Origin of the sequence: Metabacillus sp. 22489 (assembly GCF_052044855.1) — a bacterium.
GTDB classification, from domain to species: domain Bacteria; phylum Bacillota; class Bacilli; order Bacillales; family Bacillaceae; genus Metabacillus; species Metabacillus niabensis.
Genome location: NZ_JBQENT010000012.1, coordinates 57,672 through 115,342 on the forward strand (window position 1 = coordinate 57,672; position 57,671 = coordinate 115,342).

Annotated in this window: 51 protein-coding genes (2 of these 51 cut by a window edge); 39 read left to right on the forward strand and 12 right to left on the reverse strand. The window is 36.3% G+C overall.

Annotated elements, in window-relative coordinates; genetic code table 11:
- The 3 genes from ACTJJ9_RS09585 to ilvD form a co-directional block, all read right to left on the reverse strand.
- Positions 1 to 43, reverse strand: the 5' portion of a protein-coding gene (locus tag ACTJJ9_RS09585) for an erythromycin esterase family protein (RefSeq protein WP_440768640.1). It extends 1,223 nt beyond the left edge of the window; only the first 43 of its 1,266 coding nucleotides appear in the window; its start codon is at positions 41 to 43; its stop codon lies beyond the left edge, outside the window.
- 19 nt (positions 44 to 62) lie between these two features.
- Positions 63 to 371 (reverse strand): hypothetical protein, encoded by a 309-nt coding sequence (locus ACTJJ9_RS09590; RefSeq protein ID WP_440768644.1) that lies wholly within the window; start codon positions 369 to 371, stop codon positions 63 to 65.
- A 243-nt stretch (positions 372 to 614) separates the two neighbouring features.
- A complete protein-coding gene (ilvD, locus tag ACTJJ9_RS09595) occupies positions 615 to 2,294 on the reverse strand; it encodes a dihydroxy-acid dehydratase (protein ID WP_170944326.1) in 1,680 nt (559 codons plus the stop codon).
- A gap of 393 nt (positions 2,295 to 2,687) precedes the next feature.
- On the opposite strand from ilvD, the gene ACTJJ9_RS09600 reads away from it, so the two are divergent.
- Together ACTJJ9_RS09600 and ACTJJ9_RS09605 are read left to right on the forward strand one after the other, a co-directional pair.
- Positions 2,688 to 3,794: a CapA family protein gene (locus ACTJJ9_RS09600; RefSeq protein WP_145580768.1), complete on the forward strand. Its 1,107-nt coding sequence runs from the start codon at positions 2,688 to 2,690 to the stop codon at positions 3,792 to 3,794.
- A 289-nt stretch (positions 3,795 to 4,083) separates the two neighbouring features.
- Complete coding sequence (locus ACTJJ9_RS09605) at positions 4,084 to 4,614, forward strand: DoxX family protein (RefSeq protein ID WP_095300009.1); 531 nt, start codon at positions 4,084 to 4,086, stop codon at positions 4,612 to 4,614.
- A gap of 157 nt (positions 4,615 to 4,771) precedes the next feature.
- Here the strand turns inward: ACTJJ9_RS09605 and ACTJJ9_RS09610 are convergent, their stop codons facing one another.
- Positions 4,772 to 5,614, reverse strand: coding sequence for a DUF4097 family beta strand repeat-containing protein (locus tag ACTJJ9_RS09610; RefSeq protein ID WP_170944327.1), 843 nt, complete (start codon positions 5,612 to 5,614; stop codon positions 4,772 to 4,774).
- 704 nt (positions 5,615 to 6,318) lie between these two features.
- Here ACTJJ9_RS09610 and cyoE point away from each other — a divergent pair.
- The 10 genes from cyoE to ACTJJ9_RS09660 all read left to right on the forward strand — a co-directional run bounded on the left by cyoE (position 6,319) and on the right by ACTJJ9_RS09660 (position 19,411).
- The gene (cyoE, locus tag ACTJJ9_RS09615) at positions 6,319 to 7,236 is read left to right on the forward strand and encodes a heme o synthase (protein ID WP_145580770.1); all 918 of its coding nucleotides are present in this window, start codon (positions 6,319 to 6,321) and stop codon (positions 7,234 to 7,236) included.
- Between the two features lie 171 nt (positions 7,237 to 7,407).
- On the forward strand, positions 7,408 to 8,130 hold the full coding sequence (locus tag ACTJJ9_RS09620) for a PadR family transcriptional regulator (RefSeq protein WP_145580771.1): 723 nt from the start codon (positions 7,408 to 7,410) through the stop codon (positions 8,128 to 8,130).
- Complete coding sequence (locus tag ACTJJ9_RS09625) at positions 8,127 to 9,869, forward strand: ABC transporter ATP-binding protein (RefSeq protein ID WP_145580772.1); 1,743 nt, start codon at positions 8,127 to 8,129, stop codon at positions 9,867 to 9,869. Before ACTJJ9_RS09620 ends, ACTJJ9_RS09625 begins: the two co-directional genes overlap by 4 nt.
- Before the next feature lie 13 nt (positions 9,870 to 9,882).
- Positions 9,883 to 11,676 (forward strand): ABC transporter ATP-binding protein, encoded by a 1,794-nt coding sequence (locus tag ACTJJ9_RS09630; protein WP_440768645.1) that lies wholly within the window; start codon positions 9,883 to 9,885, stop codon positions 11,674 to 11,676.
- 430 nt (positions 11,677 to 12,106) lie between these two features.
- On the forward strand, positions 12,107 to 13,117 hold the full coding sequence (locus ACTJJ9_RS09635) for a LacI family DNA-binding transcriptional regulator (RefSeq protein ID WP_145580773.1): 1,011 nt from the start codon (positions 12,107 to 12,109) through the stop codon (positions 13,115 to 13,117).
- A gap of 328 nt (positions 13,118 to 13,445) precedes the next feature.
- Complete coding sequence (locus ACTJJ9_RS09640; protein WP_095300015.1) at positions 13,446 to 14,714, forward strand: ABC transporter substrate-binding protein; 1,269 nt, start codon at positions 13,446 to 13,448, stop codon at positions 14,712 to 14,714.
- Between the two features lie 76 nt (positions 14,715 to 14,790).
- On the forward strand, positions 14,791 to 15,717 hold the full coding sequence (locus ACTJJ9_RS09645) for a carbohydrate ABC transporter permease (RefSeq protein WP_145580774.1): 927 nt from the start codon (positions 14,791 to 14,793) through the stop codon (positions 15,715 to 15,717).
- Positions 15,717 to 16,547, forward strand: coding sequence for a carbohydrate ABC transporter permease (locus ACTJJ9_RS09650; RefSeq protein ID WP_145580815.1), 831 nt, complete (start codon positions 15,717 to 15,719; stop codon positions 16,545 to 16,547). The genes ACTJJ9_RS09645 and ACTJJ9_RS09650 overlap by 1 nt, the downstream gene beginning before the upstream one ends.
- 59 nt (positions 16,548 to 16,606) lie before the next feature.
- On the forward strand, positions 16,607 to 17,920 hold the full coding sequence (locus ACTJJ9_RS09655; protein ID WP_095300018.1) for an alpha-glucosidase/alpha-galactosidase: 1,314 nt from the start codon (positions 16,607 to 16,609) through the stop codon (positions 17,918 to 17,920).
- A gap of 240 nt (positions 17,921 to 18,160) precedes the next feature.
- Entirely contained in the window at positions 18,161 to 19,411 is a 1,251-nt protein-coding gene (locus tag ACTJJ9_RS09660) for an MFS transporter (RefSeq protein WP_145580775.1), read from the forward strand.
- 227 nt (positions 19,412 to 19,638) lie between these two features.
- Here ACTJJ9_RS09660 and ACTJJ9_RS09665 read toward each other — a convergent pair whose 3' ends face one another.
- Both ACTJJ9_RS09665 and ACTJJ9_RS09670 read right to left on the reverse strand, forming a co-directional pair.
- A complete protein-coding gene (locus ACTJJ9_RS09665; protein WP_145580776.1) occupies positions 19,639 to 20,646 on the reverse strand; it encodes a DUF3231 family protein in 1,008 nt (335 codons plus the stop codon).
- Positions 20,647 to 20,757: 111 nt separating this feature from the next.
- Positions 20,758 to 21,528: a class I SAM-dependent methyltransferase gene (locus ACTJJ9_RS09670; RefSeq protein ID WP_145580777.1), complete on the reverse strand. Its 771-nt coding sequence runs from the start codon at positions 21,526 to 21,528 to the stop codon at positions 20,758 to 20,760.
- A 155-nt stretch (positions 21,529 to 21,683) separates the two neighbouring features.
- Here ACTJJ9_RS09670 and ACTJJ9_RS09675 point away from each other — a divergent pair, with 155 nt between their 5' ends.
- The 3 genes from ACTJJ9_RS09675 (at position 21,684) to ACTJJ9_RS09685 (ending at position 24,180) form a co-directional block, all read left to right on the forward strand.
- Positions 21,684 to 22,538: a LysR family transcriptional regulator gene (locus tag ACTJJ9_RS09675; RefSeq protein WP_145580778.1), complete on the forward strand. Its 855-nt coding sequence runs from the start codon at positions 21,684 to 21,686 to the stop codon at positions 22,536 to 22,538.
- Between the two features lie 48 nt (positions 22,539 to 22,586).
- Positions 22,587 to 23,297 (forward strand): class I SAM-dependent methyltransferase, encoded by a 711-nt coding sequence (locus ACTJJ9_RS09680; protein ID WP_145580779.1) that lies wholly within the window; start codon positions 22,587 to 22,589, stop codon positions 23,295 to 23,297.
- A 163-nt stretch (positions 23,298 to 23,460) separates the two neighbouring features.
- A complete protein-coding gene (locus ACTJJ9_RS09685; protein ID WP_145580780.1) occupies positions 23,461 to 24,180 on the forward strand; it encodes a YebC/PmpR family DNA-binding transcriptional regulator in 720 nt (239 codons plus the stop codon).
- A 55-nt stretch (positions 24,181 to 24,235) separates the two neighbouring features.
- Here the strand turns inward: ACTJJ9_RS09685 and ACTJJ9_RS09690 are convergent, their stop codons facing one another.
- On the reverse strand, positions 24,236 to 24,724 hold the full coding sequence (locus ACTJJ9_RS09690; protein WP_174880671.1) for a YndM family protein: 489 nt from the start codon (positions 24,722 to 24,724) through the stop codon (positions 24,236 to 24,238).
- Positions 24,725 to 25,111: 387 nt separating this feature from the next.
- Here ACTJJ9_RS09690 and ACTJJ9_RS09695 point away from each other — a divergent pair, with 387 nt between their 5' ends.
- From ACTJJ9_RS09695 to wrbA, 11 genes are all read left to right on the forward strand, one after another.
- Entirely contained in the window at positions 25,112 to 25,504 is a 393-nt protein-coding gene (locus ACTJJ9_RS09695; RefSeq protein WP_145580782.1) for a VOC family protein, read from the forward strand.
- A 250-nt stretch (positions 25,505 to 25,754) separates the two neighbouring features.
- Positions 25,755 to 27,506, forward strand: coding sequence for a cache domain-containing sensor histidine kinase (locus ACTJJ9_RS09700; RefSeq protein WP_145580783.1), 1,752 nt, complete (start codon positions 25,755 to 25,757; stop codon positions 27,504 to 27,506).
- A 23-nt stretch (positions 27,507 to 27,529) separates the two neighbouring features.
- Positions 27,530 to 28,330 carry a response regulator gene (locus tag ACTJJ9_RS09705; protein WP_145580784.1) on the forward strand — a complete coding sequence of 267 codons (801 nt, stop codon included), beginning with the start codon at positions 27,530 to 27,532 and terminating at the stop codon, positions 28,328 to 28,330.
- 311 nt (positions 28,331 to 28,641) lie between these two features.
- Positions 28,642 to 30,732: an alpha-glucuronidase family glycosyl hydrolase gene (locus tag ACTJJ9_RS09710; RefSeq protein WP_145580785.1), complete on the forward strand. Its 2,091-nt coding sequence runs from the start codon at positions 28,642 to 28,644 to the stop codon at positions 30,730 to 30,732.
- Positions 30,733 to 30,804: 72 nt separating this feature from the next.
- The gene (uxuA, locus tag ACTJJ9_RS09715; RefSeq protein WP_145580786.1) at positions 30,805 to 31,911 is read left to right on the forward strand and encodes a mannonate dehydratase; all 1,107 of its coding nucleotides are present in this window, start codon (positions 30,805 to 30,807) and stop codon (positions 31,909 to 31,911) included.
- 245 nt (positions 31,912 to 32,156) lie between these two features.
- A complete protein-coding gene (locus ACTJJ9_RS09720) occupies positions 32,157 to 32,840 on the forward strand; it encodes a GntR family transcriptional regulator (protein WP_233452165.1) in 684 nt (227 codons plus the stop codon).
- Between the two features lie 308 nt (positions 32,841 to 33,148).
- Positions 33,149 to 33,994 carry an SDR family oxidoreductase gene (locus tag ACTJJ9_RS09725; protein WP_095300032.1) on the forward strand — a complete coding sequence of 282 codons (846 nt, stop codon included), beginning with the start codon at positions 33,149 to 33,151 and terminating at the stop codon, positions 33,992 to 33,994.
- Between the two features lie 130 nt (positions 33,995 to 34,124).
- On the forward strand, positions 34,125 to 35,279 hold the full coding sequence (locus tag ACTJJ9_RS09730) for a Gfo/Idh/MocA family protein (protein ID WP_145580787.1): 1,155 nt from the start codon (positions 34,125 to 34,127) through the stop codon (positions 35,277 to 35,279).
- A 115-nt stretch (positions 35,280 to 35,394) separates the two neighbouring features.
- Positions 35,395 to 36,498, forward strand: coding sequence for a Gfo/Idh/MocA family protein (locus ACTJJ9_RS09735; protein WP_145580788.1), 1,104 nt, complete (start codon positions 35,395 to 35,397; stop codon positions 36,496 to 36,498).
- 260 nt (positions 36,499 to 36,758) lie between these two features.
- The gene (locus ACTJJ9_RS09740; protein ID WP_145580789.1) at positions 36,759 to 37,385 is read left to right on the forward strand and encodes a polysaccharide deacetylase family protein; all 627 of its coding nucleotides are present in this window, start codon (positions 36,759 to 36,761) and stop codon (positions 37,383 to 37,385) included.
- Between the two features lie 266 nt (positions 37,386 to 37,651).
- Complete coding sequence (gene wrbA / locus ACTJJ9_RS09745) at positions 37,652 to 38,263, forward strand: NAD(P)H:quinone oxidoreductase (RefSeq protein WP_145580790.1); 612 nt, start codon at positions 37,652 to 37,654, stop codon at positions 38,261 to 38,263.
- Between the two features lie 203 nt (positions 38,264 to 38,466).
- Here wrbA and ACTJJ9_RS09750 read toward each other — a convergent pair whose 3' ends face one another.
- A complete protein-coding gene (locus ACTJJ9_RS09750; protein ID WP_145580791.1) occupies positions 38,467 to 39,513 on the reverse strand; it encodes a lactonase family protein in 1,047 nt (348 codons plus the stop codon).
- A 141-nt stretch (positions 39,514 to 39,654) separates the two neighbouring features.
- On the opposite strand from ACTJJ9_RS09750, the gene ACTJJ9_RS09755 reads away from it, so the two are divergent.
- Positions 39,655 to 41,370 carry an ABC transporter ATP-binding protein gene (locus ACTJJ9_RS09755; protein ID WP_145580792.1) on the forward strand — a complete coding sequence of 572 codons (1,716 nt, stop codon included), beginning with the start codon at positions 39,655 to 39,657 and terminating at the stop codon, positions 41,368 to 41,370.
- Positions 41,371 to 41,425: 55 nt separating this feature from the next.
- Here the strand turns inward: ACTJJ9_RS09755 and ACTJJ9_RS09760 are convergent, their stop codons facing one another.
- The gene (locus tag ACTJJ9_RS09760) at positions 41,426 to 41,749 is read right to left on the reverse strand and encodes a MazG nucleotide pyrophosphohydrolase domain-containing protein (protein ID WP_145580793.1); all 324 of its coding nucleotides are present in this window, start codon (positions 41,747 to 41,749) and stop codon (positions 41,426 to 41,428) included.
- Positions 41,750 to 41,858: 109 nt separating this feature from the next.
- Between ACTJJ9_RS09760 and ACTJJ9_RS09765 the strand changes: the two genes are divergently transcribed.
- Positions 41,859 to 42,155, forward strand: a complete 297-nt coding sequence (locus ACTJJ9_RS09765) for a hypothetical protein (protein ID WP_440768641.1) — start codon at positions 41,859 to 41,861, stop codon at positions 42,153 to 42,155.
- A gap of 310 nt (positions 42,156 to 42,465) precedes the next feature.
- Here ACTJJ9_RS09765 and ACTJJ9_RS09770 read toward each other — a convergent pair whose 3' ends face one another.
- Positions 42,466 to 43,479: a DUF3231 family protein gene (locus ACTJJ9_RS09770; protein WP_145580795.1), complete on the reverse strand. Its 1,014-nt coding sequence runs from the start codon at positions 43,477 to 43,479 to the stop codon at positions 42,466 to 42,468.
- 389 nt (positions 43,480 to 43,868) lie between these two features.
- Here ACTJJ9_RS09770 and ACTJJ9_RS09775 point away from each other — a divergent pair, with 389 nt between their 5' ends.
- The 3 genes from ACTJJ9_RS09775 (at position 43,869) to ACTJJ9_RS09785 (ending at position 45,929) form a co-directional block, all read left to right on the forward strand.
- Positions 43,869 to 44,621, forward strand: coding sequence for a DUF2087 domain-containing protein (locus tag ACTJJ9_RS09775; RefSeq protein WP_145580796.1), 753 nt, complete (start codon positions 43,869 to 43,871; stop codon positions 44,619 to 44,621).
- 21 nt (positions 44,622 to 44,642) lie between these two features.
- Entirely contained in the window at positions 44,643 to 44,999 is a 357-nt protein-coding gene (locus ACTJJ9_RS09780) for a GIY-YIG nuclease family protein (protein ID WP_095300042.1), read from the forward strand.
- 465 nt (positions 45,000 to 45,464) lie between these two features.
- Positions 45,465 to 45,929: an NUDIX domain-containing protein gene (locus ACTJJ9_RS09785; RefSeq protein ID WP_095300044.1), complete on the forward strand. Its 465-nt coding sequence runs from the start codon at positions 45,465 to 45,467 to the stop codon at positions 45,927 to 45,929.
- 79 nt (positions 45,930 to 46,008) lie between these two features.
- Here the strand turns inward: ACTJJ9_RS09785 and ACTJJ9_RS09790 are convergent, their stop codons facing one another.
- Entirely contained in the window at positions 46,009 to 46,791 is a 783-nt protein-coding gene (locus ACTJJ9_RS09790; RefSeq protein ID WP_145580797.1) for a formate/nitrite transporter family protein, read from the reverse strand.
- Between the two features lie 283 nt (positions 46,792 to 47,074).
- Here ACTJJ9_RS09790 and rocF point away from each other — a divergent pair, with 283 nt between their 5' ends.
- From rocF to ACTJJ9_RS09805, 3 genes are all read left to right on the forward strand, one after another.
- A complete protein-coding gene (gene rocF / locus ACTJJ9_RS09795; protein ID WP_145580798.1) occupies positions 47,075 to 47,977 on the forward strand; it encodes an arginase in 903 nt (300 codons plus the stop codon).
- A gap of 79 nt (positions 47,978 to 48,056) precedes the next feature.
- Positions 48,057 to 49,250, forward strand: a complete 1,194-nt coding sequence (locus ACTJJ9_RS09800; protein WP_440768642.1) for an ornithine--oxo-acid transaminase — start codon at positions 48,057 to 48,059, stop codon at positions 49,248 to 49,250.
- A 553-nt stretch (positions 49,251 to 49,803) separates the two neighbouring features.
- Positions 49,804 to 51,594, forward strand: a complete 1,791-nt coding sequence (locus tag ACTJJ9_RS09805) for an ABC transporter ATP-binding protein (RefSeq protein WP_145580800.1) — start codon at positions 49,804 to 49,806, stop codon at positions 51,592 to 51,594.
- A gap of 137 nt (positions 51,595 to 51,731) precedes the next feature.
- On the opposite strand, the gene ACTJJ9_RS09810 is transcribed toward ACTJJ9_RS09805, so the two are convergent.
- Positions 51,732 to 52,109, reverse strand: a complete 378-nt coding sequence (locus ACTJJ9_RS09810; protein ID WP_145580801.1) for a hypothetical protein — start codon at positions 52,107 to 52,109, stop codon at positions 51,732 to 51,734.
- 263 nt (positions 52,110 to 52,372) lie between these two features.
- Here ACTJJ9_RS09810 and ACTJJ9_RS09815 point away from each other — a divergent pair, with 263 nt between their 5' ends.
- The 5 genes from ACTJJ9_RS09815 to ACTJJ9_RS09835 all read left to right on the forward strand — a co-directional run.
- On the forward strand, positions 52,373 to 53,680 hold the full coding sequence (locus tag ACTJJ9_RS09815) for an extracellular solute-binding protein (protein WP_145580802.1): 1,308 nt from the start codon (positions 52,373 to 52,375) through the stop codon (positions 53,678 to 53,680).
- Between the two features lie 168 nt (positions 53,681 to 53,848).
- The gene (locus ACTJJ9_RS09820; protein WP_174880338.1) at positions 53,849 to 54,727 is read left to right on the forward strand and encodes a carbohydrate ABC transporter permease; all 879 of its coding nucleotides are present in this window, start codon (positions 53,849 to 53,851) and stop codon (positions 54,725 to 54,727) included.
- A 16-nt stretch (positions 54,728 to 54,743) separates the two neighbouring features.
- Positions 54,744 to 55,634 (forward strand): carbohydrate ABC transporter permease, encoded by an 891-nt coding sequence (locus tag ACTJJ9_RS09825; RefSeq protein ID WP_145580804.1) that lies wholly within the window; start codon positions 54,744 to 54,746, stop codon positions 55,632 to 55,634.
- Positions 55,635 to 56,158: 524 nt separating this feature from the next.
- The gene (locus ACTJJ9_RS09830) at positions 56,159 to 57,148 is read left to right on the forward strand and encodes a LacI family DNA-binding transcriptional regulator (RefSeq protein WP_170944328.1); all 990 of its coding nucleotides are present in this window, start codon (positions 56,159 to 56,161) and stop codon (positions 57,146 to 57,148) included.
- Between the two features lie 310 nt (positions 57,149 to 57,458).
- Positions 57,459 to 57,671 carry the 5' portion of an ABC transporter substrate-binding protein gene (locus tag ACTJJ9_RS09835; RefSeq protein ID WP_145580806.1) on the forward strand. Its footprint extends 1,113 nt past the window's final position, so the window shows 213 of its 1,326 coding nt (coding positions 1-213); the start codon lies at positions 57,459 to 57,461; the stop codon falls past the right edge of the window.

A 57,671-nucleotide genomic window follows, 5' to 3' on the forward strand; every position in this document is an offset into this window, starting at 1 on the left:
GTATAGCGTATTCTTTAATTGCTTTCATAAGTTGCTTGCTCATTGGATTCACTACCTATTCGTTATTGTTTATATTCTGCATTGTATGAATTCGCCCCTGAATGAACAGACAATAATGTATCAGCATAACCGACAAGCCGATTGACGATTTCGTCTGCAATTGCATAGACAAGTCCGTGTAATTTGCGATCATGTAATTCAGGGTCATCAAAAATGATCGTTGTATTAATGAAAATATGCTTTGTATCGTAAAGGTTATAATGAATAATTGCCTTCCCAGCTGCACCGCCAGTAACCGGATCGCGAAAGCTAGGCAGGAAGAGATACCATTCCTCTGCAGTAGGGGAGCGGAAGTTTTTTGTAAACGTCATTCCGTTTATTTCTTTTTCAATGCGGTCCTTTAGTTTTTTATCCACTACTTCGATAATTTTCCCGTTCAATATAGCTCCTACTTCCTAAATATTATCGTAAATGTGTATTTATAGGATGACTATTTCTGCTGAAAATTATGTTGTAGATGTTATTGGAGGAAAATAAATTGAAGGGAAATTTCCAAGAAAAAACCTGCCAACCTCCTCATTAAGGATGTTGACAGGTTAAAACGGAAAAAGTAATTAAATTTTCATGACTCCGCCAGTACTAGCAGATGTAACAAGCTTAGAATAACGAGCTAAGTAGCCTTTTTTCACTTTTGGCTCAAAGCCTTTCCAGTTTGCACGTCGTTTCGCAAATTCTTCATCAGAGATTTCAAGCTGGATTGTCCGTTTCTTTAAGTCAAGCTCGATAATGTCACCATCTTCAACAAACGCAATTGGACCGCCTTCTGCTGCTTCCGGTGAGATGTGACCGATTGAAATACCACGTGATGCTCCTGAGAAACGTCCGTCAGTGATTAAGCCGACCTTCGCTCCAAGACCACGTCCAACAATTTGTGAAGTTGGGGCAAGCATTTCTGGCATTCCAGGACCACCTTTAGGACCTTCATAGCGAATAACAACAACATGTCCTTCTTTTACTTTGCCTGTAATGATTCCTGAGAGAGCTTCCTCTTGTGAATCAAAGCAAATTGCAGGTCCACGATGATAGCCGCCAACCTCTGGATCAACTGCACCAACTTTAATGATTGAACCGTGTGGTGCGAGGTTACCAAATAGTACAGAAAGACCACCTTCCTCTGAATGTGGATTACTTAAAGGACGAATGACATTTTCGTCTAAAATCTCTGCACCAGCAACATTTTCACGTAATGTTTTTCCAGAAACTGTTAGACAGTCACCATTAATTGTACCTGGCTTTTTAAGAAGCTCATTAATAATCGCACTAACGCCACCTGCATTATGAACATCCTCAATATGGTAATCTGATGCCGGCGCAATTTTTGCTAAATGTGGTGTGCGTTTCGCAATTTCATTAATTCTTTCTAATGAATAGTCAATTTCAGCTTCTTGAGCTAAAGCAAGTGTATGAAGAACCGTATTTGTTGATCCACCCATTGCCATATCTAATGCAAATGCGTTATCGATTGCATCAATTGTTACGATATCACGTGGTTTAATATCCTTTTCAATTAGCTCCATCAGTTGTTTAGCAGAGCGTTTAACAAACTCCTTACGTTCAGGCGCAACTGCTAAAATCGTTCCGTTACCAGGGAGAGCTAGTCCAAGTCCTTCAGCTAAACAGTTCATAGAGTTTGCTGTGAACATTCCTGAGCATGATCCACATGTTGGACATGCAAATTGTTCAATTTCCTGTAATCTTGCTTCATCAATTAATCCAGATTGATATGCGCCAACACCTTCAAAAACGGATGTTAAGTCAAGAGGGTTTCCTTCCTTGTCAACCCCAGCCTTCATTGGTCCACCACTTACAAAGATTGCTGGAATATTCACTCGAAGTGCTGCCATCAACATTCCAGGTGTGATTTTGTCACAGTTTGGAATACAAACCATTCCATCGAACCAGTGTGCAGAAACAACCGTTTCAACTGAGTCTGCAATAATTTCTCTACTTGGTAATGAGTATCTCATTCCAATATGTCCCATCGCAATTCCATCATCAACACCAATCGTATTCATTTCAAATGGAACACCACCGGCTTCCCGAATTGCCTCTTTCACGATTTTTCCGAATTCCTGTAAATGTACATGACCTGGAACAATATCAATATATGAGTTCACAACCGCAATAAACGGTTTCCCAAAGTCCTCTTCTTTAACACCAGCAGCACGGAGCAAGCTTCGATGTGGTGCACGGTCAAATCCTTGTTTAATCATATTACTGCGTAATTCTGCCACCCTTAATCACTCCATTTTTAAAATTTCATAATTTCAAATAATTTAAATTATTAATATCTTAACACTATTTTAACTATTATCATAGATTTACAAAAAAACTTTTTTATAAAAACATTTTTATCGGTTAAAAGGAGATGAATTAGTAGAATTTTTTAGTAGGTGAGAATTTATTATAGCTTTTAATAGAGATTCTCGTATTTTTTGCAACAAAACTAGTAATTTTTTAGTTACATAAGTATTAAACTATGTTATGGCATAAGAAAAGGGTGGGAGCATTGGGTGAATCAAGAAAATGAACTGAGGAGATCAAGAGTCAAGCGTAAAAGGCGGAGAGCAAAAAAAACGCTTTTGCAAAGTTTACTAGTTTGTTTTCTCATTCTATTCGGGGGAGTCATGTATAGCCAATTTGGAAAACAGGAAGAAGTTGCAACAAAGCCTGTCGAGGATAATAGTAGTAATAAACAAAATAAAACACCAGAAAATCCCATAACAGGAGAAGAGATAAAGAAGCCTAAAGAAGCTATACCTGTTGGAGAAGTTCAAGAGCAAATTGATAAAGCTCAAATCAAAATAAGTGCAGCAGGAGATTTTACTCTTGGAACAGATGAAACCTTTCAATACAGCGGTTCATTTGTTGATGAAGCGACAAAAAATGATTTGTCCTACTTTACCAAAGGACTGGACATCTTTCGCAAAGATGACTTAACTACAGTTAATTTAGAAACGACATTAACAAATGCAACGCAAAAGGCAAATAAAACATTTCGTTTTAAAGGAGATCCTTCCTACGCGAAAATATTGACCTTAGGTGGGATTGATGCAGTTAATCTCGCCAATAATCATATATATGATTATTTACAAAAAGGCTACGATGATACGATTGCTACATTAAAGCAATATAGTGTCGGTTACTTTGGCTACGATCATGTTTATCTTGAGGAGATTAACGGGGTAAAAATTGGTGCAATAGGATTTGAAGGTTGGGATGATACAAAAGAACTTCGTAATAAAGTTGAAACAAATATTAAGCTATTAAGAGACAGGGGGGCACAAATTGTTCTTGTCCATTATCATTGGGGGATTGAAAGACAATATGTACCAAATGAAGTTCAAAGGTCATTAGCAAAATATACAATCGATAGCGGGGCTGACTTAATCATTGGACATCATCCTCATGTTATTCAAGGAATAGAAGAATATAATGGTAGATTTATTGTTTATAGTCTTGGAAACTTTATGTTTGGCGGGAATCGAAACCCAAATGATAAGGATACGTACGTATTTCAGCAAACCTTTTATTTGGAAAATGGAAAGGTGACAGATAAAAAGGAAATAAATATTGTTCCTTTTTCGATTTCGTCTGTCACAGACCGAAATAACTATCAGCCAACTGCTTTAAAAGGAGCTGAATTTGAGCGGGTAATGCAAAAAATTGTTGATTCATCAAATCAAATCGCTGGGAGCGAATGGCTTGTTTACGATATGGAAGCTGATGAATAATTGATTATTGCTTTATTATTTGAAAGAGATTGACCTATTTTATGATAAGGTTTTTCTCTTTTTTTACCCACTTTAATAAGCTTTACCACATGATGAAGAGGTAATTTTGAACTCTCTGTGAACATGTAAAATAACCATTGCAAGTATAGATAAAAAGAAGTAAATTAAAAGTGTAAAGAATATGTGAAATGTTTCACAAATGAAATCGGTGGATTTTATGCTATCAACCAATCTTTTTTACCTAATCTTGTGAAATACTTCACAAATAAAAATAAGGAGTTGAGCCATTATGAAATGGTGGGAAAATGAGAAGGTTAGCATTATTTGGACAGTATTACGTGTTTGGTTAGGGATTCAATGGATTGAGGCAGGTTGGCATAAAGTAGCTGATGGTTTTGATGCAGGAGGATTTGTTCAGGGGGCAATTGGAAAAGCAACAGGTGATAACCCAGCAGTCCAAGGATGGTATGCGAATTTCTTAGAGGGTTTTGCCTTACCGAATATTAAGCTATTTAATGTTCTTATCCCTTGGGGCGAAGTATTAGTTGGTATTGGGTTAATTGTTGGGGTTGCGACAATTCCAGCATTAATAGCTGGAGCATTTATGAATTTAAACTTCCTTCTAGCAGGAACAGTAAGCACAAATCCGATTTTATTCACAGCAGCAATCATTCTCATGTTTGTTGGAAAAGGAGCTTATATATGGGGCGGTGACCGCTTCCTTGTTCCTTATGTAAAACAACGCTTCTTTAATAAAGATCATCATCAAGTGAATAATCCGAAACAAGGTGGAAAGCAAAAAAAGGCAATCGTCTATTAAAATAGAGTTTAACAGAGATGCTTACTAGAAAAGGATAAAGACAGGATTTAACATGAAAGAAAGCGGAAGAATCTAGTAGATAGCCTCCATCGTAGGGGTGACACTATGATTCATCCGCTTTTTTTGCTAATTGACGTACAATATGGTTTTTGATAGCTTACTCTAATTCAATCCTTCCACTATTTACGTCTAGAATAATGTCATGTTTTCCCGTGCCGCTCTTTCCTTCAATTGAATGCTTCTCTTCATTTATTTCTGAGAGGGCATAATTTGTAGAAATATCACCACTGCCAATCTCACCTTTAAGACGAAAATCTGCTGAATCTGGAATATCGACCGTTGCATTACCAGAATTCACCTTCACGCTAAGGTTATTTGACAAATCAGCTAGGTGTAAATCTAATCTGCCAGATGTAATAGAGCTATTTAATTCACCAGTATAATCTTTAATTTCGATATTTCCTGATTTCATTTTTACTGTTCCGCTGTTTGCTGTCAGAGAGTGGATCTCAAGATTTCCAGAGGATCCTTCACTTTCAAATGTATTTGCTGAAATGTCCTGTACCTCAATATTCCCAGATCCGATTTCGATGGCAAGTTTATCTAATTCCATTTTTGATTTTCCAGAAAACTGAACATTTCCAGAACGACTTTTTATGTTAAGCTCTTTATCAAATTGTTCAGGAATATAAATTGTTAGTTTTTTGTTGTTAAATGAGAAGAAATTAATCCAATTTCGCGATTGTAATTCAACTTTAATCGTATCGCCCTTTTGTTTAAGTTCAACCTTTCCTTTCCCTTTATAATCAAACGCGACAGTATTACGTTTTTCAGGAATAATTATCGTACCAACACTGGAAACATCAATATCAATCTTGGAAATATCATCTGTAACAGAAATTTCATCGTTATTCCCAGCAAATGATAACCAAGATGTATTTGTCAAAATAAGAAGAAAAAGTCCAACGATAAAAAACAAGAATATCAAAAACTTCTTCAAATATATCCCTTCTTTCAATCTAGTTTTAAATGAATATCGAAATCTTAATGTTATTTTAGTTGAAGCTGGATAAGGTTACAATGAACCCTAGAAGGATCTCATTCTAGGGCTAGAGGTGTATGTTGAAAATGTAGGCTTATTTTGAATTTATTGGCAAAATATAGAATATACGATATTCAATGAGAAAGCAATAATTGTTTAATAAGTATGATAGATATTTAATGAATGTACAAGAATGAAAAAGAATTGAGGAAAATGATATTCTAGGAACTTGCCTCACTATCTAGCATGATAAATGAAAGAGTGTTGCCATTCTATAGGTGGATTTGGGGGAGCCCTCATTTCGTGTTACGAAAAACGAGCTGTTGCGATTTATAATAGTACTTTGAAGCATGAATCAGTAGTGGAGCACTTTTTTGCTGATATTTTTCGATAGAAGCATTACAATAATATACTCTTATTCACGAAGAAGAGGGGATGAAGATGATATAAGAAACTTAATCTTGTTTATAATTGTCTAGCTCCATCACCAAGCAGCTGACAATCTTCACTGACCGATGAATAAGCGTGCTTTTATTGGTAACGCTTTTTTAATGTGATAAAGATCACTGACACAAAATAGTAAGAGTTCTCTTGTGATATTGGCGTTTATAAGTGGTACAATAGATATATATTAATAATAGAAAAGGGATTATAGAAGTGTTATGAAAAAAAGCTATCAAGAAAAGAAGACGGAACAGTCTATGTTTAGTATTTTATCAGCAACGGTAAAAACGGGTATTATCAAATCAAATCTCATTACAATGCTCGCAGGACTAACCCTCGCATTATACACATATCATTTTAGTATAGTTGATAAAATACCAGAGATTCTCCTAGCAACAATTGGATCCATTCTAATTATTGGAGCTGCTGGATCATTTAATAACTTATATGATAGAGATATTGATGCCATCATGGAACGAACGAAAAGCCGACCGACTGTAACAGGGGAGATAAAGTTCAAAACAGTATTATGGCTTGGAATCGCTATGTCGATTTTGGGTTTAGCTGCACTCTATTTTACTACTCCACTCGCAGCATTACTTGGATTTTTAGGTTTATTTATGTATGTTGTACCTTATACGATGTGGAGTAAGAGGAGAACGATTTATAATACAGAGATAGGGAGTATTTCTGGAGCGATGCCACCACTTATTGGGTGGGCAGCAATTTATCCAGATATTACTCATCCTGCCATCATCGGTTTATTTGTTATTCAGGTAATCTGGCAAATGCCGCATTTTTATGCGATATCGATAAGAAGACATGATGAATATAAGGCGGCAAAAGTACCGATGCTCCCTGTTGTTAAAGGCGTAAGACGGACATATATTCAAACGAATATTTATTTAGTTATTTTAATTCTGTTTAGCTTACCGTTTATTACTTTAAGCTTAGGATTAATGTTAGTTGCACTTCTTTTAGGAATTGCATGGCTAGTTTTAAGTATTTATGGTTATAAGAAGATGGATTCTGAGAAATGGGCAAAATCAATGTTTTTATTTTCACTCCTTCATATGACTGTGCTATTTTCAACTGTAATTATTTATTCATTAATGGGTATTTTCTTTCATTTATAACATGTAAACGACCTCGAAATCGGGGTCGTTTTTTGTATGCAAGAAATATAAGAACGAAAAAATTTTTCGAGAATTATATATCGATTAAAAATTTCGATATATGTATTGTTTTCTTTAATAATATCGATTAAGATTTATCGTAATAGTTTATTAAAAGGGGGGTATATCATCATGGCATACTCAAAAGAGGAGATTTTGCCTATATTGCTACATATTAGTCGAAATGCGAGTAATCAGGAGGAATTGTTAACAACGTTTCCTGATGCCGGGTCCTTACTTGAAGAGTTTGTACAAGAAGGCTTGCTCGAGTTGAATTATCATCATTTCTATATGATTACGGAAAAGGGAATGAAAACGATTAGAAAATTAGTAGAGAAACGTTCACATCATAAACATGGTTCGAAAAAGAAGCCTCCTAAGCGAAAGGGGCTTATTCAGCTTGCTATTCTTCAGCTTTTAAACGAAGCGCCTAGACATGGCTACCAAGTGATGAAGCTATTGGAGGAAAGAAGTGAGGGACATTATTCGCCAAGTGCTGGTACGATTTATCCAGCTCTACAAGATTTGCTTGATCGAGACTTTATAGGTGTTCATGAGCAAGCTGATAAAAAGGTATATGTTTTACATACGACTGGCTTAGAGTATTTAAAAGATGTTGTTCAGGATGAGGAGCAGTTTTGGGAGGATTGGCGTTTTAAATTAATGTGGAAGCAATCAAAGGAAGCTGCACTATTAAAGGAACAATTTGAGAAGTTTCAATTGGAATATCATTATGCGCTACGAAGTGTAATGGGAAATCCGCAAAAAGCGAATGATTTAATCTCCATTCTTGAGGATAGTCGGCAAAAATTAGTCAATTTGTCAAAGCATGATGTAGAGGGAGGAGAAGAATGAAATCTGTTCAAAAACTATTAAGATATACAGCTCCATATAAGCTGTTCGTTATCCTTGCTCCGATTTTGATGGCACTTGAGGTAGCGATGGATCTATTGCAACCTGTGATTATGCAAAAAATGATTGATAACGGAATTGCAAATGATGACATGTCTTATGTGATTCAAATGGGGATTTTTATGCTGCTTGCAGCCGTGATCGGTTTAGTTGGTGGTGCAAGCTGTACGATTTACAGTACGAAGGCTGCGGTAAATGTAGCAACTGATTTAAGAAGAGATGTATTTAAGCGTGCGCTTCATTTTTCTAGTGAGAATCGTGATGCTATTGGAACGGGAAAATTAATTACAATCCTTACAAGTGATATTGCAGTGCTTCAAAATGCATTGATGATGACATTGCGTGTATTTGTAAGGGGGCCGCTATTATTCATCGGTAGTATTTTTATCGTCTTTTTTCAAGCGAGGGAATTGTTTCCGATCTTGTTGGTGTCGATTCCGATTTTAGTTTGTTTTATTGTCTTTTGCTCAAAAAAGGCAGGACAATGGTTTAAAAAAGTACAGGAGGGGCTTGATCAACTTAATACGAAATTGCAGGAAAGCATCGCTGGAATTCGTGTCATTAAAGCCTTTGTGCGTAAAGACTATGAAATTAGCTTATTTAAAAAGGTAAACGATTCGTTAACGAGGAAAACAATTACAGCAGACCAAATCATCACAGTATTAATGCCAATTTTATTATTTGTGATAAATTGTGGCATTATTGTTGCGCTTTTATTCGGTGTCATTCCTGTAGGGGAAACGATTATTCAAGTTGGTGTTATCCTAGCATTTATTAACTACTTAAATATTATTTTAATGTCATTAATGTCTAGTAGTACAGTTCTTATGCAACTAATGAGAGCATTCCCATCTGCAGATCGGGTTCAGCATATATTAGAAGTTGAAAATAAAATTGAGAGAGTAGAAGATATAGAGTCTGTCACTAGAATACAAGGTGATGTAGAATTTCGGAATGTGTCATTTTCGTATACGAATGATGGGGAAGATGTATTAAAAAATATTTCATTTTCGGCTAAAAAAGGAGAAAAGATTGGAATTATCGGTCCAACAGGCAGCGGGAAGACAACCTTAATCAAGCTGCTGCCAAGGCTATATCAGCCCCAAAAAGGTGATATTTTACTAGATGGGATAAGTATTTCGAAACATCATTTAGACAATTTACGATCATCGATTGGGTTTATTTCGCAAAAGCCAATCCTTTTTTCAGGTAGTATTTCAAGCAATTTAAAGTTTGGAAAAGAATCAGCAACAGAGGAAGACTTCATTATCGCGGCTAAACAGGCTGCTGCTTTTGAGTTTATTGAAAAGCTTGAACATCAATTTGATTACCATTTAACACAAGGAGCAACAAATTTATCTGGTGGGCAAAAACAGCGGCTATCAATTGCAAGAGCTTTAATTAGAAGACCTTCTTTCCTTATTTTGGACGATGTTACTTCTGCAGTTGATGCTGGCTCAGAGCAAGCGATATTGCATTCATTAAAATCAGATTTTACGGATACGACGTTATTTGTTGTCGCTTCTAAAATTTCTTCGATCATCGATGCGGATAAAATTCTTGTCCTCGATGATGGACAGCTAGTAGGCGTAGGAACACATCAACAATTGCTGGAAACATGTGAATTATATCAGGAGATTTATTATACGCAAACAGATAAGGGGGGAGTTGTTGTTGAGTAGTCAACCTAATCAAATAGTAAAAATACAGCAAACAACAGGTCCGAAAGCGAGAATTCACCCTAAGGCTGCTAAAACAAGGAACCCAAAACGAACGCTTCGTAGGATTTGGCGATATATGGAGCAGCATAAAGCCGGTCTTGTTTTATCTTCCATTTTTGTCGTCATTAGCTCGTTATTGAGTTTGCTTGGGCCGTACTTTATTGGGGTGATAATTGATCATTTCATCATTCCGAAGGATCTTGATGGAACGATTAGAATGTGTGCCCTGCTTTTAGGGATTTATTTTGCTACATCTGTATTTACGTGGCTGCAGGCTTATATTATGGTTAATCTGTCGGTCAAAACGATAGGAACGTTACGTGAGGACTTATTTAAAAAGCTTCAAACCTTATCATTGCAGTTCTTTGATCGAAATAAAGATGGCGAATTGATGAGTAGATTTACAAATGATATCGAAAATTTAAATCAAGCGTTAAGCCAAAGTGTTATTCAAATCATTTCATCGATATTAACCGTTACAGGTGTAACGATCGCAATGTTTTCATTAAATTGGGTATTAGCGATTGTATCATGTCTGACAATTCCACTTATGCTATATGTTACGAAAAAAATTGTGACGGCAAGCAGAGAAAATTTTGCGAAAAGACAAAAGGATGTTGGTGAGGTAAATGGATTTATCGAGGAAGCAATAAGTGGTAGTGAAGTGATATCGCTATTTGGCAAAGAGGAAAAATCATATTCGCAATTTCATGAAGTCAATGAACGTCTTCGCAATTCAGCAATGAGAGCGGATATGTTTTCAGGTTTTCTTGGACCTACAAATAACTTTATTAGCAATATAGGTCTTGGCTTAGTCATCGGCGTTGGAGCGATTATGGCGTTGAATGGACATGTCACAATTGGGGTTATTGCATCCTTTATTACGTATTCGCGACAATTTTCCCGACCGATAAATCAGATGTCAACATTGTTGAACTCAATCCAAGCAGCACTTGCTGGTGCGGAACGAGTATTTGAAACGATGGATGAGGTTCCTGATCTTCAGGATCGAAAAAATGCAGTATCTGTAACACATTTTAAAGGTGATATTGAATTTTCTAATGTTCATTTTAGTTATGAACCGAATAAACCGATTTTAAAGAATATTCATTTTCACGCTGATGCAGGTAATATGATTGCGTTAGTTGGACCAACGGGATCAGGAAAAACGACAATTATTAATCTTCTGCTTCGTTTTTATGATATTCAAGCAGGGGAAATAAAAATTGATGGAGAAAATCTTAAAAATTATCGAATTCGGGATTTGCGAAGACGGATTGGCATCGTTCTTCAGGATCCGTATCTCTTTTCTGAAACAATTATGGAAAATATTCGCTACGGCAGACTTGATGCAACTGACGAGGAAGTCATTTCTGCAGCGAAAACAGCTTCTGCACATCAATTTATTAAGTATATGCCAAAGCAATATCAAACAGAAATTACAGCCGGCGGGGCAAATTTAAGCCAGGGCCAAAAGCAATTACTATCGATCGCTAGGGCTATTTTAGCTGATGCTGACATTCTTATTTTAGATGAAGCAACTTCAAATATTGATACAAGAACAGAGGTGCAAATTCAAAAAGGACTATCAAACTTAACAAAAGGCAAAACAAGCTTTGTTATCGCACACCGCTTAAAAACAATCGAAAAAGCAGACAAAATTATCGTCATTAAAGATGGAGAAATGATCGAACAAGGAACACATCATGAACTACTTAACGAGCGCGGCTTCTACCAATCCTTACATGCTAAGCAATTTGAGATTTAAAGAACGAGGGTGACTTTAATAGGGTCTGACCCTCCAACAAACACTGGTATATAGTAAATTAACCTAGTCGTTAGTCTATATACTGTGTTTTGGGGGGGCAGAACCATTGAGTTACCCTCTTTTTTAGTAAACATTATTTAGTGATATTCTTAATTGAAGAAAATTTTATCATAATTTTAGTAAATATTTATTAAAAAGATATAAAGGAATAGTAAATTTTTAAATGAACTATCATAGGAAAGGGAATGTTTCTATAAGGCTTGATTTTAATTTATTATTTGAAAATATATAGTGAAAATTGCAAAAGATTTTACTAGTAAAAATCGATAAAAAAGGGTGTTGAAAGCGTTTCATTCCTTTGGTAACATCTAGGTATCTAGTAAATATTTAGTGATGAAAATGGAAAATAAATTGTAGTGGGGTTATAGCTATGACAACGATTAAAGAAATTGCAGCACAAGCGAATGTTTCAAGCTCAACCGTATCGAGAGTATTAAATAATGATCCTACGATTTCAGTAACGGCTGAAACAAGGAATCGAATATTAGAAGTTTCAAAGGAATTAGGCTATAAGACAGTGAGAAAACGGAAAACTGAGCAAAAACGAGCAAGAACAACAAGCCCTCGAATTGGAATCTTTTTAACACATACATTAGAGGAGCAAGAGGACGGAGTTGATGATCCATTTTTCACATCGATTAGACAAGGGGTCGAGAGTGAATGTATTAATAGAGGAATCTTTACGAATAAAGTCATTCGTTATGTAGAAAAGTGTGAACAAATAATTGATGAAATTGACGGATTAATTGTCATTGGCAGTATGGAGCTTAATGAGATACATCGGATTGAAGGATGTACAGATAATATCGTATTTATCGATGGCTCACCAAATGAGGATAAATATGATTCGATTGTGATAGATTTTGAAAAGGCGACGTTAACTGCATTAACACATTTATTAGAGCAGGGATATCAAAAAATTGGTTATATCGGTGGAAGGCTAAGAATGGCAGAGCAAATAATTGAAGATAAACGACATTCAACCTTTATCAAGAAGATGAAGTCAAAGGGGTTATATGATGAGGACTTTGTGTTAATAGGCGAATATACGATGACACAGGGGTATGAAATGATGAAGGAGGCGATAAAAAAAGGGAAGTTACCTGAAGCCTTTTTTGTTGGTAGTGATTCAATGGCGATCGGTGCTATGCGGGCAATCCATGAAGCGAACCTCAAAATTCCAGAGGATATCGCAATCGTTGGCTTCAATGACATCCAAATGGCTAGATTTGCAAGCACGCCATTAACAACCGTAAAGGTGTTTACTGAACAGATGGGACGATTAGGTGTACAAATGCTATTAGACCGTCTTGCTGGACGTGAATTACCACTTAAAGTCATCGTTCCAACAAAATTAATGCTTCGCGATAGCACGAAATAATAAATTTATTTCATTTAAGGAGGTGATGTGAAGGAAGGAAATCAGCATTTCAATTTTGATAAAGGGGGAAAAGATGCTTCAAAAAAAAGAAGATTAAAAAGTCCTCATTTCTAATTTTTCAATTTGGCAGAATTGAATTAATTAGAATGGAATACAAGACTTTTTAATCTAAAGTTTCCCGTTTGATAAGGGAAAAAAGAACTACAAGTATAGTTTAAGGAATGGAAATGAAAAGCGCAAACATTATGCTTTTACTTACATCATTGTTCTTTTAGCAGCATGAGGCTGTTCAACTCATTCAACATCAAATGGAATGTGGGGGAAGAAAATGAAAAAGTATTTCAGTATGTTTATGGTTGTTATCGCTTTCACGATTGTAATAGCTGGTTGTTCATATAAAGGAGCATCAAATGAAACTTCAGAGGATGGAAAGACTACATTATCTTTATTTTTAACAATGTCAAATGAAGGGGAAAAAAAGGCAATAGAAAGCCTTGTTGCAAAGTTTGAGGAGGAAAACCCTGATATTAACATCGATTTAAATCTTCCAGGTGGAGATTATGAGGATATGCTACGAGTAAAAATGGCGGCAAATGATATGCCGGATTTATTTGATACACATGGGTGGTCACAGCTTCGTTATGGTGAATATGTGGCAGATCAAAAGGAAATGGATTGGGTTCAATACCTTGACCCTTCATTAAATGAAATCTTAAAGGATGATAGTGGAAAGGTTTATGCTTTCCCACTAAATCAAGCAAAGGACGGGATTACGTACAACGCAAATGTGCTAGAGAAATATGGAATTGAAGTACCGACAACATTAGATGAATTCATGACAGCTCTTGAGACAGTGAAGGAAAAAAGTAATGGCGAGGTTACACCTTTATGGATTCCAGGTGGTGATAAATTTACAATTGCCCAAATCTTTGATGAGCTTGCGACACCGTTATTGATCACTGATGAAGAAAATAGCTATGGTAAAGAGCTGGAGGATGGCTCGTTTGATTGGTCACTTTATACACCACTTGCAGAAGCATTAGTTGAGATGCAGGAAAAGGGCTTATTAAATGAAGATGTTCTAACAGCGAAGCTACAGCAGGCAACTGAATTAATCGCTCAAGACAAAATTGCCTTCACCTTTGTTGCAGGATCTTTAGGACCTGATGCAACAGATTTAAATCCAGAAGTGAAAATTGGAACAATGCCTGTTCCTGCTATACATGAAGGAGATACACAAAGCTGGATTGGCGGAGAACGCCATACAATTGCGATCTGGAAGGATACGAAGCATCCTGAGGAAGCAAAGAAATTTATTGACTTTATGGCAAAGCCTGAAAATGTCAAGATTATTGCAGAAGGAACATCTGCACCAGATGCACTTACAAATGTCGATGCTGAAAACTATTTCTCAGAATACTACAAAAAATATGAAGCGATCAATGTTCAACCATATTTCGACAGAGTCTATTTACCCAGTGGCATGTGGGATGTTATGGCAACGACAGGCCAAGAGCTACTCGCAGGCACATTAACACCAGAGCAAGTGTCAAAGACAATGGGAGAAGAATATACCCGCTTACGAAAGCAAAACTAATATTTTGTTGAAAGGCATTTGGGGACAGTCCCCAAAAAATACTGCCTCTTCATCCTTTAAATAAGGAGTGGAATGTATGAGTGAACTTGTATCAAAAACTGAACACTCAGTACAGAGGAAGCTGCAAAAGAGGAAAGGAACAAAGCAATCGTCACTCTGGTGGATGTATGTTCCAAGCTTTGTCGTCGTATTTTTATTCATCGTTTATCCATTTTTAAATGGAATCCAATTGTCATTTACAAATTGGAATGGCTTTTCGCAGACATATGATTTTATTGGCTTTGAGCAATATAAGCGACTATTTACTGATCCGACAACATGGTTAGTTGTAAAAAACACATTGCTTTATGGGATAGGAAGTACGATTCTCCAAAATGTAATTGGCTTGCTTTATGCTTTGCTACTGAACCAAAGCATTCGAATGAAGGCTGTTACGAGAACGGTGATTTACTTACCTGTTATTATTAGTCCATTAATTATGGGGTATATCTGGTATTTTTTCTTTGCCTTTCAAGGAGGAGCCCTTAATGATGCATTGCAATTTTTCGGTATTGAGAAAATCAATGCTTTAGGAAATTCAGATTTTAATACATGGATTATCGTCTTTGTGAACACGTACCAATATGTTGGAGTAGCGATGATTATCTATTTAGCTGGTTTGCAAAGTATTTCAAGTGATTACTATGAGGCAGCGCAAATTGATGGTGCATCACCATTTCAGCAATTTAAACAAATAACGTTACCATTGCTCATGCCTTCCATCACGATCAATATGGTTATCAATATTATCGGTGGATTGAAATTATTCGATGTTATCGTTGCATTAACAGGGGGAGGTCCTGGGAATGCGTCACAATCTATGTCGACTTTTATGTACGATTTATATTTTCAACGGCAGGATGCAGGCTATGCGGCAACACAAGGTGTGTTCATGGCGATTATTATTCTTATTCTTAGCTTAGCTGCCCTTGTTTATTTTAGGAGCAAGGAGGTTGAGGCGTGATGAATCAAAAAATGAAGCGAAATCAATCGATATTAACGATTATATCGTTTCTCGTTTTGCTGTTTCATCTTGTTCCATTTTACATTTTAGTTACAACTGCGTTAAAAGCCAAAGGCGATTTTAGTTCAAAATGGGTCTTTCCAAGGGAATGGAATGTTCAAAATTTCAGTGAAGTATGGCATTCGGCAAATTTAGGTCCTGCCTTTGTAAATACGGCGATTATTACTGTGTTTTCTGCGCTATTGCTTATCTTTTTTGGTTCAATGGCTGCTTACCCAATGGCGCGTCGTCAAACGAGGTTAAATAAATTTTTCTATTATTTGTTCATTTCAATTATGATCATCCCGCCGTTAACAGCATTAGTCCCACTTTACAAACTGGTCGTAAATATTGGAATGATGAACACGTATGAGGTAGCAGTACTAAATAATGTTGCTGCATATATGCCATTAACGATTTTTCTATATGCTGGATTTATTCGCTCAACGATCCCGAAGGAATTAGAGGAAGCAGCAAAAATTGACGGTGCTAGCACATTAGGGACATTTTTTAGAATTGTGTTTCCGTTGTTAAAGCCTGTGACAGCGTCGATCTTAATCATTTCCTGTGTTTATATTTGGAATGATTATCAATTTGCGATTTTCTTCCTCCAGGATAAATCAATGCATACAATAACGGTGACCTTGGCGAGCTTTTTTGGTACAAATCAGAACAATTTAAATCTAGTAGCATCTGCAGCTATTTTAGCGATGTTGCCAATGACAATTTTATTTTTATTTTTACAAAAATATTTTATTGCAGGGCTTTCAGCAGGTTCTGTTAAAGGGTAGTTTTAAAGTTTACTATAAGGCAATCTATTTTTTGAAATGATCATATGGAGGAGATATTAATGTCTAAAATTACATTTATCGGTGCAGGAAGCACAGTATTTGCAAAAAATGTTTTAGGAGATTGCATGTTTGTTCCAGCGTTGGCAGGATTTGAATTTGCTTTATTTGATATCGATGCAGGTAGGTTAAAAGATTCAGAAAATATGTTAAACAATTTAAAAAATCATTATAACAGTACAGTGACGGTGAAGGCGTATTCAGATCGGAAAGAGGCGTTACGTGGAGCGAAATATGTCATTAATGCAATTCAAGTTGGAGGATATAAGCCAAGTACGGTTATAGATTTTGAGATTCCGAAAAAGTATGGGTTACGACAAACGATCGCGGATACGATTGGGATTGGAGGCATTTTCCGTTCACTTCGGACAATTCCGGTCATGCTTGATTTTGCGAAGGATATTGAAGAGGTTTGCCCTGACGCACTTTTCTTAAATTATACAAATCCAATGGCCACTTTAACTGGTGCGATGCTTCGGTATACAAATGTAAAAACAATTGGGCTATGTCATAGTGTCCAAATTTGTACAGAGCATTTGTTCCGAGATTTAGAGATGGATCATGAAGGAATTGAAGAGAAAATTGCAGGAATTAACCATATGGCATGGCTGCTTGAAATAAAGCGTGATGGTAAGGATTTGTATCCTGAAATTAAACGACGTGCAAGAGAAAAGCAAAAAACAAAGCATCATGATATGGTTCGCTATGAATTAATGGATAAATTCGGCTACTATGTGACAGAGTCTTCAGAGCATAATGCTGAATACCATCCGTATTTCATTAAAAGCAAGTATCCAGAGTTAATTGATAGATACAATATTCCGCTTGATGAATATCCAAGACGATGTGAGCACCAAATCAAAAGCTGGGAATCGATGCGCGATGAAATTGTCAATAATTCGCAGCTTACCCATTCTCGTTCACATGAATATGGCTCCCGTATTATTGAGGCAATGGAGACGAATGTCCCGTTTAAATTTGGTGGAAATGTCCTTAATACAGGCCGTCTTATTAGCAATCTACCGGAAAAAGCTGTTGTGGAGGTTCCATGTGTTGTTGACCGCAGCGGGATTATGCCAACGTACGTCGGTGATTTACCTGAACAGCTCGCTGCCTTAAATCGAACAAATATTAATACACAGCTATTAACGATCGAAGCAGCCATTACAAATAAACGTGAACACATTTACCAAGCTGCAATGCTAGACCCACATACAAGCGCAGAACTATCAATCGACGACATCATCTCCCTATGCGACGACCTCATCGAAGCCCACGGCCTAGCGGGGACAGTCCCTCAATACATTAAAGGGTGAAAGTGGGGACAAAAAGTGGGGACAGTCCCCCAATATAGTAAAGCGTGAAAGCAAGTACTGATGTAATAAGCAATTGATGGTTAGACAGCCGCAATTTTTCGTTAAAGTAGGGGCAGTCCCCCTTAAAAGGGGGACTGTCCCCAAAAAAAGATAGACTATACTTATTTACATAATCGTATGATAATGGAAATGGAGATTTTTTCATATCATACGATTATTTTACGAGAAAGGTAGTAAGACATGGAAACAGTACAACAGCTTCAGCCTCAGAAGAAAACGATTTATTTGCCCTATTTTGTTATATTTGTTGGTTATTTAGTTTTTGGCTTTTCGGAAAATATTAAGGGTCCGGCGATTCCTCGCATTCAAGCAGATTTTGCGATTGATGAATTGCAAATTGGAACATTATTAGCGTTTAATTCGCTCGGCTTTTTGCTTGCATGCAGCTTTACAGGTGTGCTTACGTCGAAGTATGGGATTAAGCTTGCGAGTATTCTTGCATTTGGAACGATGGTTCTTTCAGGGGTACTTATATACATATCAAACAACTATCTGTTTTTCTCGGCATCTTACTTCTTAATGTATATCGGGAATGGATTACTAGAAATAGCACTTGCTATATTAGCGGCAAGAGTGTTCACGAAAAATACCGGATTTATGATGAATTTATCGCATTTCTTTTACGGACTTAGCTCAACAGCAGCACCGATTATGGCAGCTGGTTTGATGGGAGTGAATATGTTTGGTAATGAATTAGGCTGGCGCGGAATGTACTTTCTTATGCTAGCGTTATGTATCATCCCGTTAATCCCAGCCATTTATAGCAAATTCCCAAAAGATTCAGTAGCAGTTGAAGAAAAAATCCCGTTGAAGGTGTTTTTAAAGGATCGAGCAGCATGGCTTATCACCTTGATTCTTTCACTAGGGGTAATTGCAGAGCTCTCAATAGCAGGCTGGCTCGTTAATTTTCTTGAGAAATCGTATCATTGGAGTTCAACGTCATCATCTGTCATGCTGTCTGTCTTTTTCCTTTGCTTTATGCTAGGTAGATTATTATTAGGTTTTGTAACAGATAAAATTGGCTTTATGACTTCACTCATTATTTTTTCTGCTGTTGCCGGAGTTGCGACGATTGTTGCAACGATTCTTGGGCCAGCAGCGATTTGGTTATATGCTGTTGCCGGGTTTGGGATTGCCCCAATTTATCCGACTGTTATGGCTCTTTTAGCAAAACGATATCCAAATGGCATTGATGCAGCTATCTCCGTTACAGTAACATTAATGGGAATTGCCGTAGTAATTGGGAATTTCCTTATTGGAGCAATAATTGACGGAAGCAAAGACTGGTTTGCCTCAATCTATGGAAATGAAATTGGTGTCGTAAGAGGCTTCCAAATGGGTTTTATCTTTATTGGGGTATGTGCTTTATTATGTTCGATTTTTAGTTTATATTTGCATGGCTATTTAAGCAAAAGAAATGAAATGATGTAGACATTTTAAAGAGCTGACAGATTGATTTTTGTCAGCTTTTCATTTTTTATAAAATTTATTTAGGCTATGTTAACGCACTTTGTTTAATATAGTGAAAATTGCGAGACTCATGCCCATATCCATACCAATTACTCGCACCCCTCTGGAGCCTCAATCAATCTTAAAATCCCAATAATCCTTTAGAAAATGAAAAGAAAAGACCTGTCATAAGCAACAAATCAAATCGTTTATCCTTTTGCCAGGTCCTTTCGATTCGGTGCAGAAGGAGGCTCTTCAAACCAGCCATTATCAATCATAATGTTAGCACCATCAAGTGAAAATTCAGCAACCTCTATCATTAAACGGCTATATGAGGCAGCTAAATCCTTTCTCGTTGAGCCACCCATGCTCGCGCCATAATACCCCATCCCAGAATTAGTAAGGGCTGCAGTATGAAACATCATGAGCTTTTCGGAAAATGGCGGTTCCTTTGATGTTTCCGGTAAAATTTCAGAGGTCATTGGGGAAAGAATATTATCCTGACTTAATATTTTCGTAAAAACAGCACTGTGATGCTTGGCGATTTCTGCACCTCGAATCATATATTGACGAACTTCCTTTGATTGGGCAACTTGACTAAATCCTGTTAATAGAGCTGTTCCAAGTGTATTACGATATAAATTGAAAAATAAAAATGAAATTTCAATCGAAGTAAGCGGCCGCTGTTCACCAAACCAACCCGCAAGAAAATGTTGCTTATGGACAAACTTTGCCTGATTTGGATATGGAATATATGGTGCTCGTATAAAGAGTCCCTTTTCTTGCATAACATTACTTGTTCGATTAAATAATTCAGCAGAAGATTCTAAGCATGAAGTATAATATTCACGAATATCCATCCGAGAGGAAACAAGCAAAGCGACACTATAGCTATTTATTCCAGCAGATCCCATGTTTTGAATATAATAGAGCATAAATGAATCAGAAAATAATCTTTTTGCATTCACATTGACATCCTGCTCTGTAAAACCTAAAGGTATTGGGATCTTTTCATTAGAAAATATTTGTCTTATCACCTCAATATGCTTTTTTGACAAATCAAGTGCATATTCGAGAACAGCACGAACGTCTGGATCTTCAACATGATTTAAAAAATATGATATCGTACAAACTCCTAATGTATCATTTAAATAGGAAGTCCATAAAACAGACATTTCACTTGCTGTTAGTTTTATATGTTCGTGATTCATACCCATGGAAACTTACCTCCGTCTTTTGCGCCTAGAGATAATATTTCCAATTTTCATTCATCCTATTAAAAAAATATAATGGGGACTGTCCCCAAAGTTATAAAAAATGATAAATTATTATGACTCCTTAACACCAATAACACGAATTCTCCGATAATCAAGTATCCAATTTCCATCCTTATATAGGTTATCTCTCAATTTATCTTCAAGCTTATTTAACATTTCTGTTTTTATTGCTTCATCGATTCCGGTAAATAAATCAGTAGCAAACATCGTCATCCATTTTTTTATGCCGTCCTCTCCAGTCAATGGTGTTGGTCTTTCGAAAAGCTGGGCAAGCTTCACTGTAAATCCTGTGTCTTCCATTAACGTTGTATACTCAGAGATGCTCGGGAAGTACCAAGGATTATATTGAAGATTTTCCTCATAGCCATATTGAATAAGCAGTTCAAAAAACGCATCTGTTAAGGACTGAACATTTCCTTTACCACCAAATTCGGCAACAAAGCGTCCATTTTTCTTTAAGCTTTTATATATACAGGTTAAAGCCTTTTCAGGTGGTTTTATCCAATGAAGGGCGGCATTTGAAAACACTGCATTAAATTCATTGGAGAAATCCATGTCTGTTGCATCGCATGGAAAAAATGAAAGATTGGGGTATTTGTCCCTTGCTTGCTTAATCATATTTTCCGACTTATCAATCCCGATAACTTCGATTGAATCATTCGATAACGTGCTCGCTAAATCACCAGTACCACAGCCGACATCAAGTATTCTTTCTCCAGGGCGTGGTGCTAGCAGTTGAATCATACTCTCCCCATACATCGAAACAAATGAATGGCTATCATCATAAAGCTTAGCATTCCATTGGTCTTGTCTTGTTTTCATCGTATGAACGCACTCCTTTTTTTCTTTTAGTTAAAAATCTCGCTTTTTTCATTGGCTATTTCTGTAAACATAAGTATACTTGAATCAATTAATAATGGATATTAACAAAAAATATTAAATTTAATAACGATTTGTTATTAAGGGAGTGAGTAATAGTGGACATTAAGTGGCTAAAGACGTTTGTTATTGGTGCTAAGTATGAAAATTTCCGCCAAGCATCTGAGGAGCTTTTTCTGACACAGCCTGCGATAACAAAACATATTCAACGACTTGAGCAATTGTTGCACGTCAAGCTTTTTGAACGGGATGGGAAAAACATCTATTTGAGCTCAGCAGGACATTCATTTCTACCATTTGCAAAGGAGCTTTTAAAAAAATACGAGCAGGGCTTAGGAGAATTTGAGTCATGGAAGCAAGGGTATAACCGTAAATTAACGATTGCAACAGCTCCACAAATTGCCTCTTCATTTTTGCCTCCGATCGTAAGGCAATATGTTGAGGAATTTCCAAAGATTGAAATTATTATTAATGTCGTTAGCTCCTATGAGGTTGGGGAAGAGGTAAGCACTGGAAAAGCAGATATAGGGTTATCGAGAATATCTCCAATTCAAGCTAATATTCACTGTGAAAAAATTCATGAGGATAACGTTGTATTAGTTGCTCCATTTGGGGCTATAGAGCATGAGGAAGAGGTTTTAAAGAAATACCGAGTGATGACACATAATCACCCTGAGTATTGGGATGAGCTTTTACTTGATATTAAAAATAACTATCCATTTGTTCGCACAATGAACGTCAATCAAATGGAGATTACGAAACGCTTTATTGAACATGGTCTAGGTGTTTCCTATTTACCTTATTCGCTCGTTAAGCAGGAAATCGACATTAACAAATTTATTGCAGTCAAAAATGACAAAATTAATCAGCTTACATCATCTACATATGTTGTAACGAAGGTTCAAACGGATGAAGTAATCAATTTTTATCAAGTTTTGAAGGAGGCTTTTTAAGTTTTTTATTGAACAGATACATATCAAGACAAATGAATGAGGTGGAGCATGAAGCAAAAAATTATCGAAGCATTTAACGTTTTGTCTGTTGACTATGAATATCATGTGGATGAAAAAAGTGTTTACAATAGCGATTATGAACGACCAGCGATGATGAGACAGATTCCTACTGAGTTAGAGAATAAACATGTTCTTGATGCTGGCTGTGCCGCCGGATGGTATTCAGAGCAATTTATTAATAGAGGGGCTAATGTTGTTGCAATCGATAGCAGCCCTAACATGATTGAAGCGGCTAAAAGACGGCTAGGAGCAAATGCAACTGTATTGAATATGAGCTTAGAGGAAAAGTTTCCATTTGCAGACGCTACCTTTGATTACATCGTCAGTTCTCTTGTTCTTCATTACATAAAAGATTGGACATTCACCTTTCAACAATTTAAACGAATTTTAAAGCCGAATGGTATGCTGTTATATTCTGTCCATCATCCGTTTATGGACAGAAGGCTGTCTAAGAGTGATGATTATTTTACAACAGAATTAATCGTTGATAAATGGAAGAAGGGAGGAAAATTAGTTGAAGTCCCTTTTTACCGAAGACCACAGCAGGAAATCGTCAATACTACTTTAAAATATTTTTCATTAAGTGAGCTTATTGAGCCACAACCTACTAAATCATGTTATGTAAAAGAGCCAGAGCAATATGAGAAATTAATGAAAAACCCGCATTTTCTTATTATAAAGGCACTGAATAATAAATAGAGTGAACTTTTTTCGCTAGTTAAACTCGGTACTTCTAATAAAAATGTTGTATAATAGTTTTTGTTAAAAGGTTGACCATCGTTTAGGTTTCCTTATTAAAGGTAAAGTGGCATAATGATGTCATGATGTATAGAAAGATACAATGAAGAAAGAGAGTGTTAATATGGGTCGTAAATGGAACAACATTAAAGAAAAGAAGGCGTCAAAGGATGCAAATACAAGTCGTATATATGCAAAATTTGGTCGTGAAATTTATGTAGCAGCTAAACAGGGAGAGCCAGACCCAGAATCTAATCAGGCTTTAAAAATCGTCCTTGAACGTGCGAAAACATACAGTGTACCAAAAACAATTATTGACCGTGCTATTGAAAAGGCAAAAGGTGGGGCAGAGGAAAATTATGATGAGCTTCGTTACGAAGGCTTCGGTCCAAATGGATCAATGGTTATCGTAGATGCCTTAACGAATAACGTAAATCGTACAGCTTCTGATGTTCGTGCTGCCTTCGGAAAAAACGGTGGAAATATGGGTGTAAGTGGTTCGGTTTCATATATGTTTGATGCTACAGCCGTATTCGGAATTGAAGGGAAAACTGAGGATGAGGTATTAGAACTTCTTATGGAAGCGGATGTAGAGGTTCGTGATATTATCGAAGAGGAAGATAATGTCATCGTTTATGCGGAACCTGATCAATTCCATGCAGTACAAGAAGCATTTAAAAATGTCGGAATAACAGAGTTCACTGTTGCGGAATTAACGATGCTTGCACAAAATGATGTCACACTACCTGAAGATGCAAAAGAACAATTTGAAAAAATGATTGATGCTCTTGAAGATTTAGAGGATGTTCGTCAAGTTTATCATAATGTCGATTTAAGTGAATAAATCATAAAGAAGGGTCAGTCCCCAAACAATAGAGGGGGACTGACCCTTTCCTTCTTTATTCTTTTTCTGTTGTTTTTTTTGCAGCTTTAATCATTTCCTTAATATCATCATCGCTTGCAAATTCAGTACTGAAAGCTAGCTTCGGATTAAAACCGGTACGTTTTTTCTCGGTTCCCACTTTTTCATCATTTTGCACAGTTGTCCGAATACGATCTTGTAAAAATAAGTGAACGAAAACCTCAGCAACTGTAATAATAGTAGCTGAAATGATACTGCCCCAGCCAATTTGCACATAATTATCCAAAAGAATGCTACCAAAAATCCATACACTTAAATAAGTCAAAAGGAAATCTGCAACAGCAGCAGCACGTCTTCCTAATTGTGGCAAAATGATTCTGTCACCTAATACATAAGAAGCGACCGTAACAAAAAGGCTAAAGGAAACGATATCAACAAAGGTTGCATCAAAAAATAGGTCAAGTCCAAGTCCAAAGGCAATGAGACACGTAATGAATTTTATAATAAGAATTGTTAAATGGTTCATTTTTTTATAACCTCCTAAATTTAGTTTTACTAAAATGACAAAGGTTCATACCTATGGTGAAGTTAAAAAATGACCAATAATCGTTATCATGCTAAAATGAAAGCATTAACATTTTATTTGACCTTAAAAATTCATTTCGATATTTCAGGCAAAAGCTGTTTCTGCCATGATGTGGTTAGTTACCGTTTGCGGGGCGGGTGCCTAACAAATAAAAAGGTACTATAACATATGCTCAGAAATTTGTTTTTGCTAAAGGATGTTTTCATAAACTATTGTGTTTATTATTAGTAGTCGTGGAGTTACATTTACACTACATTCATGCTTTACAAAGTAAACATCATATTTTAGAAAAGAGCCTTGTTAAAAGAAATTTAGGGGGAGTTCATTTTGATTAAAGTAGAAAGTATTCATCATGTAAGTTTAACGGTGACTGATTTGCAAAAAGCAAAACATTTTTATGGGGAAATTCTCGGTTTAAAGGAGTTAAAACGACCAAATTTTGATTTTCCAGGAGCGTGGTATGAGGTTGGACAGCAGCAGCTCCATTTAATTGTTGAGCCTAATGCATCTACTTTGAGGAAGGATCATTCGATCAATTCTAAGGAAGGTCATTTTGCGATTCGCGTGCAAAATTATGAAGAAACTTTATCATATTTAATGTCACAGGGGATTGAAATCGAGGAGAAGAGAGAAAGTGTAAGTGGGTTTGCACAAATCTTTTGTATGGATCCTGACTATAATTTAATCGAATTGAATGTTGACAGGGCAACGCTTAATTAAAAAATACATGTTACTTTTTGGATTTGGAAAATAGATTGATAAGCAATTGAGGGACGATGAGTAATCCCGCTGTAGGCTTGTTTTTTGCGCGAAAAATGTAAGCAAAAAACAAGCCTTATTGATGAGTATAAGGCAAGATTCAATAAAAAATACTTCGTTTACTTAATAAACTATGTAAATTTGAATACTTGTATGATACATTAATAGTGAAATCTCTGACAAATTGACAATAAGTGAAGGGCATGGGGTTATGAGATTAAATCTAGCAAGATATAATACATTACGTAATCAGATTTTACTAGTTTTTTTAAGTGTGATGATTTTAGTTCTTTGTTTTGTAGGTATTATGACATACAACTTAGTGTTTAATTTGCTTCATAATAATGCGGAGAAACAAATTCAACAAACGTCAATAGAGGCCATGGGCAGAATAGAATCACTCTATCAGCAGGTGGATACATTGACAAAACAGATTGCGACAGATTCCTATGTGCAAAAATTATTACTTAATGAAAAACTAGGAAAGTTAGCTACCTTTAATGAAAGACAAGCATTAATGCAAACAGGTAATAAATTTCAAGTATTTTCAAATGGGATATCTGCTTTCGAGCTTTTTTCAACAAAAGATAGAAGGTTAATTCCGTTAGATGAAGTAGGGCTTTTTAATCGGGTCGAGCATAAATGGATTGATGCGGCGAATAAGGCTCGCGGTAAACTTGTTTGGATTGGCAAGGATCCAAAAGAGCCTGGACACTATCTTGCGATTCGACGTGTAAGCTTAATTGAACGAGCATTTTCAAACGGGGGATATCTTATCGTTCAAATTGATCCGTATTATTTTGATTTTACTGAAGCGAATCAAAATCAGGAATATACTATTTTAGTAGACAAGCAAAATCAACCGATTACATCAAATTATAAAGGGAATATCGATAAGATCGTATCCGAAAAGGGGACGACAACTGAAATTGATGGAAGCGATTACATGATTGTTAAGCAAACATCTGAAATAACAGGTTGGACGATGTATTTTTTAACACCCTTAAGTACTGTCATGAAAGGAATAACAGTACTTCGCTCTGCGATTATTTTATCAGGGGCTTTTGGTTTTTTTATCTTTGCAATCTCATCTATTTTACTATCGACAATGATCACGAGACCGATTTTAAAATTAACGAAAACAATGAAACGAGGCAGGGATGGGCAGTTAACGATAAATCCGGAAATCTCTTCAACAGTTGAAATCAATGAATTAAATACGACCTACAATCAACTTGTCGAAAACACGAATCATTTAATTCAGGTTGTTTATGAAAAGGAAATTTTAAAAAGCCATGCAGAGCTAAAAGCATTGCAATCTCAAATCAATCCGCATTTTTTATTCAATACACTAGATGCGCTATATTGGTCATTGGATGAAAAAGGGGAAGAAGAATTAGCTGATTCTGTTATTGCGATGTCAGAGCTATTTCGTTATACGATTAGCAGTCATAAACAGGATGAATGGGTAACGCTAAAGCAGGAAATTGAGCATATTGAAATGTATATGCAGCTGATGAAAATGAGGTTTGGAGAGCGGTTCACATGGAGTGTGACAATCCCTTTAGAGTATGAATTAGTTAAAATTCCAAAGCTACTTATTCAACCAATTGTGGAAAATGCCATTTTACACGGTGTAGGGAATAAAGTTGGAGAAGGATTTGTCCATATCATTGTTGAACCATCCACGAAGCAAGGGAACCTTCTCATTTCCGTCCGGGATAATGGGCCTGGAATGGAAAAGGAAGCAATTGACAAAATTCACAATCTCCTTGAAACAGGAAAGGTTTATTCGATGAGAGGAAATGGAATGGCGATAGCAAATGTGAACAAACGTCTCCAATTATATTATAAGCAGAATGAGACAAACCAAATTAACATTACTAGTGAAGAAAATAAGGGAACCTGTTTTACCTTCGAAGTACCAATTGATCGAGATAGATTCGATTTTACGGATAGTTAAGTCGAATAAAGGGGGGCTTACTAATGCTAAAAAAAACCATTTTGATAGTTGATGATGAGCCAAAAACACGTGAAGGTTTAAAAAAGACTCTAGAAAGCTGGAGTGAAGGGAAATATGAAATTATTAGTGCAGACAGTGCAGAGACAGCCATCCCGATTCTCAGACAGAAAAAAGTTAGCATCTTGCTGACGGATATTTCAATGCCAGAGATTAGCGGAATTGAAATGTTGAAGCTACTTAAAGAAGAAGGGAAAAATTTAGTCGTGATCATCATATCTGCTTATTCAGAATTTGATTACGCAAGGGAAGCTTTACAATTAGGTGTTCTGAATTATTTGTTAAAGCCTTTAACGAAAAGAAAGTTAATTGAAGCTGTTGAACATGCATTAAATGAACAAGCTAAGCGTGAACGAGAAGGAAAGCTACAAAAGGTTGTCGATGAAAAATTAGCCGAAATAAAGGGAACGGATACAGAAGAGGAAACGCCGATTACAAGGGCGATTGCGTTTGTTGATCAGCATTTAGAAGAACCGTTTACGTTAAAGGATGTCGCACAGTTTGTTCATTTAAACCCTAGTTATTTTAGTGCCTTGTTTAAAGAGCAGGTGAATATGACATTCAGTGAGTATGTAACAAGAATGAGATTACAGAAGGCAAAGAAGCTATTGCTGTTTACAAATTTATCTGTGTCGGAAATAGCAGAAAAGGTTGGCTATAGTACATCTAAATATTTCATTAAACTATTTAAAGAATATGATGGACAAACACCTAGTCAATATCGTAAAAGTACAAATGTTAATGAAATTGAAATGCTAAAGGATTAAAAATGATCAGCAAATTTTTGCTATAGACAGCATTTCCTGCAAGTTTTATTAACAAATCAAAGTACAAAAGCAATTATACAATTTTAATAGATTGAAAAAGAGCATTGTTACTAGCATGTATGATGCTCTTTTTTTGCCTATAAAGATATATGGGGAAACAATTGGTTGAAAATTCATAAAACATAAACTATAATGGTCTATAACTACCATACTAGTATAATTAGTTTGGAGTTGCTAAGGGAAAATGGGGTAAATGTTCATGGAGCATGTGCTTTTTAATTCTACGGAGCAAAGCAGGGAAGGGGAATAACATGAGTAAACTGAATATCACGGACGAACTTAGATCTAATGTTAGTTATCATTGTTGGTTACAATATAGAAAAATTGAGGAAGAAGCCTGGATTGAGCAGTATCAAAAATATTGCCACAGCATAGTAGTAGCAGAAGACTCTCCGATTAAGACGTCAGCTTTAAGGGAATTGCAGAAGGGACTAACATCTTTACTTGGTCATACACCATCTGTTTCAACGAATCCACAACAATCATCAGCGATTATTTTAGCTACAGCTGAGGATGTTCATTTATATGAGGATGTCATTCATCCTGTTGTTTTTGAACAAGTAAATGATGACGGTTACATAATCAAAGCTATAAATGACAACAGCTGCAATAAGCTCTACCTATTAGGAAAACAGGATAAAGGTGTTTTATATGCTGCGTTTCATTTATTAAGAAAGATGGCACAGCAGGAAGAACTACAAAGTGTTGACATAATTGAAAATCCAAGAAATCAATTTAGAATGATCAATCAATGGGACAATATGAATGGAACGATTGAACGGGGCTACTCGGGCAATTCGATATTTTATGCAGATAATCAATTTATTGGTGACTGGGAACGGATAAAGGACTATGCGCGTCTACTTTCCTCTGTCGGGATAAATGCGATTTCGATTAATAATGTAAATGTATTTAAGGTTGAAACAAAATTAATAACAGAGGACTTTCTTCCTGATGTTGCAAAGGTAGCGGATATTTTTCGAGCCTACGGGATCAAAACGTTCTTATCGATCAATTATGCAAGTCCAATTGAGCTTGGCGATCTTGATACAGCGGATCCATTGAATCCTGATGTTGAAGCATGGTGGAAGGAGAAAGCAGAGGAAATATATTCATACATACCAGACTTTGGAGGATTTGTCGTCAAAGCTGATTCAGAGCACCGTCCTGGACCTTTTTCATATAACCGTGATCATGCTGAAGGGGCAAATGTTTTGGCAAAGGCGCTACAGCCTTTTGGTGGAGTCGTCATATGGCGTTGCTTTGTTTATAATTGCCTGCAGGATTGGCGTGATCGATCAACAGATCGCGCAAAAGCAGCCTATGATCATTTTAAGCCCCTTGATGGCAAGTTTTTAGAAAATGTTATTTTACAGGTGAAAAATGGTCCAATGGATTTCCAAGTTCGTGAGCCGGTTTCCCCATTATTTGGTGCGATGAGTAAAACGAATCAGATTATTGAGTTTCAAGTGGCTCAGGAGTATACAGGTCAACAAATTGATCTTTGTTATCTTGTTCCACAATGGAAGGAAGTGTTAGATTTTGACACCTTTGCTGACGGTAAAAATTCAGAGGTGAAAAGAATTGTCGATGGTTCGTTATTTCAATTTAAATATAGTGGGGTAGCAGCTGTCTCAAATATTGGAAATGACCAAAATTGGACTGGAAATACGCTCGCACAAGCAAATTTATACGGCTATGGCCGGTTAATTTGGAACCCGGAATTAACATCAGAAGAAATTGCCGAGGAATGGATCACAGCAACATTTGGTCATAAGCCAAATGTTAAGGAAACGATATTGAACATGCTAATGAGCTCATGGCCAATATATGAAAATTATACTGCACCACTTGGGGTTGGTTGGATGATAAACCCTGGTCATCATTATGGTCCTAATATTGATGGCTATGAATATTCTGTCTGGGGAACATATCATTATGCGGATCGAGATGGGATCGGTGTTGATAGAACGTCCGCTACTGGTACAGGATATACGAATCAATATTTCCCACCAAATAGTGCATTCTATGAATCTCTTGAAACATGTCCTGATGAGCTTTTATTATTTTTCCATCATGTTCCTTATACTCATCGGTTACATTCAGGGAAGACGGTTATCCAGCATATTTATGATACACATTTTGCAGGTGTAGAGCAGGTGGAAAAATTAAAAGCGATGTTTAGTGAACTAGACGGTGATATCGATCAGGCTATTTATCACAATGTACTAGAAAGACTTGAAAGACAGCTAAAAAATGCAACAGAATGGCGGGATAAAATCAATACGTACTTTTTCCGCAAATCCGGGATCGAGGATGAAAAACATAGAAAAATATATTAAATGATTCGCGCATAAACTAACTATAGATGAGATTGTTTTCTCAACTTGTGCTAATTAGGAGGAAGATAGAGAGTGAAAATGGTATTTCGTTGGTTTGGAAACGGAAATGATTCCGTATCATTAAAGCATATTAAGCAAATTCCCGGTGTGGAAGGAATTGTATGGTCGCTTCATGATCTTCCTGTTGGCTGTGAATGGCCGATGGAAAAAATTCTTGAGGTGAAGCAGGAGATAAATGAGCATGGCTTCCATATTGATGTTGTTGAAAGCGTTAATGTACATGAGGATATAAAACTAGGTTTACCAACAAGAGATGAATATATTGAAAACTATAAACGAACAATTGAAAAGCTAGCAAGTGTCGGCGTGAAAGTCATTTGCTATAATTTTATGCCGGTTTTTGATTGGACACGAACTGAATTATTTAAGGAGATGTCTGATGGTTCAACTGCCCTTTTTTACGAAAATCAAATGGTGGAAAATATGGATCCGTCGGAGCTCGTTGCAAAGGTTGCGAATAATCCGGATTTTACGATGCCAGGCTGGGAGCCGGAGCGATTAAGTCACCTTGAAAAATTATTTGCGGCATATAGGAACGTAACGACTGAGGATTTATGGAATAATCTTCATTACTTTTTAAAGGAAATCATTCCGGTTGCAGAAAGACATGATGTGAAAATGGCGATTCATCCTGATGATCCACCATGGCCGATTTTTGGCTTACCGCGGATTATTACATCAGCAGCAAATATTAGAAGATTATTACATTTAATTGATAGTCCTTCTAACTGTGTCACGCTCTGTAGTGGTTCATTAGGAGCAGCTGCAAATAATAATATCGTTGAGATGATAAAAGAATTTGGTGAGAGGATTCCATTTGCACATATTCGAAATGTAAAAAGATTTGAAAATGGCGATTTTATTGAAACCTCTCATCGAACAAAGGATGGATCTGTTGATATAACTGGAATAGTTAAAGCCTACCATGATATCAACTATACCGGATATGCCCGCCCTGATCACGGAAGACATATTTTTGATGAAGAGTGTCGTCCAGGATACGGACTTTATGATCGGGCATTAGGCATTATGTATATTTGGGGATTATGGGATTATTTAGAGAAGGAAAAGAAGCAGGAGGAGAGTAAGCTTAAATCTACTATACTTCCAAATTTATGAGCAAGATAATGTGGGATAGAAAGTTGCCTTTTTGAATACGGATATTCTTATGAAACAGAGATATCATATTAAAAATGAGGTAAAGCGATTGTTTACTAGCCTTGAGGAGCGTATGCTGCTTTGTCTATAAAAAACGATATGATTGAACGACATATGAATAATCACTATAATAGAATGAAAAGTACCATACTAGTATGAAGGAGGTATTTTTTGGAACGGAATGAAAAATAATGAGGTGGGAGATGTTGGATTTATCAGCGAATGGTAGTAGGAATAATGGATCAACAAAGCAATTTATCTACCAAACTTTAAGAGAAAAAATCTTCACATTAGAGCTAGAGCCTGGAGTGAAGATGTCAGAAAAAGAGATTGCAGAGCAATTAAAGGTAAGTCGGACTCCTGTTCGTGAATCGTTTTTACAATTAGCTCAGGAGGGGTTACTTGATATCTACCCGCAAAAAGGGACAGTTGTTTCAAAAATTGATTTAGCACATGTTGAGGAATCGAGATTTGTTCGTGAAAATATCGAAAAAGCAGTCGTTCGTTTGGCATGTGAATCATTATCTGAGGATGACATTTTTCAATTAGAGACAAATCTTATCTTACAAGAAAAGCTTGTGGAGAGAGGGAATTTTTTAAAACAGTTTGAACTAGATGATGAATTTCATAAAATCATCTTCTTTGGCTGTGGAAAACAAAGGACATGGGAAATGCTACGCCAAATGAATACTCACTTTAATCGTTTACGCTTGTTACGGTTAACATCGCCTTTAGATTGGTCTGTTATTATTTCTCAGCACAAAAATATTTTACAATTAATTAAAAGCAATGAACCAGCTAAGGCAGAAGCTGTTATGAGCGAGCATTTACGTTTAGTTGTTATTGAAAAGGATTTTCTAAAGGAACGCTTTCCAACTTATTTTAAATAAGCAATGAACTAGTGGGGGAGAGGTTGATCATTTTCGTTAAAGCCTGTGATTACTCTGCCCCTAATGGTCGCTAACTAGAAAGTGGATAGCAGGATTCACTTATTTTCACCATACTAGTATCATTAGAAATTAAAAAGAAAATGGGGAAAATGATAGAGTAGCTTGCCCGTGCTTTTCGCCATCAATAAAATAACAAGGGGTTTCATGATAATATATTTGTAAGCGTTTAAAAAGGATAGTAGTAAGTATGAGACTACGATTTTTTTTGAAGGATAAATAGTTTGCTTGGAAAGGGAATGGGATGAAAAATGTTACCGATCTATGAGAATTTAGCTGGAAAAGTGGCAGTTGTTACAGGTGGCGGTGGTGTTTTATGCGGCTGTATGGCAAAAGAGCTTGCAAGACAAGGGATGAAGGTAGCGGTTCTAAATCGAACCTATGAAAAGGCTGAGGCTGTCGTAAATGAGATTAAAGACATGGGAGGAGAAGCGTTAGCTGTTGAATGCAATGTACTTGAGCGGGAAAGTGTTGAAAAAGCGGATGAACTAGTGTTTGCGCAATATGGGGCGTGTGATCTGTTAATTAATGGTGCAGGGGGAAATCATCCAAAGGGAATTACAACAAAGGAAATTTTTTCGTTAGCAGATTTACAGAATCAAGAGGTTGCAACATTTTTTGATTTAACGACAGAAGGATTTCAATTTGTCTTTAATTTAAATATTGTTGGGACGCTTATTCCAACACAAATTTTTATGAAAAGAATGATAGGAAAAAACGGCTCAGTCATTAATATTTCATCAATGAGTGCTCCAAGCCCAATGACGAAGGTTCCAGCATATAGTGCGGCAAAAGCAGGGATTGAAAATTTCACAAAATGGCTCGCCGTCCATGTCGCTGAAATGGGAATTCGGGTAAACGCAATAGCACCAGGCTTCTTTCTGACAAAGCAAAACGAAAAGCTATTAAAAAATGAGGATGGCACGAATACGGAAAGAACAGAAAAGATTCTTTCCCATACGCCAATGAGAAGACTTGGAAACCCTGAGGACCTATTAGGGACGTTACTTTGGCTAGCTGATCAGTCATCAAGTGGTTTTGTAACAGGGATTAGTGTCCCTGTTGATGGTGGATTTATGGCTTATTCTGGGGTCTAATTTGGAAAAGAAAAGCATCACCCGATTTTAAGGAGGTGAAAAGACTTCTTATATTTTCGGAGAATTGTGGGCTGCTAAAACATTTTCTTTCCTGGATTTTTAAACGTCTTAAACAAAGGGGTATAATTTTATGATACATGTTGCGATTATTGGTGCTGGAGCAATTTCATCCGCACATATTAACAGCTATTTACAGTTTCATGAACAATGTAAAATTGTTGCAATTTGTGACATTTATCCAGAAAAGGCCAAAAATCTAGCAGAACGATTTCACTTAGATGTAGAAATTTATGAGCATTATGAAAAAGTCGTCAACGATTCAACCATTGATTTAGTTTCTGTTTGTACACCACCGTATACCCATGCAGAAATCGCTATTAAGCTATTACATTCAAACAAGCATGTTCTTGTCGAAAAACCGATGGCCTCCTCATTGGAGGAATGTGATGCAATGAATACAGCAGCAAAAAAGACGGGAAATATCCTTTCGATTGTTTCACAAAATCGATTTCTATCACCAATGATGAAGCTTAAAGCGATCCTTGATTCTAAATTAATGGGACCGATCGTTCATACTCAAGTTGATTCCTATTGGTGGCGAGGGTTTAGCTATTATGATTTATGGTGGCGAGGCACATGGGAAAAAGAAGGTGGGGGACCTACTTTAAACCATGCTGTCCATCATATTGATATTTTTCAATGGATGAATGGAATGCCAAAAGAAATAACAGCAATTATGAGTAATGCTGCTCATGAAAATGCAGAGGTTGAGGATATTTCCATTGCAATTGGTAAATATGATGATGGGAGCTTAGTGCAAATTACAAGCTCTGTTATTCATCATGGAGAGGAGCAGCAATTAATCTTTCAAGGTAAAAATGCTCGTGTCTCTGTTCCTTGGAAAGTAAAGGCTTCAAAATCAAAACAAAATGGCTTTCCTGAAGATGACTTGGAATTAGAACGGAAAATCCAAGCTTTATACTTGGAGCAAGAAAACCTCAAGCATGAAGGACATCCAGGTCAAATACATGATGTTTTGCAAGCTGTCCAAGGTAAAAAGAAAGTTTTAGTGGATGGTATTCAAGGAAGACGGACCCTTGAATTGATCACAGCGATTTACCAATCGGCAAGCTTAGGAAAAACGGTAAAACTACCTTTAACCGCTGATAGTCCTTTCTATTCCAGGGAAGGATTATTAAAGTATGCAACACATTTTTATGAAAAGACAACATCTATTGATAATTTTACAGATAATACGATTACAACAGGTGGGAAATACGAGTAATCCTTCAAGAGTTTATTTGAAGCACTTTATATTTCGGTTTGGAAAACTCTATTAAATTATGATGTCACGCGTTTTGGATGGGAGTTATTTTGTGAAACGTAAAGGGGAATGATAGATGGATCGCAAAGATGGGATGAATTATGCACCAAAAGGTCGTGTTCACAAAGTTGTAAATGAAGGGGAATTCAAATTTGCAGCTATTGGATTAGATCACGGTCATATTTATGGAATGTGTAATGGATTAATTGAGGCTGGTGGAGAGCTTGTAGCGGTTTATGATCCTGATGATAAGAAGGTCGCTAAATTTTGTGAGATTTATAACGATGTCGTAATCGCAGCTTCTGAAGAGGAGATTTTCCAAGATCCATCGATCAAGCTCGTGGCAGCAGCCAATATTCCTTCTGAGAGAGGTGCGCTTGGCCTTCGCGTTTTAGATAGTGGAAAGCATTATTTTGTCGATAAACCGGCATTTACAAAGCTAGAGCAAGTAACAGCAGCAAGAAAAAAGGTTGCTGAAACAGGGTTAAAATGGGGAATTTACTATAGTGAAAGATTACATGTAGAAAGTGCAGTGTATGCAGGACAATTAATTGAGGAGGGTGCGATTGGGAGAGTTGTTCAAGTAATTGGTACTGGTCCTCATCGAGCAAATCCTTCTCAACGACCAGATTGGTTTTTTGATCCTGAGAAATTTGGCGGGATTCTTTGTGATATAGGAAGTCATCAAATTGAACAGTTTCTACATTTTTCAGGTGCGAAGGATGCCGTAGTTTTACACAGTAAGGTTGCAAATTATAGCATGAAGGATTATCCGGATTTTCAAGATTTCGGAGATGCGACATTAGTTGCTGATAACGGAGCAACCTTTTATTTCCGTGTTGATTGGTTAACACCAGACGGGCTTGGCACATGGGGTGATGGCAGGGTGACAATCTTAGGGACAGATGGTTATATAGAAGTACGAAAATATATCGATATCGGCCGTGATGGGTCATCTAACCACCTTTATTTAGTCAATCATTCAGGGGAAAAGCACTTTGAGCTATCAGGTAAGGTCGGATTCCCGTTTTTCGGTGAATTTATTTTGGATTGCTTAAATAACACAGAAAATGCAATGACACAGGAGCATGCTTTTCGAGTGGCAGAGCTTTGTATTGAGGCACAGGAGCAAGCAGTTTTCATTGAGTCAGCAAATGCTATCCACCAATTAAGAAAATGAACAGAGCGAATGCAAGATGTAAAGAGTTCGCTATTTACAAAAACTGAAGTATGAGAAAGGCTTGGATTTAAACCAAGTCTTTTTGTTTATTTTCTTAGTTGTTTACTAACTCAATGTTAAAAGAATACGATTTAAACAGAAGGAATCATCTTTTGCACTGTCGAATTAAATTATTAAAGTAACGAAAAAGGTTATGATGTTAATTCTTTTTTATAGATAGATTGATGTCGTAAATGAACGAAAATGGGGGAGTATCTACAATGACTAATAGCCTAGGGATTATTAATGAGGTTAAAACCGACCGTAAAGCAATAGCATTTACATTTGACGACGGACCAAATCCTTTATATACAAAGCAATTATTAGAGATTTTCCAGCAAGTATCAGGTAAAGCAACCTTTTTTATGATTGGGGAACAAATGGAGAAGCATCCTGAGGTTGTAGCTGAAGTATTTGAGCAAAACCATGAAATTGGAAACCATACATTTACTCATCCTGGCTTAACGAAATTAAGTGAAGAGGAATGTTATCTTGAGTTAGAAAAAACGGAAAAGCTTATTACACAATTAACAGGAAAGCAGCCTGTTTTATTTCGTCCACCTTACATAGATTATAACGAGGAAACAAAAAAGATTGTTGAAAGATTTCAGTATAAGACAATCGGTGCACTTAATGGAGATGCATTAGATTGGGAGCAGCCAGGTGTCCAGTTTATCGTAGAAAAGTCTAAAGGTCATATTCGTAATGGCAGCATTCTAATTTTTCATGATGGATTTGGCGATCGCTCACAATCGATAGAGGCAGTTCGGCTTCTTGTAGCCGAGCTTGTTGAAGAAGGCTATCAGCTTGTAACGGTTAGTGAATTGTTGGAAATGTCATATGCGTAACCTTTTTTAGAAAAAAGGGTCTTTATACGCCTTTTTAAGAGTTTATTATATAAGTTATCTAAAATAACCTAACCTATGTTGCCGAGGATGGTCACTAAAAGAAGTGTGGAAAGCGAGAAGGGTGAATCAAAAATAACTTACATCGCACCTCTAAATTAGTGTATGAAAACAGCAGCCCTTTTTCTAATTTTATCCTTCTTTGTTTAAAAAAGCATAAAATTGACATACTATGTTTGGGCTTTTAAAAAATAAAGGAGATGAATGCATTGGCAAACGTAAAATTAGCGGTTATTTACTACAGTTCAACAGGAACAAATTATCAGCTAGCACAATGGGCTGAAGCAGGTGGTAAGGAGGCTGGTGCGGATGTAAAGGTGTTTAAGGTACCGGAAACAGCGCCACAAGCTGCGATCGAATCAAACCCAGCGTGGAAAGCTCATTATGATGCAACAAAGGATGTACCAGAAGTCACTTTAAACGATTTAGAAGAAGCAGATGCGATGATTTTCAGTGTTCCAACAAGATTTGGAAACATGCCTTCACAAATGAAAGCATTCTTAGATACAACAGGTGGACTTTGGTTTAATGGGAAGCTTGTCAATAAAGTTGTAAGTGCCATGACCTCTGCACAAAACTCTCATGGTGGTCAAGAAGCAACGATTTTATCATTATATACGACTATGTATCATTGGGGAGCGATCGTTGCAGCACCTGGTTATACAGACCCAATATTATTTGAAGCTGGTGGAAATCCATACGGGACAAGTGTCACAGTCGACCAAAATGGAAAAATGAAAGAAAACGTTGAAGCAGCGGTTAAGCACCAAGCAAAACGTACTGTTCAAATTGCTGATGCAATAAAGAATGCAAACAAATAATGGATTAAAGGCTAACTGTTTACTATGAACAGCTAGCCTTTTCTATTGATGTGAAATGTGTTTACGAGAGGAGCTCAATACCTACTCCGCAGAAAGCGAGTACTGTAGCGAAGTCAAACAAAAACGACAAGTAAAAGTCAACAAAGTTTACGAACACAGAAAAACCACTCGGAAAACAATATCCGAGCGGTTCAAATTATCTTTTATGCATGTAAAAACTTTACGCAAACTGGATATGGTACTGCTACATCTGATTGAATGACAGATAAACGCCCAGTTTCTTTATCACGAGCATACAATACAAGATTTCCGCTTTCTTCATTTGAAGCAACGATGAAGCTTTCGGTTGGATCAAGGGCAAAGTCACGTGGCCAATTACCTTCAGTTGAAGTGTATTCAACTAGAGCTAATTCACCAGTTTCCTCGTTTACGCGGAATACTGCGATTGAGTTATGACCACGATTTCCAGCGTAGACGAAACGACCGTCTGAAGTAATATGAATTGCGCTACCTTGACTATTTTCAGTGAAATCTTCTGGGATTGCTGCGATATATTGTAATTCTGTGAAAATGCCAGTTTCTGCGTTATAGCTTAAAGCAATAACTTCGTTGCTTAGCTCAGTCATGACATATGCATATTTTCCATTTGGATGGAATGTAATATGTCTAGGGCCGCTACCTGCTTTTACTAATAGAGTGTGAGCTTCAGTTAGTGCACCGTTATCAATTTTATACGTAATGACCTTGTCGATCCCTAAATCAACGGCAACAACAAATTTTTCATCAGGAGTAAAGCCAGAGAAATGTGTATGTGGTTTTTCCTGTCTCTCATGTGGACCTTGTCCTTCATGCTGCATGATTGATGTTGAACGGTTAACTGTTCCGTCTTCATTGACGAGATAAGCTTCAACAGTTCCACGATGATAATTAGCTGTGACAACCTGTTGATTGTTTTTGTCAACACTTACGTGACATGGAGATGCACCTTCTGTTACTTGGCGACTTAATTCTGTTAATTCACCAGTTTGGTTATTAATCGCATATGAAGCAACTCCTCCTTTATCACCTTCCTTAACAACAGCGTAAAGTACTTTGTTATCGTTGCTAATATTGACATATGTAGGATTGTTCAATTCGGCAACAGCCTTGACGTTGCTAATTTGTTTTGCCTCAGTATCTAATGTAAAGCTATAGATTCCTTTACTATCACCTTTCGTATATGTACCGATGTACCCATTAAAAATTGTCAAAATGTTTTCTCCTTTCTCCGTGTAAATTCACTTTATTATATCGCTTGTTCTTTCATTGAAACAACTTTTTCATATCATATTTTTTTATTTACTGATAATATAATAGGTATTTAATAGAAAAATAAAAGGAGAAAAAAGAAGATGTTAAGGCGATTTTTTAGCTTTTATTTACCACATAAAAAGTTGTTTATCATTGACTTTAGCAGTGCGATCATTGTTGCGCTTTTTGAATTAGCCTTTCCGTTAGCCGTGCAATGGTTTATTGATAAATTGTTGCCAACTGAAAATTGGTCAATGATTGTTACAATAAGTATTACGTTATTGTTATTGTATATACTTAGCACTTTTTTGCAGTATATCGTCAATTATTGGGGACATATGCTTGGAATTAATATCGAAACAGATATGAGAAGACAATTGTTTCAGCATGTGCAAAAGCAGTCATTTAAGTTTTTCGATAATACGAAAACAGGAAATATTATGAGTAGAATTACGAATGATTTAATGGATATTGGTGAGCTTGCCCATCATGGACCAGAGGACTTATTTATTTCGGTTATGACATTTGTTGGGGCATTTTGGATTATGTTTTCGATTAATGTGAAGCTTGCCTTTGTTGCATTAATTATTCTTCCGTTTTTAGGCTGGCTTATGGTCGTTAGCAACTTAAGAATGAATCGTGCTTGGAAGAAAATGTACGGTGAAATTGCTGATGTCAATTCACGAGTTGAGGACAGTGTATCAGGTGTGCGTGTCGTTCAATCATTCACAAATGAAACGTTTGAAAACCAACGTTTCCAAGCAAATAACCAAAAGTTTCGTAAGGCAAAGCTACGTGGTTATAAAATCATGTCCTTTAGCTTATCTGGTATTTATATGATGACACGGTTTGTAACACTTGCAGTATTGGTTGTCGGCGCGTGGTTAAGCTACACGAATCAGCTATCATATGGTGAGCTAGTTGGGTTCGTCCTTTATGTTAACGTATTGTTTAAACCAATAGATAAAATTAGTGCCTTAATGGAGCTTTATCCGAAAGGAATGGCAGGTTTTAAACGCTTCACTGAGCTTATCGATACAGACCCGGATGTGGTTGATACGAAGGATGCAGTTGAAGTAGCTACTCTTCGTGGGGATATTCGCTTTGAGGATGTTAGCTTCGGCTATGATGAGCATAAAACGGTTTTGAAGGGAATTGATTTGTCGATAAAAGCTGGTGAAACAGTTGCCTTTGTTGGTCCATCAGGTGCAGGGAAAACAACAATTTGCTCACTCATCCCCCGTTTTTATGATGTCGATAACGGCGCGATTAAAATTGATGGCATTGATGTTCGGGATATGACGAAGCAATCCCTTCGTTCACAAATCGGAATTGTTCAGCAGGATGTCTTTTTATTTACTGGTACGTTAAGAGAAAATATTGCATATGGAAAATTAGATGCAACCCAGGAAGAAATTGAAGAAGCGGCAAAGCGGGCTCACCTAGAAAGCTTTATTGACTCCCTTCCATTTGGCTATGATACACAAATAGGTGAGCGAGGGTTGAAGCTATCAGGTGGACAAAAGCAGCGGATTGCGATTGCTCGGATGTTCTTAAAAAATCCACCAATCTTAATTTTAGATGAAGCGACATCTGCATTAGATACCGAAACAGAAATGATTATTCAGCAGGCGTTAACAGAGCTTTCGAAAAATCGAACAACTCTTGTGATCGCCCATCGTTTAGCAACAATTCGTAATGCTGATCGAATTGTCGTTGTAACAGAGGACGGAATTGCTGAACAAGGTACACATGATGAATTAATCGAACGAGAAGGAATTTTCGCGAATTTGCATCGAGTACAATTTCAAAGATAATATGAAAAAGGAGCACTACATAACGGGTGCTCCTTTTTCATATGTATTGATTTGATTATTTTGTAAGTTCATAACGTTTTTCTAGCTTTTTGCGATGAGATTGAAAAATTTCCTCTAAGGAAATATCGTATTTGTTTGCAATGACAATGAGGTTTCCTAAAACATCCCCAAGCTCCTCAACCAATTCCTGTTTTTGCTCTGCTAATGATCCAATTGCTTCATCAGGTCGATCCCGACCAATTTCAAGAGCACGAATGGCCCTTGCTACCTCACCGGTTTCTTCAGCTAAAAAACCAATGCGAATAAAGATATCTAATTCAGACCAGCCTCTACCTTCATAATAATCCTTTACCCATTTTTGAAACTCGTTTACATTCAAACTAGTAGCCTCCTTTTTTACCTATTTTAGAATAACAGAAAAACAGTTAAAATCGAAGTTGTAAGTGGAATATTTTGGTTAGTGCAAATAGGAAATGGGGGGACAAGCAATGGGGAAAATCGCTTTTTATGTTGCGATAATCGTAGTAACCGTCAGTTTGATTGTAGGATTTTCTACAGGGTCCTTTTTAAAATTCATAAGTATCGGAACCTTTGGGGGAAGTATTGCTCTCATCCTATTTTTACTTAATCTTTTATTACATAATCAGAAAATGATTTTAGCAAAGCTAAACGAGCATGAGGAGATGGTAAAGAAGCTCCGTAATAATATTGATTGTCCGAATTGTCATTATAAATTTAATGATATGCTAACATCTTGTCCGAATTGTGGATATCGAGCGAAATAATGCTTAAGATTTGAAGTGGGAAAACTACTTTTATCGTATTTTTCCAATTGCAAAAACAGCCTTCAAGAAATTTTCGGTGAGATATACTAACCAAGAAGCTAAAAATATGGAAGGATTCTGCATTATCTCTGTTTTTGTTTATAAAAATAAGATTGATTTGGCAAACTTTTCTCATTAGTACAAGTTATGTAACATAAGGAAACAAGTAAGAGGATAAAGAGATTAATTTATCCCCTATATTTAACAGCTATTACGCTTGACAAATTGAAATGAAGAACAGGTTAAAATGTAGCCTTTTCGGTGTAAATATTTAGTTTTCTTTGCGTTTTATCAAAGCATCCCTGTCAATGTTTTGTGGTGGTCTTTCTAACCAGGCGTTATCAATCATAATATTTATTCCATCTTCCGCATATTTCCCAATTTCAGCAGAAAGCCTTACATAAACAGATGCAATATCTCTTCGTTGACTCATTGATATTGCTACCCCATAATTTCCAACACTTGAAGCATTCATTACACCGACATGGTACATCATTAGCTTATCGGAAAATGGTGCTTCTGTAGAAGCTTCAACTTCATGATCCCAAGTCATGGGGGATGGTAGGTCATCTGCATTTAAATATTTTGAGAAAATGGCAATATGTTTTTTAGAAATTTCTTTACCACGTAGCATATAATCACGAATCTTTACAGAACCTGCTACTTGGCCAAAACCGATTACTAATGCTTCTCCAAGTTTATTTGTTTGAATATTAGTAAAGAGATTCATAATTTCTTGACCAGTCAATGATCTTTGCTCTCCAAACCAGCCTGCTAAAAAGCTTTGTTTTTCAACGAACTCTACATCTTTTGGATATGGAATAAACGGTGGTCTAATTTCAATTCCTTTAGAGGATAAAATAGATGTTGTCTCATTATATAATTCAGTAGTTGAAGCAAGACAACTTGAATAATATTCTCTTATGTCTTTCCTTACGATATTTGGTAGTATTGCACCATATAAAGAAAGGCCACCTTTAGTCATGTGCTTCACATAATTTAATAAAAATGTATCTTGAAATAATTTAGGAGCATGTGGGTTTACCTCCTCATCTGTGAACCCTTTAGGAAGGGGAATTCCTTCAGCGCTAAAAATCTTTTTAATGATTTCGATATGCTCTGATGACATTTTCAATGCTTGTTTAATTATCGGCTTTATTTCCGAATCATTTACCTTTTCCAGAAAATATGTAAATACACAAATAGACATACTATCCATTAAGTAATTTGACCATAAGCTTGAAAGTTCTGCAGAAGTTAAACGAATATTATGTTCTGTTTCCATTACAATTTCCCTCCTTTATTACTTAGGTTATCTCTCTTTAGAAAATTTATTAATTTTAATAATTTTGTCTATTTGTTTCAAATGGAATAATTTCCCTGCCTTTTAGAATAGCAACTGCGATCCCTCTTCGTCATAAATATCACTTCAAAATAACAAGAGTAAATCACATCAAATTATCTTACCTACCAACTTATAATTTCTTATCCATATAATCCACTTATACTTTAAATAAATTCTCCTAGCACCTTATTCCAGTAATATGAACAATCATAACCTAATAATAAGATGGATTTGACAAATAACAAACATTAAATTAATATGTTTATAAAATAACAAACGAATTGATTATTTGTTTGTTTGAAATGAAAAATGGACGGAAGTGTTTAATGATGGAGCATAATGAGGAGTTTTGGGAAGCTTCAATTGACGAGCTTAAACAAGGTTTTAAAGAAGCCCCAGATTCATATACGTGTTTACTATGTGGAGAAAAAATTGATAAAGGAATGATTTATCCATATGAGGGGAGATTGTATGAAGCGGAAAGGTTTATGAAGGTTCATATTGAAACAGCTCACCACTCCGTATTTGATTATTTTCTTACGCTTGATAAAAAGGTAACGGGGTTAACAGAGCATCAAAATAAATTACTTCGCTTATTTTATCAAGGGAAAAGTGATAAGGAAGTACAAAAGGAGATGGGGATAGGTAGTGCAGCAACGATTAGACATCATCGCTTTGCTTTAAAGGAAAAGGAGCGACAGGCGAAGATGTTTTTAGCGATGATGGAGCTATTAAAGGAAAAAGATAAGCATGCACCTGCATTCGTTCCACCTCATAAAACGGCAACAATGGTCGATGATAGGTACAATATTACGACAGATGAAAAGGAGTCAATTATTCAAAAATACTTTACAGAAAATAAAGAGCAGTTAACGAAGTTTCCGGCAAAGGAAAAACAAAAAATTGTTGTGCTCAGGGAAATTGCTAGCAGCTTAGAGCATGATCAAACATATACGGAAAAGGAATTAAATATTCGATTAAAACGATATTTTGATGATTATGTACTAATAAGAAGATATTTAATTGAATATGGATTTTTAGATCGCAAACAGGATGGCAGCAGTTATTGGTTGAAAAAATAGCCTATAAGGAAGGGAAACAGAATGGACCAAAGAAAAGAACTAAAGCGATTATATAAGGAAACTCCGGTTATTGCAGGGGTATTTCAAATTTTAAATAAAAGAAATGGAAAAAGATTTATTGCAAGTACGAGAAATATGAAAACATTAAATGGCCTAAAATTTTCGCTCGAAAATGGCGTGTATGTTGTAAGGGAGCTACAAGAGGATTGGAATAAATACGGTGCAGATGCCTTCGAGATTACGACACTTGAACAGCTTAAAAAGAAAAAGGAAGGCTATTTTGATGAAAAAAGGGAATTAGAAAAGCTTGAGGAGAAATGGTTAGAGCATTATCAGCCTTATGGTGAACAAGGATATAATACGAGAAAAGTAAAATAGATTATTTCACCTACACGAAAGTGGCTGGGACATAACGAAAATATTTCTAATGAAAACCGAACGTTGCTTATTGCAAAAAACTATAAAAGAAAAGCCTCTTTACGAAGAGGTCGGTTTTTGGTGCAAACTTTATTAAGGTTGATTGGAGCTGATTGCGAGACTCCTGCGGGATGCGTAGGAGAGGTGAGACCTAAGCAGATTTACACCGAGGAGGCTCACCACCCACCCTGCGGAAAGCGAGTACTGCAGTGGAAATCAACCAGAACGACTACAAGTAAAAAGCAACAATGTATACAAGTATTGCCACTTAAAAAAAGACACGAAGTTTAATGCAGAATTCCGAATTATAGTTCGGATTTTTCTTATGTTGAAAGTCTTTTGTCCCAACCTCTTTTTTGTAGGAAATGAATTAAGGGAAATGTGACAATGAAAAAAATAGTATAATAGGGAATTTGGGGGTGTACTATGCATATTCGAAATTCTGCAAAAGCAATTATTATTCATGAGGAAAAGGTATTATTAACAAAAAATCAAGACGAGGATGGATTCTTTTTCCTTTTTCCTGGCGGTGGTCAGGAGCATGGTGAGACGATTCATCAGGCGTTAATAAGAGAGTGCATGGAGGAAGTGGGCCAGAGAGTAGAGGTTGGCGAGCTCCTACATATTCGTGAGTATATTGGAAAAAATCATGAGCATGCTTCATTTGATTTTGATTTTCATCAAGTTGAATTTTATTTTGTTTGTCATCTAAACAATGATTTAACTAGTTATAAACATGCGATTAATCCTGATAGTCATCAAGTAGGAATTGAATGGATCCCAATTCATTCTCTCTCTCAATATAGGGTATATCCTAAAGGCATAACAAAGCATCTCCTTCACTATTTGCAGCATGTGAAGTCTCCTGTATATTTAGGAGATATAAATTAATGATTTCTATAAAACGAAAACAAAGAACGTGTAGTTGAACGTTCTTTGTTCCTACATATATGTTAAAAGTTTGCCTCCTTCATTTTTCCTCAAAATTCGGCTTGTTTACATAATAATACATCCAGCCCATCAATACACCACCGCCAATTACATTTCCTAATGTCACCGGTATAAGGTTATGAATCACACCTGCTAGAGTAAAGCTATCTGGTGGATTTGAGACAAAGGCAATCGCGAATGTACACATATTCGCAATGCTATGCTCATACCCTGAAATGAAGAAGCAAAACACAAAAAGCATCATCGTAAATAATTTTGCACCATCACCTTCAAGTCTCATTGGGATGAAAAATGCTAAGCAAACTAGCCAATTACATAAGATACCTCTAAAAAATAACTCTGATGTTGATAAATGAACTTTATTGTTTGCAACCGTTAAAAGAAAGCTATTTGTTGACGGATCTGAAAAAAGACCCGTCTGGAAAATAAAAAACGCGAAAAAGCAGGCGCCAATGATATTTCCAGCATAGCTTAACAACCATAGCTTTAGCACCTCTAGCCAGCCGAGTTTTTTTCTAAATGCGGTAAAGGAAAAATAAAATGTATTCCCGGTAAATAAGTCCCCGCCACCATAAACAATTAAAATAATTGCTGCACCAAAGGTTAAAGCCCCAATAGGGTAAGCGAGTGGGGAATGCTCCATGAAGAAAAAGTTTCCTGTTTTAAATGCAACAATAACACCAAAACCGATAAACATACTTGCAAGCATAGCTCGTAAAAAATAACGGAAAGGGCTTTGCATATAGCTTTTTTGTTTTTTAAACGCAAGTTGCTCAACTAAAATTAGTGCATCCTTTTCCATAATCCTCACTCCGATTGATGTTTCTATATCGATAGTTTACAAAATAAGCTTGTAGCTACCCGTGAGAAATATCACTGCTTTTTACCCTTAACTAGCTTTAACCTCTAAGATTGTCTAGCAGCCTTTATTAAACAGCTCGATCCTTCTGTTTCTATGAAGAAAAAATGAGTCTACCTAATGCAAAATAAAGGAGAATGGACTTTCCTAAAAGAAGTAATACATAATAATATTTCGTTCAAAATAACCTATTTTTAAAACATTCTAATTAAATGAGGTGTAGAAAATGAAGAAAAAAATCTCAATTATTGGAGTTCCCATGGATTTAGGACAATCTCGTCGTGGGGTTGACATGGGGCCAAGTGCAATTAGATATGCAGGTGTTGTTGAACGGTTAGAAAAGCTAAGCTATCAAATCCATGATAAAGGTGATATTGAAATTGGTAGACCTGGAAAAGATGAGGAAGCTTCAGATGATAATTTAAAATATTTAAAGGCAGTTGTAAAAGCTAATACAAAGCTTGCAGAGGCTGTCGATCAAGTTGTTTCAGCAGGTGATTTTCCGCTCATATTAGGTGGTGATCATAGCATTGCCATTGGAACGCTTGCAGGGGTATCAAAGCATTATCAAAGCCTTGGGGTCATTTGGTATGATGCACATGGTGATTTAAATACGAGTGAAACATCTCCATCAGGCAATATTCACGGAATGCCTCTAGCAGTGAGCATTGGGATTGGCCATGCCGATTTAAAACATATTGGTGGATACTCACCAAAAATCAAACCAGAAAACATCGTGATTATCGGGGCACGTTCATTAGATGATGGAGAAAAAATTTTAATACGTGAAAAAGGAATTAAAGTTTTTACAATGCATGAAATCGACCGAATGGGGATGGCAAAGGTTATGGAGGAAACGGTATCCTATTTAAAAGATAAAACAGACGGTGTCCACCTATCACTTGATTTAGATGGACTTGATCCAAGCGATGCCCCTGGTGTAGGAACACCTGTCCTTGGTGGGATAAGTTACCGTGAAAGTCATTTAGCAATGGAAATTTTAGCAGAAGCAAAAATGATCACATCAGCCGAATTTGTCGAAGTAAATCCGATCATAGATGAACGAAATAAAACGGCAACAGTAGCAGTAGAGCTAATGGGATCTTTGTTTGGTGAAAGATTACTATAAAATGTCCATGATTTGATTACTCCTATTGATTATCGAAGAATAACAGATTAGTAGGAATGATGAACATAAGGAGGTTTCAATGAACAATCTTGAGTCAGCAAAAATAATTAAAAAAACTGAGCGGTATGGAGCCAATAATTATCAGCCCTTACCGATCGTCATTTCCGAGGCAGAAGGAATTTGGGTGAAAGATCCTGAGGGGAACAAATATATTGATATGCTAAGTGCGTATTCTGCCGTAAATCAAGGTCATCGCCACCCAAAAATTATCGAAGCGCTTAAAAGGCAAGCGGATTTAGTGACACTCTCGTCAAGGGCATTTCATCATGATCAATTAGGAGCTTGGTATGAACGGGTTAGTCAGCTGACGAATAAAGAAATGGTTTTACCTATGAATACTGGAGCAGAAGCAGTTGAAACGGCGATTAAAGCGATAAGACGCTGGGGTTATCGGGTGAAAGGAATTGCAGAAAATCAAGCTGAAATCATTGTATGTGCTGGGAATTTTCATGGACGGACATTAGCGGCAATTTCGCTTTCATCTGAGGAGGAGTATCGAAAAGGCTTCGGACCAATGCTACCAGGAATAAAACGAATTCCTTATGGTGATTGTGATGCTTTAAAAGCAGCGATTACACCAAACACAGCAGGATTTATCCTTGAACCAATCCAAGGTGAAGCAGGGATCATTATTCCACCAGACGGCTATTTAAAAGAAGCGTACTCCATTTGTAAGTCGCAAAGGGTTTTATTTGTAGCTGATGAAATCCAAACAGGGCTTGGACGAACAGGAAAATTATTTGCTTGTGATTGGGAGCAGGTCGTCCCAGATATGTATATTCTCGGTAAAGCATTAGGTGGAGGTGTTATGCCTATTTCATGTGTTGTGGCCAACCGCGATATTTTACAAGTATTTAATCCGGGATCACACGGCTCAACATTTGGAGGTAACCCTCTTGCATGTGCGGTTTCGATTGCGGCAATTGATGTTATGATAGAAGAGGGGCTTGTCGATAAATCATTAGAGCTCGGGGAATATTTTTTAAACCGTTTAAAAGAAATGACCCACCCTTGTATAAAGGAAGTCCGGGGCAAAGGCTTGTTTATCGGAGTAGAATTAACGGAAGCAGCTAGACCTTACTGTGAAAAATTAAAGGATTTAGGAATTTTATGTAAGGAAACACATGAAACGGTTATTCGCTTTGCTCCTCCATTAATCATCACAAAAGCAGAAATTGATATCGCGATAGAGAAAATTAATCAAGTATTTTAATAAATGTATTATTGCTTTTTGGCTCTTTAAGCTAGACTTAGAGAGCTTTTTATTATGTTGAAACAAGAGCGTTTTTTGTAAAAATACGAATTTAAACTAATTTCACGACATTAATAAGAAACCGAATCGTATTAATTTAGTGAAAATCTAGAAGATGTTAAGGAATATTAGTACAGCCATTTTAAACAAATTGGAGTTTTGATTTTATATTTCCTAATTGACTTGAAAGCGATAGCATAATAGAATAGGAGATAAACTAATCGATAACTTAATTGTTAGTTGCGATTTGATAAAATTATAGCATTGACTTTAAGTAAGCATAGGATTTTATTGGATAGGCACTTTAACGAAATATTGTTGTTTTCATAAACATTGTAAAGGGTAAGTGGAGCGTACTGCGGGATGTATGTGTTGGATGGTGCATAGTTAGGATGCTCACCACCCACTCGCCGGACGCTGTATGAGGTAAGCATCATTAATAAAAGGCAACAAAGTTTTCGAAACAAGTCTATTGCAATTGCGAAGGTCAATGTTTAAGGGGGAGGGCAACAAGATGGCGAAGAAACACATCCAGGAATCGTTCGATTTTGAACAACGATTTAAAAATGGTCCGGGAAAGGTAGAGGGGGCATTTAAAACATTATATATCCTGTATAAAGGGCAATTCCATAACATTGCTTTATCATTTTTCTTCTTTTTGATCAAGCATTCACCAGTATGGATTATTCCGATTATAACAGCTAATATGATTGATATTGCTAGCAATCCTGAAAGGCATTCACTACAGGAGCTATGGATTAATTTAGCAGTTGTCGCATTTGTTATTATTCAAAATATTCCTTCACAGCTGCTACATATTAGCTTTCTAAGCAAAGCTTCACGTCATGTAGAGGCAGGATTAAGAAGCACATTGGTAAGGAAGCTTCAACATTTATCGATATCCTATCATAGTGAGCTCCGTTCAGGGAAGCTTCAATCAAAGGTATTAAGAGATGTTGAAAGCATTGAGTTTTTATCAAAGCAAATTATGTATTCCTTTTCAGCGGCGTTAACTAGCGTTGTTGTCGCAATTGGTGTTACTGCGAGCAAAAACTTATTAGTTGCGTTATTTTTCGTGTTAATGATCCCGATTGCGCTATTATTAGTCTACTTATTTAAACGAAATTTACAGAAAAAGAATAACGAGTTCCGCAAGCAAATTGAATCAATGTCAGGACAGGTAGCTGAAACGTTGACAATGATTCCTGTAACACGTGCGCATGGCTTAGAGGATCTTGAAATTAAAAAGACGGATTCAACTCTTTCTAACCTAAAGGGAAAAGGGTATAAGCTAGACATATCTGAGGCTTATTTCGGAGCTACAGGATGGGTAGTCTTCCAGCTGTTTCAAATGTTCTGTTTAGTGTTTACAGCTATCCTTGCTTATAATGGGCAAATAACAGTTGGTGATGTTGTGATGTACCAAGGCTTTTTCACAACAATCTTAATGTCAATCAATCAAATTATTAATATTTACCCACAGCTTGCTAAAGGATATGAGTCAATCATCTCTGTATCAGAAGTGTTATTTTCAACGCAAACTGTTGAATACCAAGGGAAAAAGAAATTAGCGAACATTAAAGGGAAAATTACCTTTGAAAATGTGAACTTTCATTATGCGGACTCGAATAAACACGTGTTAAATCAATTAAATCTTGAAGTAAAGGCAGGAGAATGTGTCGCATTAGTTGGCGCCTCTGGTGCTGGAAAATCGACCGTTTTAAGTATGGTGTTAGGATTCTACCGCCCAAATGAAGGTCAACTATTAATTGATGATGTACCATTTGATGATGTTCATATGCAAACATATCGTCGCAGGCTCGCAGTTGTTCCGCAAAATACGATTTTATTCTCTGGTTCGATTCGCGATAATATTACATATGGGATGCCAAATGTATCGGAGGAACGAATACAGGAAGTCATTGAGATGGCAAATCTTCAGGATGTAATAGCAGAAATGCCGAATGGACTAGATACGATGATTGGTGAGCATGGTGGAAAGCTATCAGGTGGACAAAGACAACGGATCGCCATTGCAAGAGCCATTATTCGTGATCCACAAATTATTCTTTTAGATGAAGCAACATCTGCACTTGATAACGTATCTGAATATCGTGTTCAACAAGCGATTCAAAAGCTGATAAAGGGAAGGACAACCTTCATTGTTGCCCATCGTCTTTCAACAATTCGTGATGCTGACCGAATTATCGTCATGAAAAATGGAACATGTGTTGAAGAAGGAAGCTTTGAAGAACTTATTAGCCTAAAAGGTGAATTTTATAAATTGAAGCAATTACAGGCATAATTTGAGAAAGGGAATTGTTATTCTATCTAATCTTTCTGTTAGAAAATGAATAGAATGATTGAGAAATAAGCGTGTGAATGGACATACGCTTATTTCTTGGCTTTTCACTCAATCATTGAGACTTAAAGAGAATAAATCTAGCGGCAATCCTTAAAAAACCCTTTTGGATAAAGATGGTCATCTTCGGAATCAACATCAGATGATTGTGTAAAAACAGATGCAAATTCATTATGTTCAATAAGGTATTCAATCAATTCATAAATGCGTTCCCGACTTGCAGTTTCTATAAGTACCATATCGCTTGCCCAAAAATAAGTTCCACTCATCCATTCGCCTGTTTGCTCGTTTTTCTCCCGAAGGCTTTCGATATTTTTATAAGTAAAAAAACTAGCAATATATTTAGAACGGTCGGAAAATGTTACGATTACATCAAGATTGGTATCCTCGATATCCCATTCGCCGTCTGCCCACTCTTCGGCTTCAATCCAAATATGTTTATCCCTAGTTTGATTCATCGTATCGCCCCTTTTCATTCTGCTAAAGTAATTATAAGCAAGTATCAGCAATAGTGAAAAGGTTAGTAAGGTAAGGTTCACGCGATTCATGCAAAATTAATCCTAGAGCTTCAAACAAATTACGTATCAAAATGAAATATGAAAGGGCTTTCTAAAAATAGTGGTATTTTTCCCAATCATAGCTCCCTTTTTTGGATACGCTTCCAGTGCTATACTTTATTCTGCAAGGCAAGACAAAAACAAATATTAGGGGGGCATGGTTAATGAAAAAGAAAACGTTTTCCGCTATGATGTCATTGGCATTAGTTGGTGGGTTAATCTTAGGCGGGTGTTCGTCAGGTTCTGATGATTCAAAAGCATCAGGTGAAGCAAGTGGGGACAAAACAGTAATTAACATGATGCATTTATGGCCTGAAGGGAGCTCAAATGCTCAATTTACAATTGTTGAAGACATAATCACTGCATATGAAAAGGAAAATCCTGATATCGATATTCAAACAGAAATCCTTGGTAACGAACAATACAAAGAAAAAATTAAAGTATTGTCTGCTTCAAACGAACTTCCAGATGTCGGAATCACTTGGGCTGCTGGTTATATGAAGCCTTTCGTTGAAGGAAATATGTTTACACCTTTAGACGATATCATTAAAGAGGATCAATTCGTTGCTGGTACTCTTGATGCATTTTCAGTTGAGGATAAGACATATGCATTACCTCTTGAATTAAATATCACTCCAGTGTATTACAATAAAGAAATCTTTGAAAAGCACAACTTAGAAGTTCCAAAAACATATGATGAATTTTTAAAAGTAGTTGAAACACTTGTAGACAATGGTGTAACTCCAATTACTTTAGGAAACAAAGACCGTTGGACAGGTTCTATGTGGTATATGTATCTAGCAGATCGTATTGGTGGACCTGAAGCATTAAATAATGCGATTAATCGTACTGGAAGCTTTGAAGACCCTGCTTTAGTTCAAGCTGCAGAGGAAATCAAAAAGCTTGTTGATATGGGTGCTTTTGTTAAAGGATTTAATGGCTTATCAAACGATGAAGCAAAAGGATACTTTATGAATGAACAAGCAGCTATGTACTTAATGGCGACTTGGGAATTACCAAACTATACGACAAGTCCTGATGTTGCTCAGGAATTTAAAGATAAAGTTGGTTACTTCAAGTTCCCTACTTATGAAGGTGGAAAAGGAAACATTGACAGCTACGTAGGTGGTCCTGGTGTTGGATTATTCGTATCTGAAAATTCAAAAGTAAAAGAAGAAGCGAAGGCATTTGTTTCTTACTTAGTTGAAGAATGGGGTAAGCGTTCTGTTGTTGATGCTGGTGTAATTCCTGCAACAGTCGTTGATACATCTAACGGTGACCTTGACCAAATGTATATTGATATTTTGAATGATTTAGGTAAAGCTACAAATCTTACACTTTATGCCGATGTTCAAATGTCAGCAGGTGTTGCAGATGTTCACTTAAATCAAATTCAATCATTATTTGGTGGACAGACAACTCCTAAAGATTTTGCAAAAACTCAAGAAGAGGCTCTTGCTGAAGAGGAATAATCACAATGCTTAGGAAGGAGGGTGGCTCAAAACCAAAGGTTCAGACCCCTCAAACACAAAATATATAGACTAATGAAGGTTAGTTTACTATATACTGGTGTTTGTTGGGAGGGTCAGACCCTTTTGAGTCACCCTCTTTCGTATAGAAAGGAAGGGGACTAAACAACCATGAAAAATGTAATGTCGAATAAGTTAGTTATCGCCCTTTATACACTTCCTGCTTTACTTCTCATTCTAGTCCTTATCTATATTCCGATTGTATTATCAGGTTATTATGGTTTTATGGATTGGGATGGAATTGGTGAAATGAAATTTATAGGGTTTGAGAATTATGTCAATTTAATTAAGGATTCAACCTTCTGGACAAGTACATGGCATTCTTTTCTATTAGCCATTTTCTCAACGATTAGCTTGTTGCTATACTTAGCGGTTTCCCTCGTATTAGTTAGCAATATTAAAGGCTCTGATTTATTACGGAAAATTTATTTAATACCGATGCTTTTATCATCTGTTGCCATTGCCCAGCTGTGGATGAAAATATTTGACCCTACAAACGGGATGGCCAATAAGCTCCTTGAATTCTTTGGAGTAGAAAATTTACCAGTTTGGTTAGCTGATCCGAAGGTTGCCCTCTATGCAATTTTCATCCCAATTATTTGGCAATATGCAGGGTTTTATATTTTGATTTACTATGCTGCATTAAAAAATGTACCTAATGAGGTAATTGAAGCAGCTAAAATTGATGGTGCAAACCCATTGCAAATTGCGTTTCAAATTAAATTACCACTCATTTCTGGTGTATTTAAAGTAACGATTATGCTTGCGGTTGTTGGTTCATTGAAGTATTTTGATTTAATTTATGTCATGACTGGTGGCGGACCAAACGGTGCAAGTGAAGTAATCGCTTCATATATGTACAAGGAAGCGTTTAAACTGAATAACTTTGGCTATGGTAGTGCAATTGGCTTTGGGCTATTAGTGATTTGTCTTCTAATGACTTGGTTAACTTCAAAATTTACGAAATCTAATGAAGATGTTCAATATTAAGGGGGAGTGAAACAAGATGAGTAAGGTGATGACACAAAAGATAACTGAGCTTTCCGTACCCAATAATACGAAGAAATCTTACTTGAACAGAATCGGATTTGGATTTCTTTATCTCATATTAGGGGTATTTGCTATTATTCAAATCTACCCATTAATTTGGCTAGTATTCTTTTCTTTAAAAACGAATCAAGAAGTATTTGGTATGTCACCTTTTGCTTTGCCACAAAATCCACAATGGGAAAACTATACGAAGGCTTGGACTTCAGGAAATATTGGAGTTTACTTTTTTAATAGTGTTTGGATTACGGTCATATCTGTTGTTCTTACAATTATTCTTGCTAGTTTTGTTACATTTGCTGTTACAAGAATGCATTGGAAACTAAGTGGTCCTGTTCTCGGATTATTTTTAGTTGCTTATATGATTCCACTGCATTCAACATTAATTCCTTTGTTCAAAATGTATAACAATGCAAATTTAATTGATAACCCTATCTCAATTGTATTGTCCTATACGGCATTTAACTTGCCGTTAACGATTATGATTTTACTAGGCTTTTACAAAACGTTTCCACGTGAAATTGAGGAAGCAGCGGTTATGGACGGTTGCTCGGTTCACCGAATTTTCTTCCAAATTACGCTACCAATGACAGTCCCAGTAATCTCAACAACAGCGATCATTAACATGATTTACAACTGGAATGAATTCGTTTTTGTTAATACATTTATTAGCTCTGACAAATGGAAAACATTAACGGTAGGGATTAATAACTTCGTTGGTCAATATTTAACAGACTGGGGTGCAATTGGTGCAACTCTCGTTATTAGTATTGTCCCAATTTTAATTATCTTCATCTTCTTAAGTGATAAGATTGTTGAAGGGATGGCAGCAGGTTCTGTAAAGGGGTAATGATGAAAATAAAAAGACAGATAGAAACGTTTTCACTTTTTGAAGAGATATTCCTATCTGTCTTATTTGTTTTTTATCAATTTAATAAATTTGTAGCCCCAATTATCAACAAATATAACAGGTTATTTCTTCTTCAAAATCTCTCCTCTTTAATAACAATATAATTAAATATGAATTATAGTTGAAGCCCCTAAATTTACCACCATTTCAAATAAAACGAGTAGAAATAAAGCTTTTTTCGTTATTCATTGAAAGAAAATAAACTATGTCAGTATGAACAAATATTCATTACTGTCATAGTTTTTTCTCGTTTACTTGTAATAAGTCTTTTCATTTCAAAATAGTAGTAGAAGGTAAGTGATTTAGATGATTGATATTGATTAAAGTCTTGTACATGATTATTTAACAGTAGGGGTAGCTAAAAGATAATCATGCCTTATTGGAATAAAATAAATTGTTAGTTAGTTTTAGTAATGATACGAAAATTTCAATTTAGAATATTCGTCACGAAAGCAGGTGTGAGAATGAAAGTAACCATAAAAGATATTGCGCAAATATGTGGTGTTTCCTTAGGTACAGTGGACAGAGCTTTGAATAATCGAAAGGGGATAAGCGAAAAAACACGTAAAAAGGTTCTTCAAGTTGCAAAGGAAATGAATTACAGACCAGATTATACAGCAAGAAGTCTTGTCATAGGAAAGACGTTAACGATAGGAGTTGTCTTATTTGACTTATATAATCGCTCGTTTGCCCAATTGTTAAATGCAATCGAGCTAAAAGCGAGAGAATTAGGTTATTTTGTTTATATTACGTTAACAGATAAAAATCCTGAAAATGAGAGGCAATGCATTGAATATCTAGTTAATCGAAAAGTAGACGGTATCATTCTATTTTCGGTCAATAAACGAAAATCGTTTGATGCGTATTTGAAAAAATTTCATGTTCCAATCTTAACTATTTTTAATTATATATCTGATGAGTGGGAGTATGTTGGGATTCAGGAGCGGCAAGCAATGAAGGATGCGACAAAATACATAATAAGCAAGAACTATCAACGGTTTATTTATCTTTGCCCGCCTTTAGCATATTCAGGACGGTCAAATATCTATACACAGGAGGAACGATTAGCGGGATTTCTAGAGGGATTAAATGAAGCCCATGTAAGTCATCCTCCAATTATTATTAAAGAAAGTGAGTATATTGATGTATTACATACATATTCTTTTAATGAGGATAGAAAAACAGCGATTGTATGCTCATGTGATTTGTATGCTCTTGAAGTGATGAATTTTTTAAAGGAAAAAGGGTATGAGATCCCGCGAGATGTTGGTGTAATGGGCTTTGATGATATTGATATGCTGAAATATGTTACACCAAGGCTTACAACGGTCAAATATCCAATCGTTGAAATCGGCTGCAAAGCGGTAGAGAGCCTGATTAACAAGATAGACAGTGGAGACTTTTTACCAACACCATTACTTGATTATGAGATTATTAAAGGTGAATCTATTTAACTATTGATTCCTAAAGATTTGATTATTTCCCTTTTCTTATTTAAAAACGTGTACGTACACGAAATAGTACAAATATTCATATCTTGCCTACTAAACTTCTTCTACACATACAATAAACTCCAGTTCTATTAGTACATATTTTTAATTTGACAGTTGGTTATCGATAATTTTATGTATGTTTTCGTGTACGTACACGTAGACTTCATTTGGCGAGTTTTCCTTTGACCTTGAAGGAGGTGATAAGCACTTGACACATATCAAACGAACATTATTTGTAAGCGCTTAATAACGAGATTAAGGGGGAGCTAGGATGAGGAAAAAAAGTCTGTTTTTTATTCTTTTAGGATTCATGGCTATCTTATTAATTGCATGTAACAAAGGGGAGACAACTGGAGAGGAGGCAACATCAACGGAAGTTATAGGTGATGATAAGGATGCAACAGAATTAAAGTTTTGGACATTTGTTGAGCTACACACTGATCTCTTTAAAGATTCAGTCGAACGCTGGAATAAGGAATTCCCA

Coding starts and splice junctions, on each gene's coding strand:
- rocF (WP_145580798.1), top strand. CDS start 47,075: ATGAAGAAAAAAATCTCAATTATTGGAGTTCCCATGGATTTAGGACAA.
- ACTJJ9_RS09830 (WP_170944328.1), top strand. CDS start 56,159: ATGAAAGTAACCATAAAAGATATTGCGCAAATATGTGGTGTTTCCTTA.
- ACTJJ9_RS09780 (WP_095300042.1), top strand. CDS start 44,643: ATGGACCAAAGAAAAGAACTAAAGCGATTATATAAGGAAACTCCGGTT.
- ACTJJ9_RS09775 (WP_145580796.1), top strand. CDS start 43,869: ATGGAGCATAATGAGGAGTTTTGGGAAGCTTCAATTGACGAGCTTAAA.
- ACTJJ9_RS09785 (WP_095300044.1), top strand. CDS start 45,465: ATGCATATTCGAAATTCTGCAAAAGCAATTATTATTCATGAGGAAAAG.
- ACTJJ9_RS09670 (WP_145580777.1), bottom strand. CDS start 21,528: ATGAAAACAAGACAAGACCAATGGAATGCTAAGCTTTATGATGATAGC.
- ACTJJ9_RS09810 (WP_145580801.1), bottom strand. CDS start 52,109: ATGAATCAAACTAGGGATAAACATATTTGGATTGAAGCCGAAGAGTGG.
- ACTJJ9_RS09725 (WP_095300032.1), top strand. CDS start 33,149: ATGTTACCGATCTATGAGAATTTAGCTGGAAAAGTGGCAGTTGTTACA.
- ACTJJ9_RS09690 (WP_174880671.1), bottom strand. CDS start 24,724: ATGAACCATTTAACAATTCTTATTATAAAATTCATTACGTGTCTCATT.
- ACTJJ9_RS09635 (WP_145580773.1), top strand. CDS start 12,107: ATGACAACGATTAAAGAAATTGCAGCACAAGCGAATGTTTCAAGCTCA.
- ACTJJ9_RS09605 (WP_095300009.1), top strand. CDS start 4,084: ATGAAATGGTGGGAAAATGAGAAGGTTAGCATTATTTGGACAGTATTA.
- ACTJJ9_RS09700 (WP_145580783.1), top strand. CDS start 25,755: ATGAGATTAAATCTAGCAAGATATAATACATTACGTAATCAGATTTTA.
- ACTJJ9_RS09800 (WP_440768642.1), top strand. CDS start 48,057: ATGAACAATCTTGAGTCAGCAAAAATAATTAAAAAAACTGAGCGGTAT.
- ACTJJ9_RS09740 (WP_145580789.1), top strand. CDS start 36,759: ATGACTAATAGCCTAGGGATTATTAATGAGGTTAAAACCGACCGTAAA.
- ACTJJ9_RS09650 (WP_145580815.1), top strand. CDS start 15,717: ATGAATCAAAAAATGAAGCGAAATCAATCGATATTAACGATTATATCG.
- ACTJJ9_RS09685 (WP_145580780.1), top strand. CDS start 23,461: ATGGGTCGTAAATGGAACAACATTAAAGAAAAGAAGGCGTCAAAGGAT.
- ACTJJ9_RS09710 (WP_145580785.1), top strand. CDS start 28,642: ATGAGTAAACTGAATATCACGGACGAACTTAGATCTAATGTTAGTTAT.
- ACTJJ9_RS09730 (WP_145580787.1), top strand. CDS start 34,125: ATGATACATGTTGCGATTATTGGTGCTGGAGCAATTTCATCCGCACAT.
- ACTJJ9_RS09640 (WP_095300015.1), top strand. CDS start 13,446: ATGAAAAAGTATTTCAGTATGTTTATGGTTGTTATCGCTTTCACGATT.
- ACTJJ9_RS09660 (WP_145580775.1), top strand. CDS start 18,161: ATGGAAACAGTACAACAGCTTCAGCCTCAGAAGAAAACGATTTATTTG.
- ACTJJ9_RS09825 (WP_145580804.1), top strand. CDS start 54,744: ATGAGTAAGGTGATGACACAAAAGATAACTGAGCTTTCCGTACCCAAT.
- ACTJJ9_RS09655 (WP_095300018.1), top strand. CDS start 16,607: ATGTCTAAAATTACATTTATCGGTGCAGGAAGCACAGTATTTGCAAAA.
- ACTJJ9_RS09665 (WP_145580776.1), bottom strand. CDS start 20,646: ATGGGTATGAATCACGAACATATAAAACTAACAGCAAGTGAAATGTCT.
- ACTJJ9_RS09705 (WP_145580784.1), top strand. CDS start 27,530: ATGCTAAAAAAAACCATTTTGATAGTTGATGATGAGCCAAAAACACGT.
- ACTJJ9_RS09600 (WP_145580768.1), top strand. CDS start 2,688: ATGTATAGCCAATTTGGAAAACAGGAAGAAGTTGCAACAAAGCCTGTC.
- ACTJJ9_RS09645 (WP_145580774.1), top strand. CDS start 14,791: ATGAGTGAACTTGTATCAAAAACTGAACACTCAGTACAGAGGAAGCTG.
- ACTJJ9_RS09820 (WP_174880338.1), top strand. CDS start 53,849: ATGAAAAATGTAATGTCGAATAAGTTAGTTATCGCCCTTTATACACTT.
- ACTJJ9_RS09625 (WP_145580772.1), top strand. CDS start 8,127: ATGAAATCTGTTCAAAAACTATTAAGATATACAGCTCCATATAAGCTG.
- ACTJJ9_RS09590 (WP_440768644.1), bottom strand. CDS start 371: ATGACGTTTACAAAAAACTTCCGCTCCCCTACTGCAGAGGAATGGTAT.
- ACTJJ9_RS09790 (WP_145580797.1), bottom strand. CDS start 46,791: ATGGAAAAGGATGCACTAATTTTAGTTGAGCAACTTGCGTTTAAAAAA.
- ACTJJ9_RS09735 (WP_145580788.1), top strand. CDS start 35,395: ATGGATCGCAAAGATGGGATGAATTATGCACCAAAAGGTCGTGTTCAC.
- ACTJJ9_RS09765 (WP_440768641.1), top strand. CDS start 41,859: ATGGGGAAAATCGCTTTTTATGTTGCGATAATCGTAGTAACCGTCAGT.
- ACTJJ9_RS09815 (WP_145580802.1), top strand. CDS start 52,373: ATGAAAAAGAAAACGTTTTCCGCTATGATGTCATTGGCATTAGTTGGT.
- ACTJJ9_RS09805 (WP_145580800.1), top strand. CDS start 49,804: ATGGCGAAGAAACACATCCAGGAATCGTTCGATTTTGAACAACGATTT.
- ACTJJ9_RS09755 (WP_145580792.1), top strand. CDS start 39,655: ATGTTAAGGCGATTTTTTAGCTTTTATTTACCACATAAAAAGTTGTTT.
- ACTJJ9_RS09680 (WP_145580779.1), top strand. CDS start 22,587: ATGAAGCAAAAAATTATCGAAGCATTTAACGTTTTGTCTGTTGACTAT.
- cyoE (WP_145580770.1), top strand. CDS start 6,319: ATGAAAAAAAGCTATCAAGAAAAGAAGACGGAACAGTCTATGTTTAGT.
- ACTJJ9_RS09770 (WP_145580795.1), bottom strand. CDS start 43,479: ATGGAAACAGAACATAATATTCGTTTAACTTCTGCAGAACTTTCAAGC.
- ACTJJ9_RS09620 (WP_145580771.1), top strand. CDS start 7,408: ATGGCATACTCAAAAGAGGAGATTTTGCCTATATTGCTACATATTAGT.